This is a genomic window from Streptomyces phaeolivaceus, from assembly GCF_009184865.1.
Taxonomy (GTDB): Bacteria; Actinomycetota; Actinomycetes; order Streptomycetales; family Streptomycetaceae; genus Streptomyces; species Streptomyces phaeolivaceus.
This window is the reverse complement of the sequence record NZ_CP045096.1, coordinates 3,897,642-3,955,312: the sequence shown is the minus strand read 5'-3', so window position 1 is coordinate 3,955,312 and position 57,671 is coordinate 3,897,642. Positions and strand designations below refer to the sequence as shown.

Here is a 57,671-nt window from a genome sequence, read left to right as displayed (position 1 = left end):
GCACCAAGGCGATCGTGGCGGCACTCGCCGCCAACCTCGCCATCGCGGTAGCGAAGTTCGTGGCGTTCCTCTTCAGCAACTCGTCGTCGATGCTCGCCGAGTCCGTGCACTCGCTCGCCGACTCGGGCAACCAGGCCCTGCTGCTCCTCGGCGGCAAGAAGGCCCAGCGCGAGGCGACCCCGCAACACCCCTTCGGCTACGGCCGCGAGCGCTACATCTACGCCTTCCTCGTCTCCATCGTCCTCTTCTCCGTCGGCGGCATGTTCGCCCTCTACGAGGGCTACGAGAAGATCAAGCACCCGCACGAGATCGAGGCCTGGTACTGGCCGGTCGGCGTCCTCGTCTTCGCGATCATCGCCGAGTCGTTCTCCTTCCGGACCGCCATCAAGGAATCCAACGTCCTGCGCGGCCAGAAGTCCTGGACCGAGTTCGTCCGCCACGCCAAGGCCCCCGAGCTGCCGGTCGTCCTCCTGGAGGACCTCGGCGCCCTCGTCGGTCTGATCCTCGCCCTCGGCGGCGTCGGCCTCGCCCTGATCACCGGCGACGGCGTCTGGGACGGCATCGGCACCCTCTGCATCGGCGTCCTGCTGATCCTCATCGCGATCGTCCTGGCCGCCGAGACCAAGTCGCTGCTCCTGGGCGAGGCCGCCGGAGTCGAGGACGTCAGGAAGATCGAGGCCGCGATCGTCGACGGCGACACGGTCCCCGCCATCATCCACATGCGCACGCTGCACCTCGGCCCCGAGGAGCTGCTGGTCGCCGCCAAGATCGCCGTCCGGCACGACGAGACGGCCACCGAGGTCGCCAACGCCATCGACGCCGCCGAGGCCCGCATCCGCGAGGCCGTCCCGATCGCCCGCGTCATCTACCTGGAGCCCGACATCTACAGCGAGGCGGAGGCGGCCAAGGGCGCCGACCCCGACGCCGCCCCCGGCGGCCCGGCCCCCACCGCCGAGCACTGACCCACCTGCCACTTCGCAGCACACGGGCCCGTCGCGAACCGAGGCGACGGGCCCTTCCGCGTCCCGGGCCCCCATCCGTCCCTCGCTTCGGCTTGATCTGTACGCAGGCGGACTGGGGCAGGCCGGGCCGACCGGTGTAGCTTGGGACGGAGCCAGACGTCGCTGCTGATGGCGGTCGGGCGGTCCCACCGAGGACCGGCCGAGGGAGAGAGGGCCTCCGACGGACTGCGCTGCGCACACGCGGGCATGCCTGTGTCCTCTTCGGGGCACCCCTGTGTCCGCCGCCGCGCAGACCAGCCCTACCCACCCTCGACCCGACACCGAGGAGCAGCTCGCAATGACGACTGTCGACAACCGGCAGGACTTCAAGGTCGCCGATCTCTCCCTGGCCGCCTTCGGCCGCAAGGAGATCACCCTCGCCGAGCACGAGATGCCCGGCCTGATGGCGATCCGCAAGGAGTTCGCCGCCACCCAGCCGCTGGCCGGCGCCCGGATCATGGGCTCGCTGCACATGACCGTGCAGACCGCCGTCCTGATCGAGACCCTGGTCGCCCTCGGCGCCGAGGTCCGCTGGGTCTCCTGCAACATCTTCTCCACCCAGGACCACGCCGCCGCCGCGATCGCGGTCGGCCCGAACGGTACGCCCGAGAACCCGCAGGGCATCCCGGTCTTCGCCTGGAAGGGCGAGACCCTGGAGGAGTACTGGTGGTGCACGGAGCAGGCGCTGACCTGGCCGAACAGCCCCACCGGCGGCCCGAACATGATCCTGGACGACGGCGGCGACGCCACCATGCTCGTCCACAAGGGCGTCGAGTACGAGAAGGCCGGCAAGGTCCCCTCCCCGGACACCGCCGAGTCCGACGAGCACCGTGTCGTCCTCCAGCTCCTCGGCCGCACCATCACCGAGGGCTCCCAGAAGTGGACCCAGCTGGCCTCGGAGATCCGCGGCGTGACCGAGGAGACCACGACCGGCGTCCACCGGCTGTACGAGATGCAGCGTGACGGCGCCCTGCTGTTCCCGGCGATCAACGTCAACGACGCCGTGACGAAGTCGAAGTTCGACAACAAGTACGGTTGCCGCCACTCCCTGATCGACGGCATCAACCGCGCCACCGACGTCCTCATCGGCGGCAAGACCGCGGTCGTGTTCGGCTACGGCGATGTCGGCAAGGGCTGCGCGGAGTCGCTGCGCGGGCAGGGCGCCCGGGTCATCGTCACCGAGATCGACCCGATCTGCGCGCTGCAGGCCGCGATGGACGGTTACCAGGTGGCGACCCTCGACGACGTCGTCGAGACGGCGGACATCTTCATCACCACGACCGGCAACAAGGACATCATCATGGCCGCCGACATGGCCAAGATGAAGCACCAGGCCATCGTGGGCAACATCGGCCACTTCGACAACGAGATCGACATGGCCGGCCTCGCGAAGATCCCCGGCATCGTCAAGGACGAGGTCAAGCCGCAGGTCCACACCTGGAGGTTCCCCGACGGCAAGGTCCTCATCGTCCTGTCCGAGGGCCGTCTGCTGAACCTGGGCAACGCCACCGGCCACCCGTCGTTCGTGATGTCCAACTCCTTCGCGGACCAGACGCTGGCCCAGATCGAGCTGTTCACCAAGCAGTCCGAGTACCCCACCGGCGTCTACACGCTGCCCAAGCACCTCGACGAGAAGGTCGCCCGCCTTCACCTCGACGCGCTCGGCGTGAAGCTCACGACCCTCCGCCCCGAGCAGGCCTCGTACATCGGTGTCGAGGTCGAGGGCCCGTACAAGCCGGACCACTACCGCTACTGATCCACCCGGCGGGTGCGTCTTCGGTGGCCGCGTCCACGCACCGACCGACGCACCCGTCACATCAGCAGCTTCCAGGCAGGCCCCCGCACCCCCGTGCCGGGGGCCTGCCCGTTCCACCCCTGAACCCGTGATCCGTCCCTCGGCCGGACCGGCCCGTCAAGACCCAGGACCCCCATGCCCCGCGGCCGGTATTCGCTTCACGACCCTCACGACCACACCCTCCTCGCCGAAGAACACTTCCACTGCGCGCCCGGCCCGTCCGGCTGGCGCTATGTCTCCCAGCTGACCGCTCCCTCCGGCGACCACCTGGGCTCCGTCGACCTCGCCCTCGACGAACTCGGCCGTCCCATCCGCCTCGAACTGCACGCCGCGAGCTGGCAGGTCCGCGGCGCCGCCCTCGACGGCGTCACCTGGGTCCGCACCGACCCCACCGGCACGGAGGCCACCGAGGGCAATGTCCCCGCCCACGCCTTCACCGGCACCTCCCCGGCGTTCCTGATCGCCACCGCCCGCCTCCTGCGCCTCACCCCTTCCGCGCCCGCCACCCGTGTACGCCTCGTCGCCTTCACCGACCCGGTCCTCGCCCCGCGCACCTTGGACCAGTCCTGGGCCTTGATCGCAAGAGAAGCACACGCCACTGACAACGGCCCTCTGACCGTGGACGAATACCAGGTCACAGCCCTGGACACGGGGGAGCGGCACACCGTCCACCTCGCGGGCGACGTCGTTCTGGCGGCCCCCGGAATCGAGCTGGAGCATCTGGAGACCCCGCCGTCGACGTTCGGCTGAGCCCGACCCGGGCCGCGGCGACGCCGGGCCTACGCGGGCGGCGCGAACCCGGTGCTCGGCCGCTCGACGGGAGGCTGCGCGGCTTTCGGCACTTCGGGAACAGCTGCGCCGGGAGCGACCCCCGTGCCTCCCGTCGGCGGCGCGTACTCCGAGGCCCCGGTCTGCGGGGTCGGGCTCACGTAGTGCCCGGGTGGGGCGTACGCCGGTGCCACAGGAGGCGGGCCCGTCGGCGCTATGGGCGGCTGGGGCATGGGACGCTGGGGCATCGTCAGCTGTGCGCCACCCTGCGCGCCCCCGAACGCCTGGCGGGCCTCCCGCGCCTGCCGCTCGTGCACCACAGCCGCCAGATACGCGCCCGGCGGCACCCCGTACGGCGCCGGAGCCCCCGTACGAGCTGCGAGGTCCGCCGCGAGACGCTCCGCCATGGCCGCGGCGACGTGCGGGTCCAGCTGCCGCATACGCGTCAGGTACTGGCGGACGGCCAGCCACAGCCCGTCCGGAACGGCGGACAGGTCGAGCCCGGAGAACTGCCCCACGAGCCAGGGCGGCGGCGGGGGAACGAACGCCGTCCGCCCGGCCGGAACCCGCTCCCGCACCACCAGCGTCCCCGCGAACACATCACCCAGCCGCCGCCCCCGCTCCGACACGAGCGAGGCGATGCACGCGACGACGCCGAACGTCATCAGGATCTCGACCACCCCGACCGCACCGCGCACCAACGCGTGCCGGAACCGGATCGGTCCGCCGTCGTCCCGCACCACCCGCAGCCCGCACGCCAGTTTCCCCAGCGAACGCCCATGGCTCAGCGTCTCCACGGCGATCGGCCCGCCCACCAGGACGAGCAGGAAGGCGGCGACGGATATCGCCGCCTGCGCGGCCTCGTCGAGGCCGGCCGTCGACAGCACCAGGACCAGCACCACCGCGAGGTACACGACCATGGCCACGACCAGGTCGAGCAGCACCGCCAGCGCCCGGCTCGGCAGCTTCGCGGGACGCAGCTCCAGCGCCACCGCCTCACCAGTCACCAGCTCACTCACACCCGTAGTCCTTCCGGTTTGATCCCCTGACCTGCCCCGAGAGTGGCCAGTCTGCCAAGCTGAGGTCATATCGCGCCGCAGTACGACCAGTACGACCAGTACGACAAGCCGACACGCAGTATGAGAGGGACGAGGAGCAGCACACCCGATGGACCTCGATGTCTTCGTGTCCGCCCATCGCGCCGAGTGGGACCGCCTCGACACCCTGCTCCGCCGCCAGCGCCGACTCGACGGCGCCGAGGTCGACGAACTCGTCACCCTCTACCAGCGCACCGCCACCCACCTCTCCCTGATCCAGTCCAGCGCCCCGGATCCTCAGCTCACGGGACGTCTCAGCCAACTGGTGGCACGCGCGCGTAGTGCCGTGACAGGAAACCGACGCGCGTCCTGGCGCGATGTCACCCGCTTCCTGACCCACGGTTTCCCCGCCGCGGTGTACCGCTCCCGTCACTGGTGGGTCCCGACGGCACTGCTCTCCACCCTCGTCGCGGTGCTCCTGGGGTGGTGGATCGGCACCCACCCGGAGGTCCAGGCGAGCATCGCGGCCCCCGACGCACTGCGTGAGATGACCCGCCCCGGTGGCCAGTACGAGACGTACTACTCAAGCCATCCCGCCGCGTCCTTCGCGGCCCAGGTGTGGACGAACAACGCCCAGGCCGCCGCGATGTGCTTGGTCCTGGGCATCTTCCTGGGCCTGCCGGTCCTGTGGATCCTGCTCCTGAACATGCTCAACCTGGGCGTGGGCATCGGACTGATGACCTCGGCAGGCCGCCTCGACGTCTTTCTCGGCCTGATCCTTCCGCACGGCCTGCTGGAACTGACCGCCGTCTTCGTGGCCGCCGGCACGGGCCTCCGTCTCGGCTGGACCCTCATCGACCCCGGCCCTCGCACCCGCCGTTCCGCCCTGGCGGAGGAGGGGCGAGCCGCCCTGGGCATGGCGATAGGCCTGGCGCTGGTTCTCTTCATCTCCGGCGCCATCGAAGGCTTCGTCACCCCGTCCGGCCTGCCCACCTGGGCCCGCATCAGCATCGGCGTCCTCGCCGAACTGGCCTTCCTCGCATACGTCTACGTCCTGGGCGGACGGGCCGTCCGGGCCGGTGAGACGGGCGACGTCGAGGAGCACGAACGCAGCGCCGCGGTCCCTACGGCCGCCTGATGTGCGTCCACCCCCGCCGGGCTGTTAGTCTCCTCTTCGTTCCCGCAAGAGCCGTTGACACGGTGCCTGTGGGGAGGTAGATTCGAACAGTTGCCTAGAGGTGGTCATACCCCGAGGTGACGGCGAAAATCTATCGGCTTCTCGCGAATGATGATTTCCCGAGTGAGCCCACCCGATGATTCAGGAAGAAGCGGCCGGTCAGACCGGCCAAAAACTTCTGATAAAGTCGGAATCGCCGAAAGAAAGCCGCAAGGCAATCAAATTAGGTAAGGCCCCCAACGGCCACCGGAAATGAATTCCGACCGGAAACGGAACGGAAAACGGATCTGGTAAGGTTGGAAACGCAAGACAGCAACACAGCAGGACCGAAGGGAAACTGCCCGGAGGAAAGCCTGAGTAACAACTTGGGTGAGTACGAAGGAAGCGTCCGTTCCTTGAGAACTCAACAGCGTGCCAAAAATCAACGCCAGATATGTTGATACCCCGTCTCCAGCTTCTGCTGGGGCGAGGTTCCTTTGAAGAAAACACAGCGAGGACGCTGTGAACCATCGGATCATTCCTCCGGTGGTTCCGCTCTCGTGATGTGTGCACCCGATTACGGGTAAACATTCACGGAGAGTTTGATCCTGGCTCAGGACGAACGCTGGCGGCGTGCTTAACACATGCAAGTCGAACGATGAACCACTTCGGTGGGGATTAGTGGCGAACGGGTGAGTAACACGTGGGCAATCTGCCCTTCACTCTGGGACAAGCCCTGGAAACGGGGTCTAATACCGGATAATACTTTCTGCCTCCTGGCAGGGAGTTGAAAGCTCCGGCGGTGAAGGATGAGCCCGCGGCCTATCAGCTTGTTGGTGAGGTAACGGCTCACCAAGGCGACGACGGGTAGCCGGCCTGAGAGGGCGACCGGCCACACTGGGACTGAGACACGGCCCAGACTCCTACGGGAGGCAGCAGTGGGGAATATTGCACAATGGGCGAAAGCCTGATGCAGCGACGCCGCGTGAGGGATGACGGCCTTCGGGTTGTAAACCTCTTTCAGCAGGGAAGAAGCGAAAGTGACGGTACCTGCAGAAGAAGCGCCGGCTAACTACGTGCCAGCAGCCGCGGTAATACGTAGGGCGCGAGCGTTGTCCGGAATTATTGGGCGTAAAGAGCTCGTAGGCGGTCTGTCGCGTCGGATGTGAAAGCCCGGGGCTTAACCCCGGGTCTGCATTCGATACGGGCAGACTAGAGTGTGGTAGGGGAGATCGGAATTCCTGGTGTAGCGGTGAAATGCGCAGATATCAGGAGGAACACCGGTGGCGAAGGCGGATCTCTGGGCCATTACTGACGCTGAGGAGCGAAAGCGTGGGGAGCGAACAGGATTAGATACCCTGGTAGTCCACGCCGTAAACGGTGGGAACTAGGTGTTGGCGACATTCCACGTCGTCGGTGCCGCAGCTAACGCATTAAGTTCCCCGCCTGGGGAGTACGGCCGCAAGGCTAAAACTCAAAGGAATTGACGGGGGCCCGCACAAGCAGCGGAGCATGTGGCTTAATTCGACGCAACGCGAAGAACCTTACCAAGGCTTGACATACACCGGAAACGGCCAGAGATGGTCGCCCCCTTGTGGTCGGTGTACAGGTGGTGCATGGCTGTCGTCAGCTCGTGTCGTGAGATGTTGGGTTAAGTCCCGCAACGAGCGCAACCCTTGTTCTGTGTTGCCAGCATGCCCTTCGGGGTGATGGGGACTCACAGGAGACTGCCGGGGTCAACTCGGAGGAAGGTGGGGACGACGTCAAGTCATCATGCCCCTTATGTCTTGGGCTGCACACGTGCTACAATGGCAGGTACAATGAGCTGCGAAGCCGTGAGGCGGAGCGAATCTCAAAAAGCCTGTCTCAGTTCGGATTGGGGTCTGCAACTCGACCCCATGAAGTCGGAGTTGCTAGTAATCGCAGATCAGCATTGCTGCGGTGAATACGTTCCCGGGCCTTGTACACACCGCCCGTCACGTCACGAAAGTCGGTAACACCCGAAGCCGGTGGCCCAACCCCTTGTGGGAGGGAGCTGTCGAAGGTGGGACTGGCGATTGGGACGAAGTCGTAACAAGGTAGCCGTACCGGAAGGTGCGGCTGGATCACCTCCTTTCTAAGGAGCACTTCTCACCGATCCCTCCGGGGTGAGGTCAGAGGCCAGTTCATCAGCGAACGTCTGATGCTGGTTGCTCATGGGTGGAACGTTGATTATTCGGCATCGTCAGTCATCTCAGGCTGTGAGTACTGTCCTTCGGGGCGTGGAAAGCTGACCGGAGTGGCGAGGGTGCCGGGCACGCTGTTGGGTGTCTGAGGGAATGAATCCCCTCGACGCCGACCCCAGTGAACTCGTCTGTGAAGGCGGGGTGGTGGGTGGTTGGTCGTTGTTTGAGAACTGCACAGTGGACGCGAGCATCTGTGGCCAAGTTTTTAAGGGCGCACGGTGGATGCCTTGGCACCAGGAACCGATGAAGGACGTGGGAGGCCACGATAGGCCCCGGGGAGTCGTCAACCAGGCTTTGATCCGGGGGTGTCCGAATGGGGAAACCCGGCAGTCGTCATGGGCTGTCACCCTTGCCTGAACACATAGGGCAAGTGGAGGGAACGCGGGGAAGTGAAACATCTCAGTACCCGCAGGAAGAGAAAACAACCGTGATTCCGGGAGTAGTGGCGAGCGAAACCGGATGAGGCCAAACCGTATGCGTGTGAGACCCGGCAGGGGTTGCGTATACGGGGTTGTGGGATCTCTCTTTCACAGTCTGCCGGCTGTGAGGCGAGTCAGAAACCGTTGATGTAGGCGAAGGACATGCGAAAGGTCCGGCGTAGAGGGTAAGACCCCCGTAGCTGAAACATCAGCGGCTCGTTTGAGAGACACCCAAGTAGCACGGGGCCCGAGAAATCCCGTGTGAATCTGGCGGGACCACCCGCTAAGCCTAAATATTCCCTGGTGACCGATAGCGGATAGTACCGTGAGGGAATGGTGAAAAGTACCGCGGGAGCGGAGTGAAATAGTACCTGAAACCGTGTGCCTACAAGCCGTGGGAGCGTCGCGCATCAAGTTTACTTGGTGCGTCGTGACTGCGTGCCTTTTGAAGAATGAGCCTGCGAGTTTGCGGTGTGTTGCGAGGTTAACCCGGGTGGGGTAGCCGTAGCGAAAGCGAGTCCTAATACGGCGTTTGAGTAGCACGCTCAAGACCCGAAGCGGAGTGATCTAGCCATGGGCAGGTTGAAGCGGAGGTAAGACTTCGTGGAGGACCGAACCCACCAGGGTTGAAAACCTGGGGGATGACCTGTGGTTAGGGGTGAAAGGCCAATCAAACTCCGTGATAGCTGGTTCTCCCCGAAATGCATTTAGGTGCAGCGTCGTGTGTTTCTTGCCGGAGGTAGAGCACTGGATAGGCGATGGGCCCTACCGGGTTACTGACCTTAGCCAAACTCCGAATGCCGGTAAGTGAGAGCGCGGCAGTGAGACTGTGGGGGATAAGCTCCATGGTCGAGAGGGAAACAGCCCAGAGCATCGACTAAGGCCCCTAAGCGTACGCTAAGTGGGAAAGGATGTGGAGTCGCAGAGACAACCAGGAGGTTGGCTTAGAAGCAGCCACCCTTGAAAGAGTGCGTAATAGCTCACTGGTCTAGTGATTCCGCGCCGACAATGTAGCGGGGCTCAAGCGTACCGCCGAAGTCGTGTCATTCCAGCAGATACCCCCAACGGGGGCTGGGATGGGTAGGGGAGCGTCGTGTGCCGGGTGAAGCAGCCGCGGAAGCGAGTTGTGGACGGTTCACGAGTGAGAATGCAGGCATGAGTAGCGATACAAACGTGAGAAACGTTTGCGCCGATTGACCAAGGGTTCCTGGGTCAAGCTGATCTGCCCAGGGTAAGTCGGGACCTAAGGCGAGGCCGACAGGCGTAGTCGATGGATAACCGGTTGATATTCCGGTACCCGCTGTGAAGCGTCAAACACTGAACCAGGCGATGCTAAGTCCGTGAAGCCGCCCCGGAGCCTTCGGGCAAAGGGGAGTGGTGGAGCCGACGGACCAGACTTGCAGTAGGTGAGTGATGGGGTGACGCAGGAAGGTAGTCCATCCCGGGCGGTGGTTGTCCCGGGGTAAGGGTGTAGGCCGTGCGACAGGTAAATCCGTCGTACATGGAGGCTGAGACCTGATGCCGAGCCGATTGTGGTGAAGTGGATGATCCTATGCTGTCGAGAAAAGCCTCTAGCGAGTTTTATGGCGGCCCGTACCCTAAACCGACTCAGGTGGTCTGGTAGAGAATACCGAGGCGTTCGGGTGAACTATGGTTAAGGAACTCGGCAAAATGCCCCCGTAACTTCGGGAGAAGGGGGGCCATCACCGGTGATAGCACTTGCTGCTTGAGCTGGGGGTGGCCGCAGAGACCAGCGAGAAGCGACTGTTTACTAAAAACACAGGTCCGTGCGAAGCCGTAAGGCGATGTATACGGACTGACGCCTGCCCGGTGCTGGAACGTTAAGGGGACCGGTTAGTCAGGATTCGTCTTGGCGAAGCTGAGAACTTAAGCGCCAGTAAACGGCGGTGGTAACTATAACCATCCTAAGGTAGCGAAATTCCTTGTCGGGTAAGTTCCGACCTGCACGAATGGCGTAACGACTTCTCGACTGTCTCAACCATAGGCCCGGTGAAATTGCACTACGAGTAAAGATGCTCGTTTCGCGCAGCAGGACGGAAAGACCCCGGGACCTTTACTACAGTTTGATATTGGTGTTCGGTTCGGCTTGTGTAGGATAGCTGGGAGACTGTGAAGCTCGGACGCCAGTTCGGGTGGAGTCGTCGTTGAAATACCAGTCTGGTCGTGCTGGATGTCTAACCCGGGTCCGTGATCCGGATCGGGGACAGTGTCTGATGGGTAGTTTAACTGGGGCGGTTGCCTCCCAAAGGGTAACGGAGGCGCCCAAAGGTTCCCTCAGCCTGGTTGGCAATCAGGTGGTGAGTGTAAGTGCACAAGGGAGCTTGACTGTGAGACCGACGGGTCGAGCAGGGACGAAAGTCGGGACTAGTGATCCGGCGGTGGCTTGTGGAAGCGCCGTCGCTCAACGGATAAAAGGTACCCCGGGGATAACAGGCTGATCTTCCCCAAGAGTCCATATCGACGGGATGGTTTGGCACCTCGATGTCGGCTCGTCGCATCCTGGGGCTGGAGTCGGTCCCAAGGGTTGGGCTGTTCGCCCATTAAAGCGGTACGCGAGCTGGGTTTAGAACGTCGTGAGACAGTTCGGTCCCTATCCGCTGCGCGCGCAGGAATATTGAGAAGGGCTGTCCCTAGTACGAGAGGACCGGGACGGACGAACCTCTGGTGTGCCAGTTGTTCTGCCAAGGGCATGGCTGGTTGGCTACGTTCGGGAGGGATAACCGCTGAAAGCATCTAAGCGGGAAGCCTGCTTCGAGATGAGTATTCCCACCCACTTGATGGGGTAAGGCTCCCAGTAGACGACTGGGTTGATAGGCCAGATATGGAAGCCTGGTAACGGGTGGAGTTGACTGGTACTAATAGGCCGAGGGCTTGTCCTCAGTTGCTCGCGTCCACTGTGTTGGTTCTGAAACCACGAACAACCCCGCCCAGGGCCACTGGGTGGTGCGGTTGAGTGTTTCATAGTGTTTCGGTGGTCATAGCGTGAGGGAAACGCCCGGTTACATTCCGAACCCGGAAGCTAAGCCTTACAGCGCCGATGGTACTGCAGGGGGGACCCTGTGGGAGAGTAGGACGCCGCCGAACAAATATTGCGAAAGGCCCACACCTTATGGTGTGGGCCTTTTTGCTTTTCCGGGGTCGCCCCCCGGGGAATTCAGAGACGTCCCGCCGCCTTCAGCGCCAGATAGGCATCCGCCAAGACCGGCGCGAGGTTGTCCGGGGTGGCGTCGACGACCGTGACGCCGTGGCGGCGGAGCTGGTCGGCGACGCGGTTGCGGTCGGCTTGGGCCTGGGCTGCTGCCGCTGCCTCGTAGACGGCGTCCGTGGTGCCTCGGGAGTTGGCCATACGGGCGATGTGCGGATCGGCGACCGAGGCCACCAGGACCGAATGGCGTTGGGTGAGGCGGGACAGGACGGGGAGGAGGCCCTGTTCGACGGGGGCCGCGTCGAGGGTGGTGAGGAGAACGATCAGGGCGCGGCGGGGGGCCGTACGGAGTGCTGTGGCTGTGAGACCGCGGGCATCCGTTTCGACGAGTTCGGGTTCGAGCGAGGCCATGGCGTTGACCAGGGACGGAAGGACATCGCCCGCCGTGCGGCCCTGGACCAGGGCGCGTACACGGCGGTCGTAGGCCAGGAGGTCCACGCGGTCGCCGGCGCGGGAGGCGAGGGCGGCCAGGAGGAGAGCCGCATCCATGGAGGCGTCGAGGCGGGGGGCGTCGCCCACCCGGCCCGCGGAGGTACGGCCGGTGTCGAGGACGAGGAGGATGTGGCGGTCGCGTTCGGGGCGCCAGGTGCGTACCGCCACCGAGGACTGGCGGGCGGTGGCGCGCCAGTCGATGGAGCGGGTGTCGTCGCCGGGGATGTACTCGCGAAGGCTGTCGAACTCCGTGCCCTCACCCCGGGTCAGAACGCTGGTGCGGCCGTCGAGTTCGCGCAGGCGGGCCAGTTTGGACGGCAGATGCTTGCGGCTGGTGAACGGGGGCAGCACGCGTACGGTCCAGGGGACCTTGTGGCTGCCCTGGCGGGCGAAGAGAGCGAGGGGGCCGTACGAGCGGATCGTGACCCTGTCCGCCTGGCGGTCGCCTCTGCGGGTGGGGCGGAGGCGGGTGATGATCCGGCGGCGTTCGCCCGGGGGGACGGTGAGACGGTGGCGGGAGGACGTCACTTCGGAGCCGGGGAGCCAGCTGCTGGGCGGCCAGGCGTCACGGAGGTGGGCGCGCAGCGGGCGGTTGGAGGGGTTGGTGACCGTGAGGGTGACGTCCGCGGTCTCGCCTAGGCGTGCGGAGGTGTCACCGGAGCGAATGAAGCTCAGGCGGCGCACCGGGGCGGCGAGGGCGTAGTCGCAGGCGCATGCCAGAGCCAGCGGGGCGTTCACGGCGAGGACGCCCGTCCAGCTGGGCTCCCAGATGCCCACGGGGAGGGCGCCGAGTGCCGCGAGGAGTGCGGCGCGTCCGGTGGGGGCCATCAGCGGGGGACGGGGACGTGGGCGAGGATCGCGTTGATGACCGAGTCGGCCGTCACGCCCTCCATCTCGGCCTCCGGGCGGAGCTGCACACGGTGGCGCAGGGTCGGGAGCGCGAGTGCCTTGACGTCGTCGGGGATGACGTAGTCGCGGCCCGTCAGCCAGGCCCAGGCGCGGGAGGCCGCGAGGAGGGCCGTGGCGCCTCGGGGGGAGACACCGAGGGTGAGGGACGGGGAATCGCGGGTGGCGCGGCAGACATCCACGACGTAGGCGGTGATCTCGGGGGAGATTGTCGTCTTGGCCACGGCGGCGCGGGCGGCTTCGAGGTCGGCCGCGTTCGCGACGGGGCGTACGCCGGCGGCGCGCAGGTCGCGCGGGTTGAAGCCCTCGGCGTGGCGGGTGAGGACGTTGATCTCGTCCTCGCGGGACGGCAGCGGGACCGTCAGTTTCAGGAGGAAGCGGTCCAGTTGGGCTTCGGGGAGGGGGTAGGTGCCCTCGTACTCGACCGGGTTCTGGGTCGCGGCGACCAGGAACGGGTCCGGGAGCGGGCGTGGGGTGCCGTCGACCGTGACCTGGCGTTCCTCCATCGCTTCGAGGAGGGACGACTGGGTCTTGGGAGGTGTGCGGTTGATCTCGTCGGCGAGCAGCAGGTTGGTGAAGACCGGGCCGGGCTGGAAGGAGAACTCGGCGCTGCGGGTGTCGTAGACGAGGGAGCCGGTGACGTCGCTCGGCATGAGGTCCGGGGTGAACTGGACGCGCTTGGTGTCCAGTTCGAGTGCGGACGCGAGTGCGCGGACGAGCAACGTCTTGGCGACCCCAGGGACTCCTTCCAGTAGGACGTGTCCGCGGCAGAGGAGGGCGACGACGAGGCCGGTCACGGCGGGGTCCTGGCCGACCACGGCTTTGGCGATCTCGGCGCGCAGGGCCTCCAGAGAGGCTCGGGCGGTGCCCGGGTCCCCGGTGGTCCCGGCGTTGTCAGTGGTCGGGTCCATCATGAACGGCGTACCTCTCTTTCGAGGGCGTCGAGTTGGTCGGTGAGGGTGATGAGGGCCGTGTCGTCGCCGGGCGGCGGGCCGAAGAGGAGCGTCTGCAGGGGCTGTCCGTCGCCGTGGAGGTGGGCGGACAGGGCGGGGAGCAGGACCTCGGGCGTGTGCGCCCGGGAGACGGGGACACCTACGAGGGGGGCGAGGCGCGTGCGGGTGGTGGAGCGAAGAGCGGCGGCGGCGCGGTCGCGGGCGTTCGCCTTGCGGTAGAGGCGGGCGCGGCCTTCGACGGTTTCGGAGGCGCGGATCGCGACGGGGAGTTTCTCGGGCACCAGGGGGCCCAGTCGGCGTGCCCGCCAGAGGGCGGCGAGGGCGCCGGCGACGAAGAGTTGCAGGGTGCCCCAGAGCCAGCCCGAGGGGAGCAGGTCGAAGAAGCTGCGGTTGCCGGCGTCGGGGGCCGAGTCGGAGAGCGAGGGGAGGTACCAGACCACATGGGGGCGCGAGCCGAGGAGTTGGAGGGCGAGGGAGGCGTTGCCCTGCTCGTCGAGGCTGCTGTTGAGAAGGATGTCGGGGGCGCCGAGGACGACGGTGTCGCCGTCCCCCTCGGCCTCGGGGACGCGCACCAGGGTGGGCAGCCCGTCCTCGGGGTAGCAGGTGTCGGCCGCGCGGGCGGTGACGTGGTAGCGGACCCCGCCGGTGTCGGCGCTGCCCGCGCGGCGGGCGGCGGGCAGTTCGCAGCGGGGCGTGAGGGTGGAGTCCGGGCTGAGGGAGGCGTCGGCGGTGACGCCGGGGGCGAGGGCACTCACGGACGGGGAGCCGGGGGCCACGAGGACTGTCCGGCCGCCGGAGGCCTCGGTCGCCGCGCGGAGGCGGTCCTGCTGGGAATCGGTCAGCAGGTCCGGGACGGCGATCAGGAGCGTGGTGTCGGGGCCGGCGGCGGCGCTCGCCTCGTCGAGGGTGGTGACCAGCCGGGTCGACACGCCCCGGTCGTCGAGGAGTTCGGCGACGGCGCGGCTGCCGTCGGTGTCGGCGGAGCGCGGGTCCAGGCGGCCGTGTTCGGCGCCGGAGCGGATCACCGCGATCACGGCTGCGGCGGCCAGGAGGATGAGCGCCGCGAGTACGACACCGCGCGCGCGGGTCCACACCTGGCGGGCCGTGGGCGAGACCGAGGTGGACGGGAGCATGGCCTCGGTGGTCATTCGGCGGCTCCCGGGCGGGTGCTTCGGGCCGTGTCCGCGGTGTTCACGGTGCTCGCGGCGGTGCTCGCCAGCGCGGGCCTGGTGCGTTCCAGGTCGGTGTCGAGGGCGGCGAGCCGGAGGTATGTTCCCTCGGCCGCGGATCGGCCGCCGTATGTGACGTCGTCGAAGTCCCGGGCGGCAGTGCGCAGTCGGTCCGCGTGGGCGGGGAGCACCGAACCGGCCTCGGAGGCCGCCTCGTCGGCGGTCCGGCCGGGGCGTATGTCGAGCAGGGCGCGTTCCTCCAGGGAGCGGACGACGGCGCGCATGCGTTCCTGGACGGCCTGGTTCCAGTGGCCCTGGGCGGCCTGTGCCTCGGCGGCGGCGCGGTGTTCGGCGGCGCTGCGGGGGCGGTCGTCGAAGAGGGTCGCGGAGGAGGCCGGGGCGCGGTGCGGGGTGCCGAGGCGCCACCACAGTGCGCCGAGGAGGGCCAGGACGGCCAGGACGATGACGACGAGGCCGAGCGTGCCTCCGGGGGTGGCGGCCGAGGCGGCGCCGAACACCTTGTCGAGCCACTCCCAGAAGGCGTCCATGGCGCGCTCGTACCAACTGGGGTCGTTCTCGTGGTACATGCCCTTGGACAGCTCGCGTTCGGCCGCCTCCCGCGCGGGGTCGCGCGGGAGCGTGACGGGTGGCTCGTCCGCCGCGCGCCACGACATCGGTACGGCTGTCAGTGCTCCCCCCGGCAGTCCCACCCCATCAGCTCCCCGGGGTGGTGGCGCCCGGGGCGTCGCCGTAGCCCTGGAGGCCGGCGGCGCGGCCCAGTTCGAGGTCGAGGGCCTCGCGGCGGATGCGCTGGTCGATGTAGAGGAGCACGGTGACGCCCGCGCTGATCGGGAAGGTGAGCGTCGAGCCGATCACCGCGCCGACGCCGCTGATGACGAGGTAGGTCCAGCCGAGTGCGGCGCCGCCGGTGGTGATGAGGCCGGAGATGCCGTCCCCGTCCAGGGCCGCGCCCGCGAAGGAGAAGGGGATCACGACGATCGACGCGACGACGTAGGCGATGATCGCGGCGAGCAGCTGGATGCCGAGGACCCGCCACCAGGAGCCGCGCACCAGCTTCACGGAGCGGCCCAGCGACTTGCGGACGCCCTGCTTCTCCAGCATCAGGGCGGGCGAGGCGAGCGAGAAGCGGATCATCAGCCACACGGTGACGACGAACGCGCCGAGTCCGCCGAGGACGGCGAGGAGGACGCCCCCGCCGGCGGAGCCCACGGCGGCGAGGAGGACGCCGGGCAGGACGCCGACGGCCATGATCAGGGCGGCGATCACAAGCAGCAGGACGGTCAGGCCGCCCAGCCGGAAGAGCTGCGGGCGGGCGTCCCGCCAGGCCTCGGCGGTGGTCACGGACCTGCCGAGGACGGCGCGGCTGGTCACGGTCGTCAGCAGGGCCGTCGCGATGATCGTGCCCAGCAGGGAGATGACCATGACGACGGAGGTGCTCACCAGGGTGTCGCCCAGCGCGCGGCCCAGCTCGCCGGGGGTGGCGGTCGGGTCGTTGAGGGCGTCCGAGCTCGCGGCGTCGTTGAGGACCAGGCCCTGGAGCAGGATGACCGCGATCTGGGTGACGACCGCGACGGCCAGCGAGATGCCGAGGACCGTGCGCCAGTGCGTGCGCATGGTGGAGACCGCGCCGTCGAGGATCTCGCCGATGCCCAGCGGGCGCAGCGGGATCACACCGGGCTTGGCCGCGGGCGGGGGGCCGCCCCAGCCGCCGCCCCGTCCGGGCGGGCCGTAGCCGCCGGGGCCCGGCTGCTGGGGGCCGGGGTGGCCGCCCCAGCCCGGGACGGGCGGCGGTGGTGGGGTCTGGCCGGGGGCCTGCGGGGTCGGAGCGGACCACTGGGCGGGCGGCGGCTGCTCCTTGGACCACTTGGACGGCGGCTGCACCTGGTCCGCGCCGCCCTGTCCGGCCGGCTGCGCCTGGTCGGCGCCGGTCCGGTCCGGCTGGTCCGTCGGCTGCGCGGAGCCCTGCTGGTCCGGCTCCTGGCCGCCCGAGGGGGCGGATCCGGGCGAGGCCCAGCCCGGAGTGTCCTTCATCGTCGCTCCTTCACGGTGCCCGTCCGCGGTCGCGGCGGCAGGTTGGCGCCCATCGTGCCACGCGGTGTCCGGGAAGTGACCGGGGGCCGTATGCGCTGCGCACCTTCAATTGTCCGACGGATAGGGGGCAGACTGACCGCATGGCTGATCAGTACGCGCGATCCGGCGACGACATCCGGCCGACCGGGATACCGGCGATCCGCTGGGACGAGCCCCCCGAGGGCCCGGTCCTGGTGCTGCTGGACCAGACGAGACTGCCGGCCGAGGAGGTCGAGCTGGTGTGCACGGACGCGCCCGCGCTGGTGGAGGCGATCCGTTCGCTCGCCGTGCGCGGGGCGCCGCTGCTGGGGATCGCCGGGGCGTACGGCGTCGCGCTCGCCGCCGCGCGCGGTTTCGAGGTGGAGGAGGCCGCCGACGCGTTGGCGGGCGCCCGGCCCACCGCGGTGAACCTCGCGGTAGGTGTGCGCCGGGCGCGGGCCGCGCACCGGGCCGAGCTCGGCCGGACGGGCGACCGGAAGGCGGCGGCCGGGGCGGCGCTCGCCGCGGCGCGGGCGCTGCACCGGGAGGACGCCGAGGCGAGTTCCCGGATGGCCGCGCACGGGCTGGCGCTGCTGGACGAGTTGCTGCCGGGCGGTGGGCACCGGGTGCTCACGCACTGCAACACCGGGTCGCTGGTGTCGGGCGGTGAGGGCACGGCGTTCGCGGTGGCGCTCGCGGCGCACCGGTCGGGGCGGCTGCGGCGGCTGTGGGTGGACGAGACCCGGCCGTTGCTCCAGGGTGCCCGGCTGACCGCTTATGAGGCGGCGCGCAGCGGAATGGCGTACACCTTGCTCACGGACAATGCCGCGGGCTCGCTGTTCGCGGCAGGGGAGGTGGACGCGGTGCTGGTCGGAGCCGACCGGATAGCCGCCGACGGATCGGTGGCGAACAAGGTCGGGACCTATCCGCTCGCGGTGCTCGCCCGGTACCACCATGTGCCGTTCATCGTGGTGGCGCCGGTGACGACGGTGGATCCGGACACCCCGGACGGGGCGTCCATCGAGGTGGAACAGCGTGCCGGCCATGAGGTGACGGAGATCACCGCGCCTCAGGTGCCGGTGGCGGGAGCGGAGGCGGGAGGGGGGATCGCGGTGGCACCGCTGGGGACCCAGGCGTACAACCCGGCGTTCGATGTGACGCCGCCCGAGCTGGTGACGGCGATCGTCACCGAGGAAGGGGCCGTATCGCCGGTGACTCCTGATGCGCTTGCAGAGCTGTGTGACAGGTCACGCCAGGTAACGATTTAGTTAATGGGATGATGGCATTCATGAAGGGACGAGTCCTTGTCGTCGACGACGACACCGCACTGGCCGAGATGCTCGGCATTGTGTTGCGTGGTGAAGGTTTTGAGCCGTCTTTCGTAGCCGACGGCGACAAGGCGCTGGCCGCGTTCCGTGAGGCCAAACCGGATCTGGTGCTGCTGGATCTGATGCTGCCGGGCCGGGACGGGATCGAGGTGTGCCGTCTGATCAGGGCGGAGTCCGGGGTGCCGATCGTGATGCTCACGGCCAAGAGCGACACTGTCGATGTGGTGGTCGGCCTGGAGTCGGGCGCGGACGACTACATCGTGAAGCCGTTCAAGCCGAAGGAGCTGGTGGCCCGGATCCGGGCCAGGCTGAGGAGGTCGGAGGAGCCGGCGCCGGAGCAGCTCGCCATAGGTGACCTGGTCATCGATGTGGCCGGGCACTCGGTGAAGCGAGAGGGGCAGTCGATCGCCCTGACGCCGCTGGAGTTCGATCTGCTGGTCGCGTTGGCGCGCAAGCCGTGGCAGGTGTTCACCCGGGAGGTCCTGCTGGAGCAGGTCTGGGGGTACCGTCACGCGGCGGACACCCGTCTGGTGAACGTTCATGTGCAGCGGCTGCGTTCCAAGGTCGAGAAGGACCCGGAGCGGCCGGAGATCGTGGTGACCGTCCGTGGTGTCGGATACAAGGCAGGGCCCAGCTGACATGTCCGGTGACAGTGCCGCTTCGGCGCCCGGCCAGCCGGGGACCCGCGCGGAGCGGCCTGTCGGCCGGAAGTCGGCGGGTTCCCGCTGGGGGCGTCTCCTTGAGGGCGGGTTGCTCCACGGCGGAGTCCAGGGCAGCCCGGTTCTGAGGCTGTTCGTGCGCTGGGTGCGGCGCCCGTTGCTGCCCGTGATGCGGCTGTGGCGGCGCAACATCCAGCTCAGGATCGTCGTGACGACCCTGCTGATGTCGCTCAGTGTCGTGCTGCTGCTGGGCTTCGTCGTCATCGGTCAGGTCCGCAACGGTCTGCTGGACGCCAAGGTCAAGGCCTCGCAGAGCCAGGCCACCGGTGGTTTCACGGTCGCCGAGCAGAAGGCGGACGACGAGGCGAGCGCGGCCGGGAACGACATCGTGGATCCGGACGGCGACCGGGTGCAGAACGTCGTCGAGTGGATGACCAACCTGGTGAACTCGCTGTCCAGCGGCGGCCAGGGCGCGTTTGACGTGGTGACGCTCAGCCCCGCCTCCTCCGACGGCGACACCGGGGGCCTCGGACCGCGTGTCTCGGGGGGCGTGAGGTGGGACGTCAGCGTGCCCGTGGAGCTGCGCGAGCGCGTCGGCGACGGCACCAGCGCCGTCCAGAGCTACACACGGATCCACTACGACAACGGCCAGGAGTCCCAGCCGGCGCTGATCATCGGCAAGGAGATCAGCGACCCCAACAGGGACACGTACCAGCTGTACTTCCTCTTCCCGCTCACCCAGGAGGAGAAGTCCCTCAGCCTGGTCAAGGGGACGCTGGCGACGGCCGGGCTGTTCGTGGTCGTACTGCTCGGGGCCATCGCCTGGCTCGTGGTGCGGCAGGTCGTCACGCCCGTGCGGATGGCGGCCGGGATCGCCGAGCGGCTGTCCGCCGGGCGGCTTCAGGAACGGATGAAGGTCAGCGGCGAGGACGACATCGCGCGGCTCGGCGAGGCCTTCAACAAGATGGCGCAGAATCTGCAGCTGAAGATCCAGCAGCTGGAGGACCTGTCGCGGATGCAGCGGCGGTTCGTCTCCGATGTGTCGCACGAGCTGCGGACGCCCCTGACGACCGTCCGGATGGCCGCGGACGTCATCCATGACGCGCGCGTGGACTTCGACCCGGTGACCGCGCGGTCGGCCGAGTTGCTCGCCGACCAGCTGGACCGGTTCGAGTCGCTGCTCGCGGATCTGCTGGAGATCAGCCGGTTCGACGCGGGCGCGGCGGCCCTGGAGGCCGAGCCGATAGACCTGCGCGAGGTCGTGCGGAAGGTCGTCAGCGGGGCCGAGCCGCTCGCGGAGCGCAAGAGCACGCGGATAAGGGTGCTGGGGGACCAGCAGCCCGTGGTGGCCGAGGCCGACGCCCGGCGGGTGGAGCGGGTGCTGCGCAACCTCGTGGTCAACGCCGTGGAGCACGGCGAGGGCAAGGACGTCGTGGTCAAGCTGGCGGCGGCGGGCGGCGCGGTCGCGGTCGCGGTGCGGGACTACGGGGTGGGACTCAAGCCGGGCGAGGCGACCCGGGTGTTCAGCCGTTTCTGGCGGGCCGACCCGGCACGCGCGCGTACCACCGGTGGTACGGGACTGGGGCTGTCCATCGCCCTGGAGGACGCCCGGCTGCACGGGGGCTGGCTGCAGGCGTGGGGCGAGCCGGGCGGCGGTTCGCAGTTCCGGCTCACCCTGCCGAGGACGGCGGACGAGCCGCTGCGGGGGTCCCCGATACCCCTGGAGCCGAAGGACTCCCGGCGCAACCGTGGACTCAACGACGCCGGTCTCCCGCTCGACGGCAGCGGCAAGCTCGCCACGGTGCCGGTGCAGGCCGGTGAGCACGGGGCCGCGCGGACGGCCATAGGGCCCCGGCCGGGCGCCGGAGCGGCTCCCACGGCCGACCCGACGGCGCTGCCGGGCAACGGCGCGCGTGTGGTGCCCCGGCCCGGTGGTCCGTCGGCGCCACCGCCCCAGGCTCCGCCCGCGCGGCGGTCCGACGACGGTGCGGGGCGGGCGGAGGAGAGGCCGGCGGAGCGCGACGCGGAGCGGCGGCACGAGCAGGGGGAGGCATTCCGTGGGCGCTGACCGGGTGAGACGCGGCCGAGGGCGTCCGACGCGGGCGACCGTGTACCTCGGCATCGGGTCCGTACTGCTGGCGGGGTGCGCCTCGATGCCGGACAGCGGGGACATGCGTGATGTCGAGTCCACGCCGAGGCAGGACGCGAAGGTGCGGGTCTTCGCGCTGCCGCCCGCGGAGGACGCCGAGCCGCAGGAGATCGTGCAGGGTTTTCTGGAGGCCCTGACCAGCGACGACCTGGACTATGAGACCGCGCGCAAGTACCTGACCGGTGAGGCGCTCAAGAGCTGGGAGCCGAGCGAGTCGACCACGGTCCTCGTCGCGTCGCCCATTCCGTACACCCATGTCACGGGGAAGCGGCCGGATGCCGACGAGGCCCGGATCGAGCTGTCCGGTACCAAGGTCGCCCTGGTGGACGGGCAGCACGCGTACACACCCGCCGGTGGGGAGTACAGCAAGACCGTGCACCTCACGCGCGTGAAGGACACCCAGCAGTGGCGTATCGACCGGCTGCCGCCGGGGGTGGTGCTCGGCAGATCGGACTTCGAGCGCAACTACAAGTCCATCAACAAGTACTACTTCACCTCCGCCGCGCAGTCCGGGGAGCCGGGGACGGTCGCCGACCCGGTCTATGTGCGCAGCCAGGTCGACCCGGTGACCCAGGTGGTCCGGGACCTGCTGAAGGGTCCCACCAGCTGGCTCAACCCGGTCGCGCGGACGAGTTTCCCCTCCGGTACGGCCCTGCGGAAGGGCACCCGGGCGCTGACGCCCGACGACCAGAACAGACTGGTCGTGCCGCTGAACAAGAAGGCCGACCGGGTCTCGGACAGCCGGTGCAGGGAGATGGCCGCCCAACTCCTCCTCACGCTCCAGGACTACATGCCCACGGGTGTGGACTCGGTGGAGCTGCAGGGGTCCACCGGCACACAACTGTGCGAGCTGAGTGGGGGCGAGGCCGACATCATCGGCTCGCACGGCTTCAACAAGAGCGCGCAGTACGAGTACTTCATCGACGGTGACCACAAGCTCGTGCGGCTGCCCGAGCGGAACTCGGTGACCACACCGACGGATGTTCCCGGTGCGCTCGGTGAGGGCGAGAAGCAGCTGCGGTCCGCGGCGGTGTCGCGGGGCGAGGACCGGGCGGCCGGGGTGTCGGCCGACGGGAGCGAGCTGTATGTGGCGCCGCTGACGGCGGGGGGCACGCTCGGCGATCCGGTGCTGCGCAGTGCCGGTGCCACCACGAAGGACCGGCTGACGACGCCCAGTTGGGACGGGCGGGGCGATCTGTGGGTGGCCGACCGGGACCCCGACAAGCCCCGGCTGCTGGTCCTGGCGGATGGCATGGGTGAGCCGCTGGAGGTCCGGACGCCCGGTCTGGACGGGCGCATCGAGGCGGTGCGGGTGGCCGCCGACGGGGTGCGGGTCGCGCTGATCCTGGAGAACGAGGGCGAGCGGACGCTGTACATCGGGCGCATCGAGCGGGACGCCGACGCGGAGAGCACCACCGTCTCGATCGTCGAACTGCGGTCCGTGACACCGGATCTGGAGGACGTCACCGCCATGTCGTGGGCGGGCGACAGCCAGCTCGTGGTCGTGGGGCGCGAATCCGGTGGTGTGCAGCAGGTGCGGTACGTCCGGGTCGACGGCTCCCCGATGCCGGACTCCGGGCCCTCCGCGCTCACCGGGGTGGACGAGGTCGCCGCGTCGGAGGACGAGAGCCAGCCGCTGGTCGCGCACTCGGCCGACGGGATCGTCCGGCTGGCACCGGGCGCGCAGTGGCAGACGGTGGTCAAGGAAGGGTCGGCGCCGGTCTATCCGGGCTGAGCGCCGGGCGAGGGGCGCCGCGGGGGTGACCCGCGGCGCCCTGCCATGTCCTGCCGTGCCGTGCCGTGCCGTGCCGTGCTGTGCGGCACAACCGGGTCCTCGCCCTGTTCGGTCTTTTTGTGGTGGGGCTCGGTCTTTCTTGGGCACCCGTCATTCGTGTGGGTGACAACGTCCTTGTGGTTGCGCCGAGTTGTCCACAGGCGGTTGTCCACAGGGGTGGCAGGGCTTCGTACGCGTTGGCACAGTGGTGGGCATGCGGGGGTGGTGGCAGGACCTCACGGATCTGGTGCTGCCGGCCGAGTGCGGAGGCTGTGGAAGGCCTCGCGCGGTGCTCTGCCCGGAGTGCCGCGCCGCTCTGACAGGGGCCGCACCGTGCCGGGTACGGCCGGTTCCGGAACCGTCGGGGTTGCCCGTGGCGCACGCGGCGGCGCCGTACGAGGACGCGGTGCGGGCCACGCTGATCGCGCACAAGGAAAGGGGTGCGCTTGCGCTCGCCGGACCGCTCGGCTCGGCCTTGGCGGGGGCCGTACGGGCGGGCGGTGACGGGCCGGTGCTGCTGGTTCCGGTGCCGTCCGCGCGGCGGGCGGTGCGGGCGCGGGGGCACGACCCGGCCCGGCGGATCGCCCTCGCGGCGGCCGGGGAGCTGCGGCGCACCGGGACGTCGGCCCGGGTGGCCGGGGTGCTGCGGCAGCGACGGACCGTGGCCGACCAGTCGGGGCTGGACTCCCGGCAGCGGCTGGACAACCTCGCGGGTGCGCTGGAAGTGGCCGCCGGGGGTACCCGGCTGCTGGGCGGTGGCGCGGTCGTGCTGGTGGACGACCTGATGACCACCGGTGCCTCGCTCGCGGAGGCGGCACGTGCGGTGCGGGCGGCCCGGGAAGGAGGGGCCGCCGGAACGGGGGAGTTCGATGCGCGACGAATGGCGGAGAACGCGGTGCGAACACGAGGGGTGACGGGAATGGCGGGTGCGGAGGGAGCCGGAGACGGCATCAGAGCGGCGGTGGTCGCCGCGCCCCCCCGACTCTTTCCAAATAAACCGGAACTGACAGAGATCTTGCATCGTTGCAGGTGGTAAGAGGGCCAATTCACCTGAACGGAGGTACGTCTCGGTAGAGGGTGACGACATCCGTCCGAGCGAGATATGTTCGGTTGTGAGGGAATGGCCCCGGCCGTTCACCACATATCCGAATGCTGCGCTGCGGATTTTCCGAATCACCCCGCGTCGGTGGGTGGAGATCTTGCCCACGGGGGAGGAGGAGGTGGAAGTCACCGAGTCCGCGGTTCCGGGAGTCACCGGAACCTGGTGCACAAGGGAGATGCTCCGCCAGTGGAGCGGAGCGATCCGGGAACGGAGTTCTGCGTGGACATCGTCGTCAAGGGCCGCAAGACCGAGGTGCCCGAGCGGTTCCGCAAGCACGTGGCCGAGAAGCTGAAGCTGGAGAAGATCCAGAAGCTCGACGGCAAGGTGATCAGCCTCGACGTCGAGGTGTCCAAGGAGCCCAACCCCCGACAGGCCGACCGCAGTGACCGGGTGGAGATCACGCTCCACTCCCGCGGGCCGGTGATCCGGGCGGAGGCAGCGGCAAGCGATCCGTATGCGGCGCTCGACCTGGCGGCGGACAAGCTGGAAGCCCGGCTGCGCAAGCAGCACGACAAGCGTTACACGCGCCGAGGCGCGCGCAGGCTCACGGCCGCGGAGGTCGCCGACCACGTCCCGGGCGTGGCGACCCTCAACGGCAACGGATACGTCGCCGACGAGGAGCAGCCGGACGGCGTGCCCACCAAGCGGATCGGCTCGCTGGAGGTGAAGGGCGAAGGCCCCCTCATCGTCCGCGAGAAGACCCATGTGGCGTCCCCGATGACCCTCGACCAGGCTCTCTACGAGATGGAACTGGTCGGGCACGACTTCTACCTCTTCGTCGACTCCGAGACCAAGGAACCCAGTGTCGTCTACCGGCGGCACGCCTACGACTACGGCGTCATCCACCTCAGTACGGACCCGATGGTCGCCCAGGCGCACGCGGACGCCGCGGGCGGCGCGCTCGGCGGCTGACCGCGCCGGGTGACAGCTGAGCCGGTGCCCCTGGAGCGTTTGTGCGCCCCCAGGGGCACCGGTGTGCGACCCCTTGCCGCCCGCTCTGTCACCCCAGTGCGGGCCGGGCATGAAATCATGGCCGAACCGGCCCCAACCGGGGGGTCGTTGCCTTGGGTTGGCAATGGCACAGGAACACAGGCCACGGCCTCAGGGGGAGGAACGATGGCGGACAGCAGTTTCGGACCGATGCGTGACGAGGACGCCGACGAGGGTGCCGTCGGTATGGGCTCCGCCGAGGGCTCCCCGCGGAAGGAGCCGATCCGGGTTCTCGTCGTGGACGACCACGCGCTCTTCCGCCGCGGTCTGGAGATCGTGCTCGCCGCCGAGGAGGACATCCAGGTCGTCGGCGAGGCCGGTGACGGGGCGGAGGCGGTCGACAAGGCCGCGGATCTGCTGCCGGACATCGTGCTGATGGATGTGCGGATGCCCAAGCGCGGTGGTATCGAGGCGTGCACCTCCATCAAGGAGGTGGCTCCCAGCGCGAAGATCATCATGCTGACGATCAGCGACGAGGAGGCCGACCTCTACGACGCGATCAAAGCCGGGGCGACCGGTTATCTCCTCAAGGAGATCTCCACCGACGAGGTGGCCACGGCAATTCGCGCGGTCGCCGACGGGCAGTCGCAGATCAGCCCCTCGATGGCGTCGAAGTTGCTCACCGAGTTCAAGTCCATGATTCAGCGGACCGACGAGCGGCGGCTCGTGCCGGCGCCGCGGCTGACGGACCGGGAACTGGAAGTGCTCAAACTGGTGGCGACCGGGATGAACAACCGGGACATCGCCAAAGAGCTGTTCATTTCCGAGAACACCGTGAAGAACCATGTGCGCAACATCCTGGAGAAGCTGCAGCTGCACTCCAGGATGGAGGCCGTCGTGTACGCGATGCGGGAGAAGATTCTCGAGATTCGTTAGGTCAGGGCGCGCAGCAGAGGCTCGCGCAGTTCCGGGGCGTCCACGCGTTCCACGCGTACGTCCGTGCAGTCGACCCAGGTCGCCGCTTCCAGGAGGGCCTGGGCCACGGCCGGGACCGCCTTGGGGCCGTCGAGGGTGACCTGTTTGGCGACCAGGGTGCGGCCGTCGCGGGCGGGGTCGACCCGGCCGACGAGCCGGCCGCCGGACAGGACAGGCATCGCGAAGTAGCCGTGCACGCGCTTCTGTTTGGGGACGTAGGCCTCCAGCCGGTGGGTGAAGCCGAAGATCCGTTCCGTGCGGGCCCGTTCCCAGATCAGGGAGTCGAACGGGGACAGGAGCGTGGTGCGGTGCCGGCCGCGCGGAGGTGCGGCCAGGGCCGCCGGGTCGGCCCAGGCGGGCTTGGCCCAGCCCTCCACCGTCACCGGGACCAGGCCCGAGTCGGCCACCACCGCGTCGAACTGCTCGCCCCTGAGGCGGTGGTAGTCGGCGATGTCCGCGCGGGTGCCGACGCCGAGGGCCTCGCCGGCCAGGCGGACCAGGCGGCGTACGCACTCCGTGTCGTCCAGGTCGTCATGGAGGAGGTCCGCGGGGATCGCGCGCTCGGCGAGGTCGTACACCCGCTTCCAGCCGCGGCGTTCCACGCAGACCACCTCGCCGTACATCAGGGCGCGTTCCACGGCGACCTTCTCGCCGGACCAGTCCCACCACTCGCTGGTGCGCTTGGCTCCGCCCAGTTCCGTGGCCGTGAGGGGGCCCTCGGTGCGGAGCTGTTTGACGACGCGGTCGTAGGCGCCGTCCGGGAGTTGGTGGTTCCAGTGGGGGCGGGCGCGGTAGGCGCGGCGGCGGAAGGCGAAGTGGGGCCATTCCTCGATGGGGAGGATGCAGGCGGCGTGGGACCAGTACTCGAAGGCGTGCGTGTCCGTCCAGTAGGCCCTGTCGACCGTGGTGCGGCCGACCGGGCCGAGGCGGGCGTACGGGATGAGTTCGTGGGAGCGGGCGAGGACCGAGATGGTGTCGAGCTGGACCGCGCCCAGGTGTCGCAGGACGCCTCGGACGCCGGATCTGCGGTCCGGGGCGCCGAGGAAGCCCTGGGCCCGTAGGGCGATGCGGCGGGCCTCGTCTGCGGTGAGTTCTGTGATGGGGCGCGGGAGGGAGGTCATGCTCCGCAGGGTAGGGGAGGGGTCTGACAGTGGGGGGTGAGCTGCGGGGATGGGGTGGGGAGAGGAGAGGAGGGGAGGGGGACGGGCGTGGGTGTGGGGGCTGTGCTGGGGCTTGGATCGGTGCGGGTGCCGGGTTTTCCGCCCCCGCCGCCCCTACCCGTCCCATCCCCAGGGGCGCTGCCCCTTCGACCCCGGCCGGCCCCTGGGGGCTGCGCCCCCAGACCCCCCTGTCGGCCTTCGGCCTCGTCCTCAAACGCCGGACGGGCTGGAAGGGGTGCGGCCTTGTCCTCAAACGCCGGACGGGCTGGAAGGGGTGCGGCCTTGTCCTCAAACGCCGGACGGGCTGGAAGGGGTGCGGCCTCGTCCTCAAACGCCGGACGGGCTGGAAGGGGTGCGGCCTTGTCCTCAAACGCCGGACGGGCTGGAAGGAGTGCGGCCTTGTTCTCAAGCGGAGGGCGGGCTGGAAGGGGTGTGGGCTTGGGCTAAGCGCCCGGTGGGCCGGGTGGGGTGGCCGGTAGGTACGGGGTAGTGGCGGGGAGGTCGAGGTCTGAGGGGAGTAGGGAGGCGAGCCAGCAGTCGCGGCGGGTTCCGTTGTTGTCGAGGGCGGATCTGAGGGTGCCTTCCAGGTGGAAGCCGGAGTGTTCGGCTACCGCGCGGGAGGCGGTGTTGCCGACCTCGGCCCGCCATTCGAGGCGGTCGAGGCCGAGTGCGGTGAAGGACCAGCGGGCGACGGCGCGGGTGGCCTCGGTGATGTAGCCGTTGCGGCGGTGTTCCCTGGTGGCCCAGAAACCGATCTCGCCTGTGCCGGGGGAGCGCATGGTGATGCCGAGCATGCCCGCCAGTTCACCGGAGGGCAGGAAGACGCCGAAGGTGAACATGGAGGCGTCGGCCCAGCCTTCGGGGACGGACTGTTCTACGAAACCCGCCGCGTGCTCACGCAAGTACGGTGAGGGGATCGTGGTCCAGCGCTGGATGTCAGGGTCCTGGGCGGCCGCGTACACCTTGTCGGTGTCGCGCCGGTCCACGGTGCGCAGCAGCAGGCGCTCGGTGGTCAGGGTGACGGGGTCCATCGGGCGATTCTGCTCGGCGGAGCGGAAGGACGCCATCCTGTTCGCGGCGGTTCCGCTTCGCGGCGGTGCGTGAGGGGGCGGTCACAATTCGCGCATTTCGTGTGCGGAACGCGGCACCATCCGCAACGCCCACCCGTTGTCCTGGTAGCTGTCACTGCCAGACCTCCCGGCACGGCGGGGTCCTCGCTTACGATGGCCGTTGCCCAAGCTGTGATGGAAAACTGCCAACTGTCATTCTGTCATTGAAACCGACCGTCCCAGGCCCGATCGGCAAGGAGACAAAACCCCGTGTCCGTCCTCTCGAAGCTCATGCGTGCAGGCGAAGGCAAGATCCTGCGCAAGCTGCACCGCATCGCGGACCAGGTCAACTCCATCGAAGAGGACTTCGTCGACCTCTCCGACGCCGAGCTGCGCGCCCTGACCGAGGAGTACAAGCAGCGGTACGCCGACGGTGAGACCCTCGACGACCTGCTCCCCGAGGCGTTCGCCACCGTGCGCGAGGGCGCCAAGCGCGCACTCGGCCAGCGTCACTACGACGTGCAGATCATGGGCGGCGCCGCCCTGCACCTCGGCTATGTCGCCGAGATGAAGACCGGTGAGGGCAAGACCCTCGTCGGCACGCTGCCCGCGTATCTGAACGCGCTGTCCGGCGAAGGCGTCCACCTGATCACGGTCAACGACTACCTGGCCGAGCGCGACTCCGAGATGATGGGCCGCGTCCACAAGTTCCTGGGCCTGGAGGTCGGCTGCATCCTGGCCAACATGACGCCGGCCCAGCGTCGCGAGCAGTACGCGTGCGACATCACCTACGGCACGAACAACGAGTTCGGCTTCGACTACCTCCGCGACAACATGGCGTGGTCCAAGGACGAGTTGGTCCAGCGCGGCCACAACTTCGCGATCGTCGACGAGGTCGACTCCATCCTCGTCGACGAGGCCCGTACGCCGCTGATCATCTCCGGCCCGGCCGACCAGGCCACCAAGTGGTACGGCGACTTCGCCAAGCTGGTCACGCGTCTGAAGAAGGGCGAGCCCGGCCAGCCCCTCAAGGGCATCGAGGAGACCGGCGACTACGAGGTCGACGAGAAGAAGCGCACGGTCGCCATCCACGAGTCCGGCGTCTCCAAGGTCGAGGACTGGCTGGGCATCGACAACCTCTACGAGTCGGTGAACACCCCTCTGGTGGGCTACCTGAACAACGCCATCAAGGCCAAGGAGCTCTTCAAGAAGGACAAGGACTACGTCGTCATGGACGGCGAAGTCATGATCGTCGACGAGCACACCGGCCGTATCCTCGCCGGTCGCCGCTACAACGAGGGCATGCACCAGGCGATCGAGGCGAAGGAAGGGGTGGACATCAAGGACGAGAACCAGACGCTCGCCACGATCACCCTGCAGAACTTCTTCCGCCTCTACAAGCGCCACGACCACAACGGCAAGGAACGGCCCGGCCTCTGCGGCATGACCGGTACGGCGATGACCGAGGCCGCCGAGTTCCACCAGATCTACAAGCTCGGTGTCGTCCCGATCCCGACCAACCGGCCGATGGTCCGCAAGGACCAGTCCGACCTGATCTACCGCACCGAGGTCGCGAAGTTCGAGGCGGTCGTCGACGACATCGTCGAGAAGCACGAGAAGGGCCAGCCGATCCTCGTCGGTACGACGTCGGTCGAGAAGTCCGAGTACCTGTCGCAGCAGCTGAGCAAGCGCGGCGTCCAGCACGAGGTGCTCAACGCCAAGCAGCACGACCGGGAGGCGACGATCGTCGCCCAGGCCGGCCGCAAGGGCGCCGTGACCGTCGCGACGAACATGGCCGGCCGCGGTACGGACATCAAGCTCGGCGGCAACCCCGACGACCTCGCCGAGGCGGAGCTGCGGCAGCGCGGTCTCGACCCCGAGGAGCACATCGAGGAGTGGGCGCACGCCCTGCCCGAGGCGCTCGCGAAGGCCGAGGAGGCGGTGAAGGCGGAGTTCGAGGAGGTCAAGGACCTCGGCGGGCTGTACGTCCTCGGCACCGAGCGGCACGAGTCCCGCCGGATCGACAACCAGCTGCGCGGTCGTTCCGGCCGTCAGGGCGACCCGGGCGAGTCCCGCTTCTATCTGTCGCTCGGCGATGACCTGATGCGTCTCTTCAAGGCCCAGATGGTCGAGCGCGTGATGTCCATGGCGAACGTGCCGGACGACGTCCCGATCGAGAACAAGATGGTCACCCGCGCGATCGCCTCCGCCCAGTCGCAGGTCGAGCAGCAGAACTTCGAGACCCGGAAGAACGTCCTCAAGTACGACGAGGTCCTCAACCGGCAGCGTGAGGTCATCTACGGCGAGCGCCGGCGCGTTCTGGAGGGCGAGGACCTCCAGGAGCAGATCCAGCACTTCATGGACGACACCATCAACGCGTACATCACCGCCGAGACCGCCGAGGGCTTCGCCGAGGAGTGGGACCTCGACCGGCTGTGGGGCGCCTTCAAGCAGCTCTACCCGGTGAAGGTCACCGTCGAGGAGCTGGAGGAGGCCGCCGGGGACCGGGCCGGGCTGACCGCCGAGTTCATCGGCGAGTCCATCAAGGACGACATCACCGAGCAGTACGAGGCGCGTGAGGCGCAGCTCGGCTCCGAGATCATGCGGGAGCTGGAGCGCCGGGTGGTGCTGTCGGTGCTGGACCGCAAGTGGCGTGAGCACCTCTACGAGATGGACTACCTCCAGGAGGGCATCGGCCTGCGCGCGATGGCCCAGAAGGACCCGCTGGTCGAGTACCAGCGCGAGGGCTTCGACATGTTCACCGCCATGATGGAGGGCATCAAGGAGGAGTCCGTCGGCTATCTGTTCAACCTGGAGGTCCAGGTCGAGCAGCAGGTCGAGGAGGTCCCGGTCGAGGACACGAAGCCGTCCCTCGACAAGAGCGACGCGGTGCCGGCCCAGGCGGGTGCGTCCCGGCCGGAGATCCGTGCGAAGGGGCTGGAGGCCCCGCAGCGCCGTGACCGTCTCCACTTCTCCGCGCCGACCGTCGACGGCGAGGGCGGCATCGTCGAGGGCGATCTGCCCGAGGACGAGCCCGTCCGCTCCGAGGCCGACGGCCTCACGCGGGCGGAGCGCCGCAAGCAGCAGGCGAAGACCAGCCGTCGCCGTAAGAAGTAGGTGAGGGCCGCCGCTCTGCGAGCGGTGAGTGGTGAGCGGCGAGTAGTGACCATGAGTGGTGAGCGGTGACCATGAGTGGTGAGCAGTAGTAGGCCGTGAGGCTGTGAAGGGCCGGCATCTTCGGGTGTCCGGCCCTTCGTGCGTTCCGGCCGAGGCCGCGTGCCGGGCGGGCCGCGTGTGCCCGGTGTGCCTGGCGTGGGGGTGCTCAGTCGTCGTCCGGGTGGGGGTGCTTCGGGCCGCCGAGTTCCACGGCTGTGCAGCGCCAGCGGTGGTCGGGGCCGTGTTCCAGGCGGAAGGCCATCGCGCGCAGGCGGTCGCCCGCGCCGATGCGGGCGAAGACCTCCAGGGCGCCGCGGTCGGCCACGTAGTAGCCGATGTCGCGGACGACGGGGTGGGCGCCGTGGGTGAAGCGCAGGAGGCCCTGTTCGGCGAGCCGGGCCAGGTCGTCGTAGGCCCGGCCCGCGGTGTGGCGCAGCATGCTGTGGACCGGGCGGCGACCGCTCAGTACGGCGAGGAGGAGGTCGGCGAAGCGGTCGGTGGGGCGGGGGTGGGTGAGGGACGGGGCGGCGGTCGTGCGGGACGGGGTGCGGCCGGGGCGGCGGGGGTCGTGGCGGACGGGTGGGCGGGTGCCGGGGTGGCGCTTGGTCCTGGTCATGACCTTGTTCATCGGAGATCCCCGTTCGTCGGTGAGGCTGCGAGTACCAGTGGGTAACTTGGTGTTGGGGATCTTGTACGAGACCGGCGGGGGGCGTCGCAAGGGAGCGCGGGGGGCCGACGGGGGGCGGGGGAGGTTCACCTATCAGGGTGACGGGGAGGGGTGCCGGGCCCGGCGGGGCGGGGGTGTGCCGGGTGAGACGGCGGGCCCGGGGTGGACGCGTGCGGAGGGCTGGGCGGGGGCTCGAAAGGGGACGCCCGCACGTATCCTGAAGGCCCTCCGGGGGCTTCGCGGGAACGGGCTGGAAGAACGCCGGACGAACCGTCGAAACGCTCCGGGGCGCTCCGAGACCACGACTACGAAAGCGGACTGCGATGCGCGTCTACGTCCCCCTGACCCTTCCCGGGCTCGCCGAGGCGTACAAGACGGGTGAGCTGGGGGAGGGGGCGTTCGTCGCGTACGCCGTCACGCCGGCTCTGCGGGAGTGGTATCTGTCCGACGACATCGAGGAGTTGGAGTACGCGGCGTTGAACCGGGCGGCGCTCGCGTCGTTGCGGTTGGTGGCCGTGGATCCGGGGGCGGCTCGGCGGAGGGTTGTCGTGGCCGTGGATGTGGCGGACCGGGACGCGGTGGCCGATCCCGATCGGGGGCTCGATCCGGTGGCGCTCGGGGAGGTGCGGGTGGCCGGGCCGGTGTCGTTGGGGAAGGCCGCGGCCGTGCATGTCGACTCCCTGGAGGCGGAGGGGGAGGTGGGGGAGGCGGCGGACGCGTTGGGGGCGGCGGATCAGGGGGACGACGACGCGCAGTTCATCGTGGACGGGGCGGATGATCATGAGCTGCTCTGGTACGCGACGCAGGAGATTCCGAACCTTGTGGGGTTGGGGGGCTGAGCGGTGCCCTCGGCCGGGGCTGAGCTGGGGCGGGGTTTCGCTCACCGGCGCTTGCGGGGTGCCGCCGCGCCCACCCGTGCCGCCCTTAGCGGCACGATTGCCCGCAGCTGAGTAGGCGGGTAGGCGGGTAGGCCGGGGGAATGCGTTGTCGGTGGTGCGGGGTACGTTCTGGGTATGGGGATGAACGGAGTCGGGGCGCATATCGTCTGGGACTGGAACGGGACGCTGTTCCATGACAACGAGGCGATCATCGGGGCGACGAACGCCGCGTTCGCGGAGCTGGGGATCGAGCCGATCACGCTGGAGCGGTACCGGGAGCTGTACTGCGTGCCGGTGCCGAAGTTCTACGAGCGGCTGATCGGGCGGCTGCCCACGGACGAGGAGTGGGAGGCCATGGATGTGGTCTTTCACCGGTACTACGCGGAGCACCGGATCGGGTGCGGGCTGACCGAGGGGGTGCCGGGGCTGCTCACCGAGTGGCTCTCCGCCGGGCGCAGTCAGTCGATTCTCAGCATGTATGTGCACGAGGAACTGGTGCCGCTGGTGCGCGGGTTCGGGATCGAGCCGCATTTCGTGCGGGTCGACGGGCGCACCGGCCCCTCCGGCGGCAGCAAGACCGAGCACATGGTGCGGCATCTGCGCCGGCTCGTGGGCGTGGAGCCGAGACGGACCGTGGTGATCGGGGACGCCGCCGATGACGCCGTCGCCGCCCGGCATGTCGGCGCGCAGGCCGTGCTCTACACCGGGGGCTCCCACAGCAGGGCCAGCCTGGAGGGGGTCGGGGTGCCCGTCGTGGACACCCTGGAGGAGGCCGTCGAGGAGGCCGAGCGGCTCGCCGCGTAACCCCCGGCCCACCACCCCGGCCCCCCCTTACCCTTCGCCCCTCTCACGTCACCGGCGCCTTCGCCCGCAGCACCGTGAGGAACTCCCGCATCCAGCCGGAGTGGTCCGGCCAGGCGCGGGCGGAGACGAGGGTGCCGTCGACGACGGCCTCGGCGTCCTGGAAGGTCGCGCCGGCGGCCTGCTTGTCGAGTTCGAGCGCGGGGTGGGCGGTGACGCGGCGGCCGTGCAGCGCGTCCACGGCCGCCGTGAGCAGCGGCCGTGGCAGATCTGGGCCACCGGTTTGTCGGTGTCGAAGAAGGACTTCAGGATCTTGCGCAGCTCGGGGTCGTTGCGCAGATACTCCGGGGCCCGGCCGCCGGGGACGACGACGGCGACGTACTGACCGGGGTCGACCTCGGAGAAGGCCAGGTCGGCGGGCCAGCTGTAACCGGGCTTCTCGGTGTGGGTGTCGTAGCCCGGTTCGAAGTCGTGGACCACGAAGCGAAGCTGTTCGCGGCTAGGGCCTGTCGTTCGGATCACGCCTGGGCCGCGGGGCGTGGCACGCACTCCCTCACTGCCTCAAGGGCGTGGGGGACCCCCAGCCGCGTTGTCGTCACTCGCCGACTCCCCCACTCTCGACTTCGTTCGAGCGGGAGGTACCCCCATCGCGTCGACGCCCTCCTCCGCCTTGCGGCCGCACGCACCACGCCCCGCTCACCGGCGGTCACCAGGCACCGTGACCCGAAGCCGGCATGATCCGAACGACAGACCCTGGGAGCGGCGACATGGACCTCGTACCCCTCCTCGCGGAGGCGTTGGTAGGGGTACAGGACCTCCAGTGACTCCGCCGCGTCGCCGGTCACGATCCGGATCTTGGCCGTCATGGTGGGCTCCCCTCGATACCGCAGGGCTCTCCTCGTCAGGCTATGGCTTCCCCGGTGGCGCGTATAGGCTCGGTTGCGCGGAGGTAAGCTCAAAAGTGCGCGAGGGGCACTGTGTGGAACGTCAAAGTTCGGGCCCGTGTTTTGTACACATACGGCTCATGACGTGCCCCCCGTCCGGAGGGATAGCCTTGTGGCGTGATCAGCGCGATAGCTCGCGGGGACGCGTTCGTCCCTGCCCTGCGCCCGGTGGACACGGACGACATCCGTGTCCGGGCGGCGGTCGCTGGTCCTCGCGGGCGGGAGGGAGCCACCAGGGCTCCCGGGACGCCGGGTGCGCCCACTGGTCGGACGCCGCCGAGAGCAGCGTCACACCCTTGTCGGGTATCGAGAATGGCTGATTACCCCCCGCTCATCTCACCCTGCGGCATAGCGTCGAATCAGACCGGACACCCCGTGTCGTGGTGGCGCGTCGGAGGGGACGAGTTCGTACTTCCTTCTGCGTCACGCAACGGCGCGCGACAGGAGCCAGAGGACAATGCAGACCAAGCTGGACGAAGCCAAGGCCGAGCTGCTCGAACGGGCCGCCCGGGTAGCTGAGAACAGCCCGGTCGGGGGGTATCTACCGACTGGGACGACGAGCGAGAGCACGTCCGACATCCCGGACCACGACACCGTGCTCGCGTTCCTCCAGCGCTACTACCTGCACACCGCCCCGGAGGACCTGAGCGGCCGTGACCCGGTCGACGTCTTCGGAGCCGCCCACTCCCACTACCGACTGGCCGAGAATCGCCCCCAGGGCACGGCCAACGTACGGGTGCACACCCCGACCGTCGAGGAGAACGGCTGGACGTGCAGCCACTCCGTCGTCGAGGTCGTCACCGACGACATGCCCTTCCTCGTCGACTCCGTGACCAATGAGCTGTCACGGCAGGGGCGCGGGATCCATGTCGTCATCCATCCGCAGGTCGTCGTACGGCGCGATGTCACCGGCAGACTCGTCGAACTGATCACCGACACCGCCGCCGTCGCCGCGGCCTCCGCCGCCGTGGCCAATGGCGAGACGCTGCCGCACGACGCGCACATCGAGTCCTGGATCCACGTCGAGATCGACCGCGAGACCGACCGGGCGGACCTCAAGCAGATCAACAACGATCTGCTGCGCGTCCTGTCCGACGTCCGCGAGGCCGTCGAGGACTGGGAGAAGATGCGGGAGGCGGCGGTCCGTATCGCCGACGGCCTGCCCGCCGAGCACACCGCCGACGACCTGCGTGAACAGGAGGTGGAGGAGGCCCGCGAGCTGCTGCGCTGGCTCGCCGACGACCACTTCACCTTCCTGGGGTACCGGGAGTACGAGCTGCGCGAGGACGACTCGCTGTCCGCCGTCGCCGGTACCGGCCTCGGCATCCTGCGGTCCGACCCGCACCACTCCGGACCCGACCAGCACCCCGTCAGCTCCTCCTTCGAACGGCTGCCCGCCGACGCCCGCGCCAAGGCCCGGGAGCACAAGCTCCTCGTCCTGACGAAGGCCAACAGCCGGGCCACCGTCCACCGGCCGTCCTACCTCGACTACGTGGGCGTGAAGAAGTTCGACGCCAAGGGCAATGTCATCGGTGAGCGGCGCTTTCTAGGGTTGTTCTCCTCGGCCGCCTACACCGAGTCCGTGCGCCGGGTGCCCGTCGTCCGCCGCAAGGTCGAGGACGTCCTGCGGGGCGCCGGGTTCTCGCCCAACAGCCACGACGGGCGCGATCTGCTCCAGATCCTGGAGACCTACCCGCGCGACGAACTGTTCCAGACGTCCGCCGACGAACTGCGGTCCATCGTCACCTCCGTGCTCTACCTCCAGGAGCGCCGCCGGCTGCGGCTCTACCTCCGCCAGGACGAGTACGGGCGCTACTACTCCGCGCTGGTCTACCTCCCGCGCGACCGCTACACCACCGGCGTACGCCTCAGGATCATCGACATCCTGAAGGAGGAACTGGGCGGTATCAGCGTCGACTTCACCGCCTGGAACACCGAATCGATTCTCTCCCGGCTGCACTTCGTGGTCCGCGTCGAGCCGGGCACCGAACTCCAGCACCTCAGCGACGCCGACAAGGACCGCCTGGAGGCCAAGCTCGTCGAGGCCGCCCGGTCCTGGTCGGACGGGTTCGCCGAGGCGCTCAACGCCGAGGTCGGCGAGGAGCGCGCCGCCGAGCTGCTGCGCAAGTACGGCAACGCGATCCCCGAGGGGTACAAGGCCGACCACAACCCGCGCACGGCCGTCGCCGACCTCGTCCGCCTCGAAGCGCTCGAACAGGACGAGGACTTCGAGCTGAGCCTGTACGAGCCGGTTAGCGCCGCGCCCGACGAGCGCCGCTTCAAGATCTACCGCAAGGGCGGCTCCGTCTCGCTCTCCGCGGTGCTGCCCGTCCTCAACCGCATCGGCGTCGAGGTCATCGACGAGCGGCCGTACGAGCTGCGCTGCGCGGACCGGACGACCGCGTGGATCTACGACTTCGGGCTGCGGATGCCGAGGCCGCAGTCCGGGAGCGTGGACTACGCCGGGGACGACGCCCGGGAGCGGGTGCAGGAGGCCTTCTCGGCGACCTGGACCGGGCAGGCCGAGAACGACGGGTTCAACGCGCTCGTGCTGAGCGCCGGGCTCAACTGGCGGCAGGCCATGGTGCTGCGCGCGTACGCCAAGTACCTGCGGCAGGCCGGATCCACCTTCAGCCAGGACTACATGGAGGACACCCTCCGCAACAACGTCCACACCACCCGGTTGCTCGTGTCGCTGTTCGAGGCGCGGATGTCGCCGGACCGGCAGCGGGCGGGCCGGGAGATCGTCGACGCGCTCCTCGAAGAGGTCGACGCGGCGCTCGACCAGGTGGCGAGCCTCGACGAGGACCGGATCCTGCGGTCCTTCCTCACCGTCATCAAGGCGACGCTGCGGACGAACTTCTTCCAGGAGGCGGCCGGTGGCAAGCCGCACGACTACGTCTCCATGAAGTTCGACCCGCAGGCCATCCCCGATCTCCCGGCGCCGCGACCGGCGTTCGAGATCTGGGTGTACTCACCCCGGGTCGAGGGTGTGCATCTGCGGTTCGGGAAGGTCGCCCGAGGGGGCCTGCGCTGGTCGGACCGGCGGGAGGACTTCCGGACGGAGATCCTGGGCCTGGTCAAGGCGCAGATGGTCAAGAACACCGTCATCGTGCCCGTCGGCGCCAAGGGCGGCTTCGTCGCCAAGCAGCTGCCCGACCCGTCGGTGGACCGGGACGCGTGGCTCGCCGAGGGCATCCGCAGCTACAAGACCTTCATCTCCGCGCTGCTCGACATCACCGACAACATGGTCGCGGGCGAGGTCGTACCGCCGTCCGACGTCGTCCGGCACGACGAGGACGACACCTATCTCGTCGTCGCCGCCGACAAGGGCACCGCGACCTTCTCCGACATCGCCAACGGGGTCGCCGAGAACTACAACTTCTGGCTCGGGGACGCCTTCGCCTCCGGCGGCAGCGCCGGCTACGACCACAAGGGCATGGGCATCACCGCCCGCGGTGCCTGGGAGTCGGTCAAGCGGCACTTCCGGGAGCTGGGCGTCGACACCCAGCGCGAGGACTTCACGGTCGTCGGCATCGGTGACATGTCCGGTGACGTGTTCGGCAACGGCATGCTGCTCAGCGAGCACATCCGGCTCGTCGCCGCCTTCGACCACCGGCACATCTTCATCGATCCCCACCCGGACGCGGCCACCTCGTACGCCGAGCGCCGCCGGGTCTTCGAACTGCCCCGCTCCAGCTGGGCCGACTACGACACCGATCTGATCTCCACCGGCGGCGGCGTCTTCCCGCGCACCGCCAAGGCGATCCCGATCAACGGCCACATCCGCGACGTCCTCGGCATCGAGGAGAAGGTCGCCAAGATGACCCCGGCCGACCTGATGAAGGCCATCCTCAAGGCACCGGTCGACCTGCTGTGGAACGGCGGCATCGGTACGTACATCAAGGCGTCGACCGAGTCGCACGCGGACGTCGGCGACAAGGCCAACGACTCCATCCGCGTCGACGGCGGGGACCTGCGGGTCCGGGTCGTCGGCGAGGGCGGCAACCTCGGCCTCACCCAGCTGGGCCGGATCGAGTTCGCGCAGATCGGTGGACGGGTCAACACCGACGCCATCGACAACAGCGCGGGCGTGGACACCTCCGACCACGAGGTGAACATCAAGATCCTGCTCAACGGCCTGGTCACCGAGGGCGACATGACGGTCAAGCAGCGCAACAAGCTGCTCGCCGAGATGACCGACGAGGTCGGCGCTCTCGTCCTGCGCAACAACTACGCGCAGAACACGGCCATCGCCAACGCCCTCGCCCAGTCCAAGGACATGCTCCACGCCCAGCAGCGCTTCATGCGCCACCTGGTGCGCGAGGGCCATCTCGACCGGGCGCTCGAATTCCTGCCCACCGACCGGCAGATCCGTGAGCGCCTCAACACCGATCGCGGACTCACCGGCCCCGAGACGGCCGTCCTCCTCGCCTACACGAAGATCACCGTCGCCGAGGAACTGCTGCACACCTCCCTCCCGGACGACCCCTACCTGCGCAAGCTGCTGCACGCGTACTTCCCGACGCAGCTGCGCGAGCAGTTCGCCGAGCATGTCGACAGCCACCCGCTGAGCCGCGAGATCGTGACGACGCTGCTGGTCAACGACACGGTCAACACCGGTGGTACGAGCTTCCTGCACCGGCTGCGGGAGGAGACCGGGGCCTGTCTGGAGGAGATCGTCCGGGCGCAGACCGCGTCCCGCGCGATCTTCGGGTCGGGCGCGGTGTGGGACGCGGTCGAGGGCCTCGACAACACGGTCGACGCGGGCGTCCAGACCCGGATCCGGCTGCACTCCCGCCGGCTCGTCGAGCGCGGTACGCGCTGGCTGCTCAACAAGCGGCCGCAGCCGCTCCAGCTCAGCGAGACCATCGCGTTCTTCTCCGAGGGCGTGCACCTGGTCTGGAGCGAGCTGCCCAAACTGCTGCGCGGCGCGGACCTGGAGTGGTACCAGAAGATCCACGACGAGCTGACCGGCGCGGGCGTCCCGGAGGAGCTGGCCACGAAGGTCGCGGGCTTCTCCTCGGCCTTCCCCACGCTCGACATCGTCGCGGTCGGCGACCGGGTCGGCCGTACGCCGATGGAGGTCGCCGAGGTGTACTACGACCTCGCCGACCGGCTGCGCATCACCCAGCTCATGGACCGCATCATCGAGCTGCCCCGCGCCGACCGCTGGCAGTCCATGGCCCGCGCGGCGATCCGCGAGGACCTGTACGCGGCCCACGCCTCCCTCACCGCCGAGGTGCTGTCGGCGGGCAACGGCTCCTCCACACCCGAGCAGCGCTTCAAGGCGTGGGAGCAGAAGAACGCGGCGCTGCTCGGCCGGGCGCGGACGACCCTGGAGGAGATCCAGGGCTCCGACGCGTTCGACCTCGCCAACCTGTCGGTGGCGCTGCGGACGATGCGGACGCTGCTGCGCGGGCACGCGTAGCGGTACGGCGGAGGGGGCGCCCCATGGCTTCGGGGCGCCCCCTTTCGTGTGCGTGCGCGCCGGGCTACTCGGAGGTCTTCTTCTCTGGGGTCCTGCGGTCCCAGAGGGCTCAGGATGTCGCCAGTGTTGCTGCTGATGGGAGCCTCCCCCGGTGCGGTGCCGAACTCCTGTGCCGGTGTGGGCACTTGGCGCGGTCCGAAGCTTATACGGCACTTATGGCACTTGGGGTGGGTGTTGTGGTTCCGGGTGGGTGCGGGTGCGTGGGGGCTGGTCGCGCGGTTCCCCGCGCCCCTGAAGAGCCGGGGCTGCGCCCCGTGCTCTTCGGGCCGAAAAAGCAGGGCGCAGCCCTAAGGGTCTCGGCGGACCCGGCGGCGCCACTCCTCGTCGCGGACCGTGATCGGGGCCGTGGGCGGGAGCGGGGCGCGGCGCGTCGTGGGGGCCTCGGTCAGGGACAGCGTGCGGAAGGCCGTTTCGATGAGCGTCACCGACGTGGCGACCGGCCCCGGCAGCCACGCGGTGAAGTCGCGGACGTCCCGGCGGGCCGATCCCGCGCAGTGTTCGGCGACGGCGGCGGCCGAGGGCCGGGAGTCCGGGTCGGCGGTGAGGCAGCGGCGGACCACGTCCACGAGGGGGCGGTCGATACCGTCCAGCGCGGGCGGCGCGACGTCCGTGGCGGCGATCCGCGTCGCGATGGCCAGCGGGTTGCCCCGGCCGTACGGATGGTGTCCCGTCGCGGCGACCGCGGCGATCAGGCCCAGCGCGAACACGTCGGACGCGGAGGTCACCCGGCGGCCGAGGGCGTGCTCGGGGGACATGTGGCGCGGGGTGCCGATGAGGCGTCCGGCGGTGGTGAGGGTGGCCGCGCCCGCCGCCCGCGCGATGCCGAAGTCGAGCAGCCAGGGCCCGTCCGCGGCGAGCAGCAGGTTGCCCGGCTTCACGTCGCGGTGGATGACCCCGGCGGTGTGCACGGCGTCCAGCGCGTACGCGGCGCAGGCCAGCAGTTGCAGGACGGTCGGGACGGGGAGCGGGCCGTGTGTCTCCAGGGCCTGGTCGAGGGGGATGCCCGGGACGTAGTGCGTGGCCAGCCAGGGGCGCCCGGCATCGGCGTCGTGGTCGACTATCGGCACCAGGTGGTAGCCGGAGACCCGGCGCCCGGCGGCCACCTCGCGGGCGAACCGCTCACGGAAGGCGGGGCTGTCGGCGTACTCCTGCCGGACCAGCTTCAGCGCGACCGGCTGGCCGCCCCGGCTGCGGGAGAGATAGACGGTCCCCATGCCGCCCTCGCCGATCCGGGCGTACAGCGGATACCCGGCGATCTCGCGCGGATCGTCCCTCCGCAGCGGCTCAGGTACCACCCCGCGCATCGACCGCCCCCTCCGCTCAGCCTGTCCGCGGAGCGTATCGCGGGCGCGGAACCCGCACTCACCCATTGACATCTACCCAGGTGGCCCGAAGGCGCGCGACCGCGTAGAGAGGGCGGAAGCAGGGATGAACGGAACCGATGGGGTGAATACCGGCGTGGATCAGCGACCCGCCATGTCCGCCGAGTCCGGGCGACCCGCCATGTCCGTCGTCGTGATCGTCCACAACGACGAGGCCAACGCCTTGTCTGCCATCAACCGGTCCAGTCGGCGGGCCAGTTCACCCGTGTTGCCGGGGGCGGCGAGCAGCCCGTCCTCCCCGTCGCGCACGATCTCGTGGACGCCGGGCGCGCAGTCGAAGGCGACGCACGGGACGCCCATCGCCATGGCCTCCATGAGGGCGAGGGGGAAGCCCTCGCCCCGGGAGGACAGGGCGAAGACGGAGCCGCCGCGCAGGGCGCCCGGGACATCGTGCGTACGGCCCATCCAGGACACCGACGCGTCGAGGCCGAGCGCCGTGCACTGCTTCCTCAACAACTCCTCGTCCTCGCCGGAGCGGGACCGCATGGGGGACAGGGCGAGGGAGAACATTCGGCGGTACGGGGTGGAGGAGATCGTGGACAGGTGGGAGGCCTTGTTCACGTTCCTGGAGAGGTGAACAGCGAGGGGAGTCGGGCGACTTACTTCTTCCCGCCGGTGAACTTCTCGTACTCCTTCAGCACCTCGTCCGTGGGCCCGTCCAGACGGAGTTCCCCGCGCTCCAGCCACAGCACCCGGTCGCAGGTGTCCCGGATCGACTTGTTGTTGTGGCTGACGAGGAACACCGTGCCGGCGTGCTTCCGCAGCTCGCGGATGCGCGCCTCGGACCGCTTCTGGAAGGAGCGGTCGCCGGTGGCGAGGGCCTCGTCGATGAGGAGCACGTCGTGGTCCTTGGCGGCGGCGATGGAGAACCGCAGCCGGGCCGCCATACCGGAGGAGTACGTGCGCATGGGGAGCGTGATGAAGTCCCCCTTCTCGTTGATGCCGGAGAAGTCGACGATCTCCTCGTACCGCTCCTTCACCTGCTCCCGGGACATGCCCATGGCGAGCCCGCCGAGGTGGACGTTGCGTTCGCCGGTCAGGTCGTTCATCAGGGCCGCGTTGACGCCGAGCAGGGACGGCTGGCCGTCGGTGTAGATACGGCCGTTCTCGACGGGGAGGAGTCCGGCGACGGCCTTGAGGAGGGTCGACTTCCCGGAGCCGTTCGTCCCGATCAGCCCGATCGCCTCGCCCCGGTACGCGGTGAAGGAGACGTTCCGTACGGCGTGCACCTTGCGGACACCGGCCGCCTGCTCGGACTTCTTCCGCCGCAGGATGCGGTTGAGCGCGGCGGTGGCGGTGCCGCGCCCGGCACCGGTGCCGTTGACGCGGTAGACGATGTCGACGGAGTCGACGACGACGGTGGGGATCGGCTCGGCAGGGGCGGCGGCCTGGTCGGCTGCCTGCCGTGTGCCCGGAACGGTGGAGGTGGAGGTGGAGGTGGAGGTGGGGGTGATGGTGATGTCAGCCACGGCCGTACGTCTCCTCAGCCTTCCAGAAGTAGATGAACCCGCCGACGCCCGCGACGAGCGCCCAGCCCGCGGCGATCGCCCAGACGTGGGAGGGCAGTTGGCCCGCGTGGAAGCTGTCGATCAGCGCGAAACGCATGAGGTCGATGTAGACGGCGGCCGGGTTCAGCTCCAGCAGGAGGTGCACGACGGCCGGCATGTCCCGGTCGGCCAGGATGTGGTCCATGCTGAACATCACGCCGGACGCGTACATCCACGTACGCAGCACGAACGGCATCAGCTGCGAGATGTCGGGGGTCTTGGCGCCGATCCGTGCCATCACCATCGCGACGCCCGCGTTGAACACGAACTGGAGCGTCAGCGCGGGGACGATCAGCAGCCAGGACATGGCGACCGGCACACCGAAGGCCAGCAGGATCACGACCAGCGCGGCCATGGAGAACAGCAGCTGCTGGAGCTGTTGCAGGCAGTACGACAGCGGCAGTGAGGCCCGGGGGAAGTGCAGGGCCCGGACCAGGCCGAGGCTGCCCGATATGGCCCGGGTGCCCGCCATGATCGAGCTCTGGGTGAAGGTCCACACGAACACACCGGTCACCAGGAACGGGACGTAGTCCGGGACGCCCTTCTTGGTGCCCATCAGCAGACCGAAGATCAGGTAGTAGACCGCCGCGTTGAGCAGCGGGTTCGCGATCTGCCAGACCTGGCCCAGCTTCGCCTGGCTGTACTGGGCGGTCAGCTTCGCCGTGGCGAAGGCGGTGATGAAGTGCCGCCGGGCCCACAGCTGCCGTACGTACGCGCCGAGCGAGGGGCGGGCCCCGCTGACGCTGAGGCCGTACCGCTCGGCGAGCCGGGCCGGGGTCTCGGCGGCACGGGCGGACCGGGTGGCCTGCGTCGCTTGGGCGGCTTGGGGGGTGTCCGCCGTGGTCGGGGGCGGTGTGTGGAGGACCTGGCTCACATCCGCTGCTTTCGCTAGTGGGGGAGGACCGCGTGGGCGGGCTGTGCTTCTTACGCCGTCTTACGCCGCCCTTGCCCTGCTCTTACGTCGGGACGGGACCGTATCGTCGCAACGCGAGAGTAAGCCGATAAGGCGTCGGAACGCAACCGTTTCGTCGTCACGCCCCTATGCTGTGAGCCATGACGACGAACGCCGGCCCGGATCGGACCCCACCGCGCCGCCGGGCGCCCGCCGGGGCGGCCGTGCTCCGGGAGGACGTGACCGAGGCGATCCGGGCGGCGGTCTTCGAGGAACTCGCGGCCGTCGGCTACGCCCGGATGTCCATCGAGGGGATCGCGCGCCGGGCGGGTGTCGGCAAGACGGCGGTGTACCGGCGCTGGCGCTCCAAGCTGCACCTGGTGCTGGACCTGGTCTCGGCGGTAGCGGTCCAGGGCCTGCCGGCGCCCGACACGGGTTCCCTGGAGGGTGACCTCCGGCTGCTCTACGAGGTCACGTCCCGCGCCCTGCGCCACCCCGTCGCCGGGCAGATCATCCCCGACCTCCAGGCCGAGGCCGCCCGTAACCCGGAGATCGCCGAGGCCATGCAGAAGGCGTTGCGGGAGGGGCAGCAGAGCGTCGCCACGGGGATCGTCGCGGCGGCGGTCGCGCGCGGCGAGGTCCGGGACGGCGTGGACGAGGATCTGGCCCTGGATGTGATCTCCGGGCCGCTGTACTGGCGGTCGGTGGTGGTGCGGGCACCGAGGCTGCCGAAGGGGTATCTGGAGAGCTTGACCCGGGCTACGGCGGGGGCGTTGCGGGCGTTGTAGGACTGGGCCGGGGCGGGGCTTGTGCTCAGCGGGGGTGCTGCGTGAGGTTGCGGAGGTAGGAGAGGCCGGGGCGGCCGGAGAACTGCCTCTCGCCGACGACGGTGAACCCCGTGCGGGTCAGCACGGCTCGTGATGCCGCGTTGTCGAGGGTGGTCCCGGCGCGCAGGACGGTCAGCCCGTAGCGGTGCGCGGCGAGGTGGCACAACTCCCGCACGGCCCAGGTGGCCAGCCCCCGGCCCGCGGCGCGTTCCGCGATGCGATAGCCGAGTTCGGCGCCGCCGTCCGCCACGTCCACGAGATTGATCCGCCCCAGCACCTCGTCCTCGGCGCCGACCAGCACGTGGAAGTAGCAGTCACCGGCGGCCTGTTCGGCGAGCCGGTCCCGGAGGTGCTCGTCGAACCGGGCGAAGTAGTCGTCGCCCCGGTCGGGGATGGACGCGGCGAAGTAGGCCCGGTTCTCCTGCTCGAAGGTGAGCAGGGCGGGGGCGTGGTCGGTCCGGAGCGGTTGTATGTCGGGCATGGAGTCAGGCAAGTACTCAGGCATGGACTGAGGATGGAACGCGGGCGGGTACTCGGGCATGGGCAGGAATATAGGCATCCCGGCCGGAGGCGTGCCCCCTAGTCGGCTAGTCGGCTAGTCGGCTAGTCGGCCAGTCGTCGGGCCAGGTCGGTGAGTTCGGGGGCTCTGAGGACCCGGTCCCCGAATCCGGGGAGCGGTACGTGCAGCGGCTCCAGCCATCGTTCCGGGATCGCGGCGGCCCCGTACACCGCCCCCGCGAGCCCTCCGGTCACGGCGGCGACCGTGTCCGTGTCGCCGCCGAGGTCGACGGCCGCGCGTACGGCGCCCTCGTAGTCGTCGGTCGTGCGTACGGCCCAGACGGCGGAGCCGAGGCAGGGCCAGACGGCGCCGTTGAACTCCGTGGCGTCGTCCGGGTGCCAGTCGGGGGCGAGGACGGTGTCGTACCGGGGGCGGTGGTCGGGGTGGAGCGCGGCCAGGGTCTCGGGCAGCGCGGTGAGCGGGTCGCCGCCGGTCAGCGCGACCCGGACCAGTTCGTGGAAGACGGCGGTGCCTTCCCAGGCCGCGGGGTCGCCGTGGGTGAGGGCGGAGAGGTGGCGGGCCGCGTCCATGCTGCGGGCCCGCCCGTCCTTCGCGAAGTACACGGCGGACGTGGCGGCCCGCATCAACGCGCCGTTGCCTGCGGCTCGTAGATTGACCTGGAAGTGGATGGCGGCGGCGAGGTCCCAGTCGTCACCGCTGGTGAGGACGTCCTCGGTCTGGATGCCGATGTCCTTGGGGCCGGCGGCGGCCCAGCGCTGGAACCGTGCGAACACGTCGGGCAGTTGGAGCCGTTCGTGCTCGACGAGCGACTCCCCGACGAGCACGGCCATCTGCGTGTCGTCGGTCGCCTCCCCCGGGTCCCAGCCGCCGCCCCCGCACATCTCCCCACCGTGCCCGGTCCCGGGGAAGCGCGCGGAGAACGCCCCCTCGGGCCCGAACTCGAACGGCGCGCCGAGCGCGTCCCCCACGGCGGAGCCGAGGATCGCGCCGAGGGCCCGCTGCGGGTCAACTGCGGTCAAGGGTGCCTGCTTTGAGGGTGGTGAGGAGGGCGTGGAGGGGGGTGGGGGTGGTGGTGAGCACGGCAGCGGGGTGGTCGCTTTCGCGGATGCGTATGGAGGTGGGGGTGGGGGCGAGTTCGACGCAGTCGTCGCCGGAATCGGAGCCGGAGAAGGACGACTTCTGCCAGTGCTGAGGGCCGCGCATGCCGGGTCCTTTCACAGATCGCGGGCGAACCGAGCGATGAGGTCACGGGACTCCGTGGGTGGGAGAGCCGTGGCCAACACTCGCTCATAGCGCCGCCGATACTGCAACAGGTGCGACTCGGTTCCGAAGAACTCCCCGCGATGGGCCGTGTCGATCTGGACGGTGTCCAACTGGGGGACGGCTCCGTGCAGATAGAGCAGAGAGTACCCGTTACCGGCGAAGTCGTCGGTGTCGAAGGGCAGGACACGTACGGACACGTTGGCCAGTTCGGACCGTTCGAGGATCTGCTCCAGCTGCCGTCGGTTCGTGCTGCTGCCGCCCACCCGGATGCGGAGGGCCGCCTCGTGGACGACCGCTTCGTACGGCCTGTCGGCGAGGATCCGCTGCCGTTGCAGGCGGAACGCGACAAAGGTGTCCACGTCCTCCTTCGTCAAGTCCGGCGACGCGTAGTCGAACATGGCCCTCATGTGATCCTCGGTCTGCAACAGGCCAGGAACGTGGACCACTTGGAAGGTACGGAGACGGGTGGCGTGATGCTCGCACTCCGCCAGGTCGCGCCCTTGCGGAGCAATGCTGCCCCGGTACTCCGCCCACCACCCCTTGCCCCGCTCGCTCGCCATGTCCACCAAGGCGTCGACGTAAGCCGTGTCGTCGATCGCGCAGTGGGCTGCCAGTCGGCGGATGCGTTCGCTGCTGATCCCGGCGCGGCCGGTCTCCACGTGGCTCTGGTGCATCGGGCTCGAACCGAGGAACTCGGCGGCGGCTCGGGCGGTGAGCCCGGCTCGCTCACGTATCCCGCGAACCTCGGCGCCCAGGCGCTGCTGTCGGGCCGTCGGGTTGCTCCTTAGCGGCATCCGCCCCTTCTCCCTGGTCGTCCCGGTCAACGAACCTGCCGGGTAAGCATGGCACGGGTCACACGGTCGGGTGTCAATCTGGGTGTATGGATTGCGCCGTAAATACATTGCGCCCTACGGTCGGTGTCGTGCCCGGCACGGTGAGTGCGACCCGCCCTCTCCTTGCCTCAACTCACCCCTGCCCCAAGCGCGTTGGAGTTGACGAGCCATGCCCAAATACGCCCTCAACTGCCCTCCCCTGGACACCACTCCCCGTATCGCCCGCGACTTCGTCGCCTCCGTCCTGCGTGCCCTGCGGCTCGACGCGCTCGTGGACGACGCCGTGCTGTGCACCTCGGAGCTGGTCACCAACTCCTGTCGGCACGCCAAGAGTTCCGGCGCCCATTTACTGCTGATGACCACCCCGGAGGGCCCCGTACGGGTGACGGTCTACGACGACGACCGCACCCTCCCGTCCCTCCTCCAGGGCTACGACGGCGTGTCCGGCCGGGGCCTGTGGATCGTGGACACCGTCACGGAGGGCCGCTGGGGGACGGAGGCACTCGGGGCTTCGGGGAAGGGGGTGTGGTTCGAGGTGGGGAAGGGGTAGGCACCCCCACCCGGACGCCCCCACCACGCTCCCGTACCCACGCCTCCAGGGTTCCCCGAGTCGGGCACCGCGAGAAGCACCTTCGGTGCCCCGATCGCGAGACGGCGCGAAGCCAGGGTCGTGTACGCGGCCAGCGCGTAGCGCGGGCATGGAACGAGCCCGTCGGCGGCCTCGTCGTCGCGACCCCAGGTCCACCGGGCGACCGGCGTGGTGGCGATTCACGCGTCCCGCGTTCCGCCGGGGACGGGAAGCACCTGGAGGGAACCGCCGCGTTCGCTCACCCATCGCTCCAGCTCGGCGCCGCCGATCTCGCGGCTCACACCCTGGTCGTCCATTGCCTGGACGGGTCCGAAGACGGTTCCCGAAAGGCCCTCGACCTTGGTGAGGTGGTCGACGGTCACTTTGAAGGAATTCTCTTGCAGAACCGCATGAGAGAGGTCCGCCCCACGGAAATCGACGCCGATCAGGGAAGCGCCCAGGATGCGTGCGCCGCGCAAGGAGGCGGCCGTTGCGTCGACGTCGTAGAGCGAGGCCTTGACCAGATCCGCGCCGTCCAGGACCGTGCCCCGGAGAACGGCGTCGTCGAAATTGACGCGGACCAGTGAGGCCTGCGTCAGATCAGCCCCGGAGAAGTCGGCGCCTTCCGCATCGGAGCGGTAGAAGTCGGCTCCCGCCAGTTTGGCGCCGACGAGTTTCGCGTCACTGAACCAGGATTCCGAGAAGTTCCCGCCCGACAGGTCCGAATTGCTCAGGTCGAGTCCGATGACGTCGAGTTTCCCTTCGGCTCCGGACTGGAGCCACTCCCGTAGACGGGCTGTTGCCTGAGGGTCTGCGGGAAGCGCGCGGGGCGCCCAGTTCCTACGGGTACCAGATGACATCGTCTTCCCAGCCATTCTTCTCGACGATGGACTTGATGTCGTCGATCGCCGCCTGATTCGCATTGCGCATGTCCAGGATAACGACGCGCTGCTTTTCGACGATCTGTTCTGCCAGCTTCTTGACCCAGCGTTCGTTCTTGGCAGGGTCATAAGCTCCCTTGAACGGTAGGGACTTGTCACGCACATTGTTGAAGGGGGGCCAGTCGGAGTGGACGCCCTTGATGTCGTAGTACCGGTCGGCACTCGGTGAGTAGAACTCGCCTCGGTCCGCCTCCGTCGGGCGCTGGATGTCGTCCGGGAGACGGCCCTGCTCACTGAGGTCCAGGCCGACCCGGGCCTCGTCCTTGGACGGCTCGGAGATGCCACCGTTCTTGTCGGGGTCCCGCTGCAACTGGTCGAACTCATCAGGGCTCCGGGACTCGACCTCGTCGAGGTGGTCCCAGTGGTCCGCCTTCTGCTGAGAGGTGAGCTCCGGCGGCGGTTCATTGGCGCGCTCGGGGGTCGTTGCCCCGTCCGACGGCTCGTGCGGGGTCCCGGTGCCGTTGTCGCCCGGGGTTCCGCCGTGTCCGCCGGCGGGGGGCCCGGTGTGGCTGTTGCCCGAGGTCTCTGTGTGACCGCCGCCCGGCGTTTCGGCGTGCCCGCCCCCGGTGGTCACGGTCCGACCGTCGCCGCCGTGCGACCCTCCGGTGCCACCCGGTGTCTCATGCGTCGCGGACGGCAGGCCGTCGTCCCCGACCCGCCCCACAGCCCCCGTGCCGCCGTCGCCCACCTTCGCGCCGGCGCCCACCAGCTCCGGCTCGGGGCGGGAGGCGTCGACGCCGCGCTCGGCGGCCGTCCCCTCGTGCTTGATGGTGTCCAGGGACTCGCGGACCGTGCCGTCGGCGTTGTGGACGACGAGGGTCTTGGTGTCGAGGTAGACGACCTCGCCCTTGGGGGTCTCCATGCGGACGGAGTTCTCGGGGGTGAGGCCCGCCGGAAGGTCGTCCGTGATGTTCGGGGGGTCGGCGATCTGGTACGTGCCCTCGCCGAGCTTGATGTGGGTGCCGTCGGTGATGCCGCGCAGGCTCGCCATGACGTCGCTGATCTTGACCGTCGTGGCACCGATGCCCTTGGTGAGGTACGTCATCGGGTCGACGATCTTGCCGGCCTTGCCCGCGAAGGAGATCGCCTTGGCGATGGCGCCCGCCTTGCCCGCGCCCGAGACGGCACCGCCCGCGCCGCCCGTGAAGATGGTCGTGAGGACGTTGAACGTCACTGCCCCCGCCGCCCGCGACGGGTTCTTGCCCCACTCGTCGTAGGCGATGAGTGCCTTGCCGGTTTCCACGACCGCGGTGCGGGAGTCGCGGAGCCAGGAGGGGAGTTTGTCGTCGGGGGCCAGCCAGTAGGCGGCGCCGACGACGGGGACGGCGGTGATGAGGATGCCGGTCGCGAGTTTGCCGAGGCCCACCCAGGCCTGGCCGGCCGCGTCCCAGCCGTTGAAGCCGACCAGCGTGCCCAGGCCCTTGATCGTGCCCCACACGCCGTCGACGACGAAGCCGACCGCGAAGTCCCAGACATGCTCGTGGATGTAGTACCAGGGGTTGGACTCCTCGACCGGGTCACCCCACGGCAGACCACCGGCGTTGTCGAGGTCCTCGCCCCGGTAGCCGTACATGTTCTCTTTGTTCGAGCCGTCGTTGACGACCAGTGCCTCGCCGCCGACCAGCGCGACGATCTTGTTGTAGCAGTCGCGTTCGGCGGCCTGGAACGCGGCGTACGTGGCGTTGATGTCCGAGCGGCGGTTGTTGTTCTCCTCGACGAGGTCGCCGTCCGCGCGCCACTCGTCGTCGCCCTCGATCCTCTGGCGGAAGGCGATCGCGTCCTGGCGGAGCTGGTCGAACTTCTGCTTGAGCGGGCCGACGGCGGCGGCGTACGAATCCAGTGCCGAGGCCACCGTCTCCAGTTCCGTCGCGAACTCGTCGCCCTTGGCCGCCACCGGCGCGGTCGTCGCGAACAGCGCCTCCGCCTCCGGTGCCTTGTAGTACGCGGAGAGGCCGCCGAAGCGGGTGTGGATCGCCGAGCCCGAGTCCCTCAGGGAGGTGCCGGCCGAGCGGACGCCCGCGATGCCCAGGTCCAGTTGCTCCAGACTGCCGGTGAACTCGGGGACCTCCTCCGGGATGACGGGGATGTCGTCGCTCACTTCGGCCCCTGCCCGCCGTTGCCGTCGACACCCGGCGGGGGCGGTACGACCGTCGCCTTGAGCGCGTTGGCCTGCTGCTCGGCCGCCATGTCCAGGTCGCCGGTCACATAGGCGTTGGTGGCCTTGGCCGCGCCCTGCACGGAGTCGATGGTCCGCTGCGCCATGTACGCCAGCTTCTGCTGCCGCTCCTGGAGGTACTTGCTCAGCGCCGCCGCGACCGGGCCGACCGGCACCCGGGGCGTACCGGCGGCCACCGGGCCGATCATGGGCCCGCTGAACTGCCCGCCCGGCACGGCCGTACCCGCCGACTCGGCCGCGCTCGCCATGTTCGACACCAGCGAGTTGGCGGCCTTCTCCAGGCCGCCGGCCGCCTCACCGGTCGAGTTCAGCGTGGTCTGCACGTTGATCGGATCGATGTCCCAAGCCGGCATCGTCGCTACCCCCGTAACGCCCTGTCGGACACATTGTCGTACTCGTGGTTCTGGCTCGTGGTTCTGGCTCGTGGTTCTGGTCGTCGTCGACTTCCCCTAGTACACACGAGCAAACGGCACCGGACAGTTCCCACTTCGCGTCGATTCCGTCACAGGGGCTACGCCTCAGGAGCTACCGACGCTTCGTCCAGCCCGCCCACGCCGACGTGATCATGTCCTCCACGCCGTACCGCGCCCTCCAGCCCAGCTCGGTGGCGATCCGGTCCGCCGAGGCGACCACGCGCGCGGGGTCGCCGGGGCGTCGGTCGACGACCACGGGCGGCAGGGTGTGGCCGGTGAGCGCGTTGACGCGGTCGATCATCTCGCGCACCGAGACACCGTCCCCGCGCCCGATGTTGAGGGTGAGGTCCGTCCCCGGCGTCTCGCGCAGGCGTCGCGCGGTCGCCACATGGGCCTCCGCGAGGTCGACGACATGGATGTAGTCCCGGACGCAGGTGCCGTCGGGCGTCGGGTAGTCGGCGCCGAAGACACGTGGCGGGGCGTTCTCGGAGAGCTTCTCGAAGACCATGGGGACGAGGTTGAAGACACCGGTGTCGGCCAGTTCGGGGGTCGCGGCCCCGGCCACGTTGAAGTAGCGCAGGGACGCCGTGGACAGGCCGGTCGCCCGGCCCGTGGCCCGCACCAGCCACTCGCCGACGAGCTTGGTCTCGCCGTACGGGCTCATCGGCAGACAGGGCGTGTCCTCGGTGACGAGGGCCACGTCGGGCATGCCGTACACGGCGGCGGAGGACGAGAACACGAAGGACGCGACACCGGCGTCCGTCACGGCCGACAGCAGGGTGCGCAGGCCCTCGACGTTCTCCCGGTAGTAGTGCAGCGGCAGTTCGACGGACTCGCCGACCTGCTTCTTCGCCGCGAGGTGGACGACGCCGGTGACACCCCGGTCCCCGATCACCCGGGCCAGCCGCTCCCCGTCGAGCGTGGAGCCGATCTCCAGCGGCACGCCCTCGGGCACCCGTTCGGCGATCCCCGTGGACAGATCGTCGTAGACGACTGCCTCCTCGCCCGCGTCGAGCATCGCGCGCACCACATGCGCCCCGATGTATCCGGCGCCACCGGTGATCAGCCAGGTCATGGGCGACCGCCCCCTCCGTAGTCAGTTGTCGCAGCGACCTTCTCGCGGGTGATGCAGATGCAATCAGGTCGGTCATCAGTGAAGCAGGCGGGTGAGGCGGCGGCGGCCGGCCCCTGTGCGAGCGCGGAGCGCACGGCGTCCGCCACATGGGCGGCGTCGTCGTACCCGATGACGACGACGGAGACCCGCGCCTGCTGAACAGCCATTCGTTGCCCCGCACCTTGAGAGGTATGTGTGCAATGTTCCCTTAAGGGCGGCTTCGTGGCCCCGTGGGGAAGATGGCGTGCGGGAGGCTGGGGTTCCGTGTGAGGTTGTCGGATTCTGTCGGGGTGCCCGTGTCGAGTGCCGGCGGTCACCCGGACGTCCGGCGCCTACCCGGCCGGCTCCGAGAGGGCGGCCTCGTCCAGCGCGACCGTCAGCCGGTCCAGGCGGTCGCGCAGATCGCGGATCTCGTCGATCTCGAAGGTCGTCGCGGAGACGATCCGGCGCGGCACCGCCAGCGCGCGCTCCCGCAGGGCGGTGCCCTCCTCGGTGGGCCGCACCACCACCGAGCGCTCGTCGCGCGCGCTGCGCTCACGGCGTACGAGACCGGCCGCCTCCAGGCGCTTGAGCAGCGGCGAGAGGGTTCCGGAGTCGAGCCGCAGATGCTCGCCGAGCTTCTTCACGGGCAGCTCGCCCCGCTCCCACAGCACCAGCATGACCAGGTACTGGGGATAGGTGATCCCCAGGTCCTTGAGGACCACGCGGTAGACGCTGTTGAAGGCGCGCGAGGCGGCGTGCAGGGAGAAGCAGATCTGCCGGTCGAGACGGAGGAAGTCCTCCTCGGGGCTGGTGGTCATGGCTCCAGGGTACCTCGTGTCCGCCATTTAGTTGTATGCAATTGAATTGTGTGCTCTACTGGAGTCCGTGAACGGCGGCCGGACCGCGCCGCCGGACTCGACTCGACTTGATCTGTGAAAGGGATGGTTCTCCCATGGACGCGCTCTACACCGCTGTCGCCACCGCCACCCACGGCCGCGACGGTCGCGCCGTCTCCTCCGACGGCCAGATCGACCTGCGGCTGGCCCCGCCGGCGGCGCTGGGCGGCAACGGCCAGGGCACCAACCCCGAGCAGCTGTTCGCCGCGGGCTACGCGGCCTGTTTCGGCAGCGCCCTCGGTCTCGTCGGCCGCGCCGCCAAGGTCGACGTCAGCGACGCCGCCGTGACCGCCGAGGTCGGCATCGGCAAGCAGGGCGAGGGCTTCGCCCTCAAGGTCACCCTCCGCGTCGAACTCCCCGACACCGTCGACGAGGCCACCGGCCGCAAGCTCGTCGAGCAGGCCCACCAGGTCTGCCCCTACTCCAACGCCACCCGCGGCAACGTCCCGGTCGAGCTGGTCATCGAATAGGACGCGCGACCGGGGCTCACGGTCCGGAGCGCGGGGCGCTAGGGCGTGTCCGCAAAGTCCCGCCTGCCCCGCGACGCCTGGCACGCTCCCCCAGTCTCGGCTTCGCTCGACCGGGAGGTACCCCCACGACGCCGCGAGGCCGCCCTACGGGCGACGACGGGACTTTGCGGACACGCCCTGGCGGGGAGCGATCCTCGCCAGCACCTCCCCGGTCTCACGCCCCCAGTCCACCACCACGGCCTCCTCCGGCACCTCCCGCCGTCGAGTGAGCAGCAGCCACCCGACCCCGTATCGCCGCGCGACGATCCCACGCCGCTCGCGCGTCGACGCGGGGTCGAGGTATGCCCGGACATCGGCGAGCCGCCGCGCCCGTTCCGCCTCCTCCACCGCCGGATCGGGCCGCGCGGGCGCCACCAGGTTCACCCCGTACCCCGCGATCGTCCGCCCCGCGACGTACCCGTCGGCGATCACCACGTCCCCCGCCCGCAGATGCCGCGCCGCCCACGCGTACGACGGCCATCGCGGCGGTCGCTCGAAGCCGACCGGGTCGAGCGCGGCCGGTACGACCGCGCCCGCCTGCACGGTGAGCAACCCCGCGCACGCCCCCGCGACCGCCGCGCCACCGAGCAGCCGCCGCGCCCACCGCCACGGCCGGGGAGTCGTCAGCTCCACCGCCAGGGCGACCAGCGCGAGCACGGCCGCGAGCCCCGCGATCCGGTCGTACGCGGGGTGCCCGCCGACCCGGCCGTACACCACCACCAGGCACTCCGCGACGAACATCGGCACCAGCGGATCCCGCGCCGACCCGCGCCCCCGTGCCCACAGCGCCGGCAGCGCCGGCAGCCCGAGCAGCGCCGGCCAGAGATGTCCGGCCAGGTCGGCGTAGCGGTGCGGGCGGACCTCCTCCGGGCCGGTGCCTCCCGCCGCCGAGGACAGGACGTCGTAGTACGGCCACGAGACGGCGATCAGCAGGGCCACCGCTCCCGTCAGCGCCCAGCGCCCCGCCAGCGGCCACCGCCACCCGCGCTGCGAGGCCGTCACGGCGGCCAGGGCCCCGGCCGCCGCGCCCACCCCGGTGACCGGATGCACCGCCAGGATCAGCCCGTACGGCATGCCGAGTCCGGCGTACGCCCAGACGCTTCCGAGGCCGCCCGGCCCGACGTACCGCACCCGCCGCCCCGAGAGACCGCCGCCCCGCGCGCGTGCCCCCGTCCACGCCCAGGCCCAGAACGTCAGGGCGACGGCGAGCGTCGAGGGGTGGCCGAGGTCCGTCGTCATCGGCATCAGCCCGGGACCGCCGCTCCACGGGGCCCGGCCGGTGCCCCACAGCAGCGTGACGAGCGGCAGGGCGAGGACCGGCGCCCACGGCCGGGGCGTCAGCAGGCGGACGAGACGGCCGATGCCGGTGAGCAGCACCAGCAGGTTCACCGGTCCGGCGAGCTTCAGCAGCGACCAGCCGCCCAGCCCGGTCAGCCGTGCGAGGACGCCCTGCGCGACGGCGTACGGGGTGTACACCGGGCTGCCCGCGCCCGGCAGATCGACGGTCGGATGGGCCGGGTCCAGCAGGTCCGGGCGCAGCCGTTCGACGGCCGCCGCGTACAGACCGGCGTCGCAGCACAGCGGCACCCGCCAGTACGCCAGCGTCATCATCAGCCAGAACAGACCGCCCACGACGAGATACGGGGTCGGCCGCCGGGTCAGCCAGGTACGGCCGCCGCGCAGGGCGGTGGCCCCGGAGCCGGTCGTCGGGCGGTGACCGGAAGCGGGACCTGTCTGGACCGTCTGGGGCATTTGCCGTGTATTCCCGGTATCCGGGGCGTGGGGCGACGGCTCAGCGCGCGGTCACCACATCGAGTGAGCCGCGGGCGGCGGTGATCCGCTCCAGCAGCAGCGGCAGCCCCAGCACCGGCAGCAGCCACGCCACCACGATCAGCCGGTCGCCCCAGATGGTGATGTCCGGGTGCCCCGCCTGATTGAGGACGCCCGTGCACGCGCCCGCCAGCACGAACCAGCCGAACACCGGCCGCTGCCGCAGCGCGCCCCACGCGCCCCCCGCCAGCGCGGCGAGGAACAGCGGCCCGGTCAGCTGCCGACGCCCCCACTCCACCCAGAACTCGGCCTCCAGACCCAGGAACTCGGGCCACAGCCGGTCCGGGGCCCGGTCGGGGAGCGTGAAGTGGTCGGTGAGCAGATCCTGGAGGCTCTCCGTGGCCGCCGGGTAGTGCAGCAGCCTGGCGAGCGCCGGCGTGCACACCACCGCACCCGCCGACACCACCCCCAGCGCCCGCACCCACGGCTCGACCTTCCGGCGCCGGAGCGCGACCACCGCGCACGCCCCCAGCAGACACACCCCCAGGAACAGCGCCTGCGAGTGCTTCACCGTGAACAGCCCGAGCAGGGAGCCGCCGACCAGGATCACCCCCGCCCGCACCCGCCCCTCCATCGCCAGCGCGCACCCCCACAGCGCCGTCAGCGTCAGGGCCAGCAGCACGCCCTCCGTCATGGGCCGCATGGCGGTCGTGCCGCACGGGAGGATGTAGTAGAGGGCCTGGCCGGTCAGGGCGACGGGGACGGGGGCGCGGACGGCGCGCAGGACCAGGAAGGCCAGTACGCCGCCGGCCGCCGCGATCAGCACACTCGCCAGCCACACGCCCCAGGTCACCCCGAACAGGGCGACGAGCGGGGCCAGCAGCAGCGGATACCCGGGCCGCGCCTCGAAGATCCGCAGAAACCGCTCCGAGGCGAACGGCGCGATCGGACCGTCCGACTGCCCGGCCGCCAGCCGCTCGTCCACCTTCCGCCACAGCTCCCGGCGGCACTCCCCGGCGACCCGCGCGGCCGGGCTCGGCCCGCGGAACCGCACCACGTCCACCCGCCGCTTCCGCTCGGCCGTCGCCGCCCGGCTCCCGCAGTAGTGCTCGATGGCCCCGGCCGCCGACTCCCGCACGCCCGCGCCGCCCAGCGTGAGGGCGTACGACACGTAGTTCTTGGTGTCGGGGGTGGCGCGCCCGGTGACGCCCGCGAACTGGAACAGCGCGAAACCGGCGGCGAGCAGCAGCACCCACGCCCGCGCGCGCGTCGTGAACCTCCGCGCCCGCCCGTCGGCCGTGGGCGCCCTCATGACAACACGAGGCCCGTGCTCGACACCGCGTCGCCCGACCTCGGCGCGGGCACCGCCACCACGGACGTCCCCTCGCCCAGCATCAGCGTCCGGACCACCCGCTCGGCCGCCCGTCCGTCGTCGAACTCGCAGTACCGCTCGCGGAATCCGGCCCGCAGCCGCGCCGACTCGCTGTCCCGCCACTGCCCGGAGTCGAACAGCCAGGCGAGTTCACGGTAGGAGCGGGACACATGGCCGGGCGGGTCGGCGGTGATGTCGAGGTACATGCCCCGGCTCACCTCGAACGCGTCGAGGTCGTCGGCGTGCACGACGATCGGCCGGTCCAGGTTGGCGTAGTCGAACATCAGGGCCGAGTAGTCCGTGACCAGGACGTCGGAGGCGAGCATCACCTCCTCGACGTGCGGCTCGTCCGTCGCGTCCACCACGACCCCCCGCCGGTGCAGCTCGGCGAGCCCGAACCCGCGCGCCGGGCCGTCCGCGAGCGACGGATGCAGCCGTACGACGAG

The 57,671-nt window shown here is 69.6% G+C and carries 43 protein-coding genes, 3 rRNA genes and 3 pseudogenes (2 of these 49 cut by a window edge); 21 read left to right on the top strand and 28 right to left on the bottom strand.

The window, feature by feature from the left end; genetic code table 11:
- The 3 genes from F9278_RS18490 to F9278_RS18475 all read left to right on the top strand — a co-directional run.
- Positions 1-962, top strand: partial view of a cation diffusion facilitator family transporter gene (locus tag F9278_RS18490; protein ID WP_152169357.1) — the 3' portion only. The gene continues 16 nt to the left of window position 1, outside the view; 962 of the gene's 978 nt are visible here — the last part of the coding sequence; its start codon lies beyond the left edge, outside the window; the stop codon is at positions 960-962.
- Between the two features lie 337 nt (positions 963-1,299).
- The gene (gene ahcY / locus F9278_RS18480; RefSeq protein ID WP_152169356.1) at positions 1,300-2,757 is read left to right on the top strand and encodes an adenosylhomocysteinase; all 1,458 of its coding nucleotides are present in this window, start codon (positions 1,300-1,302) and stop codon (positions 2,755-2,757) included.
- Positions 2,758-2,931: 174 nt separating this feature from the next.
- Entirely contained in the window at positions 2,932-3,546 is a 615-nt protein-coding gene (locus tag F9278_RS18475) for a hypothetical protein (RefSeq protein ID WP_152169355.1), read from the top strand.
- Positions 3,547-3,575: 29 nt separating this feature from the next.
- Here F9278_RS18475 and F9278_RS18470 read toward each other — a convergent pair whose 3' ends face one another.
- Entirely contained in the window at positions 3,576-4,583 is a 1,008-nt protein-coding gene (locus tag F9278_RS18470) for an RDD family protein (protein ID WP_193241540.1), read from the bottom strand.
- A gap of 148 nt (positions 4,584-4,731) precedes the next feature.
- Here F9278_RS18470 and F9278_RS18465 point away from each other — a divergent pair, with 148 nt between their 5' ends.
- The 4 genes from F9278_RS18465 to rrf all read left to right on the top strand — a co-directional run bounded on the left by F9278_RS18465 (position 4,732) and on the right by rrf (position 11,506).
- Positions 4,732-5,739 (top strand): stage II sporulation protein M, encoded by a 1,008-nt coding sequence (locus F9278_RS18465; protein ID WP_152169354.1) that lies wholly within the window; start codon positions 4,732-4,734, stop codon positions 5,737-5,739.
- A 608-nt stretch (positions 5,740-6,347) separates the two neighbouring features.
- Positions 6,348-7,873, top strand: a 16S ribosomal RNA gene (locus F9278_RS18455).
- A 304-nt stretch (positions 7,874-8,177) separates the two neighbouring features.
- Positions 8,178-11,301 (top strand): 23S ribosomal RNA (locus tag F9278_RS18450).
- Between the two features lie 88 nt (positions 11,302-11,389).
- Positions 11,390-11,506: ribosomal RNA gene (rrf, locus tag F9278_RS18445) — 5S ribosomal RNA — on the top strand.
- Together the 16S, 23S and 5S rRNA genes form the textbook arrangement of a ribosomal RNA operon.
- Positions 11,507-11,576: 70 nt before the next feature.
- Here the strand turns inward: rrf and F9278_RS18440 are convergent.
- The 5 genes from F9278_RS18440 to F9278_RS18420 are packed head-to-tail and all read right to left on the bottom strand — an operon-like array spanning position 11,577 to position 17,139.
- Positions 11,577-12,887 (bottom strand): DUF58 domain-containing protein, encoded by a 1,311-nt coding sequence (locus tag F9278_RS18440; protein WP_152169352.1) that lies wholly within the window; start codon positions 12,885-12,887, stop codon positions 11,577-11,579.
- Entirely contained in the window at positions 12,887-13,876 is a 990-nt protein-coding gene (locus tag F9278_RS18435) for an AAA family ATPase (protein WP_152173937.1), read from the bottom strand. Before F9278_RS18435 ends, F9278_RS18440 begins: the two co-directional genes overlap by 1 nt.
- Positions 13,876-15,066: a DUF4350 domain-containing protein gene (locus F9278_RS18430; RefSeq protein WP_152169351.1), complete on the bottom strand. Its 1,191-nt coding sequence runs from the start codon at positions 15,064-15,066 to the stop codon at positions 13,876-13,878. The genes F9278_RS18435 and F9278_RS18430 overlap by 1 nt, the downstream gene beginning before the upstream one ends.
- Positions 15,063-15,797, bottom strand: coding sequence for a DUF4129 domain-containing protein (locus F9278_RS18425; protein ID WP_226966800.1), 735 nt, complete (start codon positions 15,795-15,797; stop codon positions 15,063-15,065). Before F9278_RS18425 ends, F9278_RS18430 begins: the two co-directional genes overlap by 4 nt.
- Positions 15,798-15,801: 4 nt before the next feature.
- Positions 15,802-17,139: a proline-rich domain-containing protein gene (locus F9278_RS18420; protein ID WP_152169350.1), complete on the bottom strand. Its 1,338-nt coding sequence runs from the start codon at positions 17,137-17,139 to the stop codon at positions 15,802-15,804.
- A 140-nt stretch (positions 17,140-17,279) separates the two neighbouring features.
- Here F9278_RS18420 and mtnA point away from each other — a divergent pair, with 140 nt between their 5' ends.
- The 7 genes and pseudogenes from mtnA to F9278_RS18380 all read left to right on the top strand — a co-directional run bounded on the left by mtnA (position 17,280) and on the right by F9278_RS18380 (position 26,035).
- Positions 17,280-18,425, top strand: a complete 1,146-nt coding sequence (gene mtnA, locus F9278_RS18415) for an S-methyl-5-thioribose-1-phosphate isomerase (protein ID WP_152169349.1) — start codon at positions 17,280-17,282, stop codon at positions 18,423-18,425.
- An 8-nt stretch (positions 18,426-18,433) separates the two neighbouring features.
- Positions 18,434-19,123, top strand: coding sequence for a two-component system response regulator MtrA (gene mtrA, locus F9278_RS18410; protein ID WP_189823911.1), 690 nt, complete (start codon positions 18,434-18,436; stop codon positions 19,121-19,123).
- 1 nt (position 19,124) lies between these two features.
- Positions 19,125-21,212: an MtrAB system histidine kinase MtrB gene (gene mtrB / locus F9278_RS18405; protein ID WP_152169348.1), complete on the top strand. Its 2,088-nt coding sequence runs from the start codon at positions 19,125-19,127 to the stop codon at positions 21,210-21,212.
- A 103-nt stretch (positions 21,213-21,315) separates the two neighbouring features.
- Positions 21,316-23,028: an LpqB family beta-propeller domain-containing protein gene (locus F9278_RS18400; RefSeq protein ID WP_226966799.1), complete on the top strand. Its 1,713-nt coding sequence runs from the start codon at positions 21,316-21,318 to the stop codon at positions 23,026-23,028.
- Between the two features lie 253 nt (positions 23,029-23,281).
- Positions 23,282-24,074 (top strand): annotated as a pseudogene (locus F9278_RS18395) (ComF family protein).
- Positions 24,075-24,388: 314 nt separating this feature from the next.
- Positions 24,389-25,081 carry a ribosome hibernation-promoting factor, HPF/YfiA family gene (gene hpf / locus F9278_RS18385; RefSeq protein WP_404818913.1) on the top strand — a complete coding sequence of 231 codons (693 nt, stop codon included), beginning with the start codon at positions 24,389-24,391 and terminating at the stop codon, positions 25,079-25,081.
- 204 nt (positions 25,082-25,285) lie between these two features.
- Positions 25,286-26,035 (top strand): response regulator, encoded by a 750-nt coding sequence (locus F9278_RS18380; RefSeq protein WP_152169345.1) that lies wholly within the window; start codon positions 25,286-25,288, stop codon positions 26,033-26,035.
- On the opposite strand, the gene F9278_RS18375 is transcribed toward F9278_RS18380, so the two are convergent.
- Both F9278_RS18375 and F9278_RS18370 read right to left on the bottom strand, forming a co-directional pair.
- Entirely contained in the window at positions 26,032-27,195 is a 1,164-nt protein-coding gene (locus tag F9278_RS18375; protein ID WP_152169344.1) for a winged helix-turn-helix domain-containing protein, read from the bottom strand. The two genes, F9278_RS18380 and F9278_RS18375, sit on opposite strands and share 4 nt — an antisense overlap.
- 482 nt (positions 27,196-27,677) lie before the next feature.
- Positions 27,678-28,265 carry a GNAT family N-acetyltransferase gene (locus F9278_RS18370; RefSeq protein ID WP_152169343.1) on the bottom strand — a complete coding sequence of 196 codons (588 nt, stop codon included), beginning with the start codon at positions 28,263-28,265 and terminating at the stop codon, positions 27,678-27,680.
- 288 nt (positions 28,266-28,553) lie between these two features.
- Between F9278_RS18370 and secA the strand changes: the two genes are divergently transcribed.
- On the top strand, positions 28,554-31,400 hold the full coding sequence (secA, locus tag F9278_RS18365; RefSeq protein ID WP_152169342.1) for a preprotein translocase subunit SecA: 2,847 nt from the start codon (positions 28,554-28,556) through the stop codon (positions 31,398-31,400).
- A 205-nt stretch (positions 31,401-31,605) separates the two neighbouring features.
- Here the strand turns inward: secA and F9278_RS18360 are convergent, their stop codons facing one another.
- Positions 31,606-32,067, bottom strand: coding sequence for an Rv3235 family protein (locus tag F9278_RS18360; protein ID WP_152169341.1), 462 nt, complete (start codon positions 32,065-32,067; stop codon positions 31,606-31,608).
- A gap of 362 nt (positions 32,068-32,429) precedes the next feature.
- Here F9278_RS18360 and F9278_RS18355 point away from each other — a divergent pair, with 362 nt between their 5' ends.
- Positions 32,430-32,945: a DUF6912 family protein gene (locus F9278_RS18355; RefSeq protein ID WP_152169340.1), complete on the top strand. Its 516-nt coding sequence runs from the start codon at positions 32,430-32,432 to the stop codon at positions 32,943-32,945.
- A 174-nt stretch (positions 32,946-33,119) separates the two neighbouring features.
- A complete protein-coding gene (locus F9278_RS18350) occupies positions 33,120-33,788 on the top strand; it encodes an HAD family hydrolase (RefSeq protein WP_152169339.1) in 669 nt (222 codons plus the stop codon).
- 43 nt (positions 33,789-33,831) lie between these two features.
- Here F9278_RS18350 and F9278_RS18345 read toward each other — a convergent pair.
- Positions 33,832-34,289: pseudogene (locus F9278_RS18345) on the bottom strand (DJ-1/PfpI family protein); the annotation flags it as partial.
- Between the two features lie 14 nt (positions 34,290-34,303).
- A complete protein-coding gene (locus F9278_RS48725) occupies positions 34,304-34,651 on the bottom strand; it encodes a hypothetical protein (protein WP_404818912.1) in 348 nt (115 codons plus the stop codon).
- Between the two features lie 535 nt (positions 34,652-35,186).
- Between F9278_RS48725 and F9278_RS18335 the strand changes: the two genes are divergently transcribed.
- Positions 35,187-40,160, top strand: coding sequence for an NAD-glutamate dehydrogenase (locus tag F9278_RS18335; protein ID WP_152169338.1), 4,974 nt, complete (start codon positions 35,187-35,189; stop codon positions 40,158-40,160).
- 347 nt (positions 40,161-40,507) lie between these two features.
- On the opposite strand, the gene F9278_RS18330 is transcribed toward F9278_RS18335, so the two are convergent.
- From F9278_RS18330 to F9278_RS18315, 4 genes and pseudogenes are all read right to left on the bottom strand, one after another.
- A complete protein-coding gene (locus F9278_RS18330) occupies positions 40,508-41,524 on the bottom strand; it encodes a serine/threonine-protein kinase (RefSeq protein WP_193241539.1) in 1,017 nt (338 codons plus the stop codon).
- Positions 41,525-41,683: 159 nt separating this feature from the next.
- Positions 41,684-42,076 (bottom strand): annotated as a pseudogene (locus F9278_RS18325) (glycosyltransferase); the annotation flags it as partial.
- A 125-nt stretch (positions 42,077-42,201) separates the two neighbouring features.
- Positions 42,202-43,071 carry an ABC transporter ATP-binding protein gene (locus F9278_RS18320; protein WP_404818911.1) on the bottom strand — a complete coding sequence of 290 codons (870 nt, stop codon included), beginning with the start codon at positions 43,069-43,071 and terminating at the stop codon, positions 42,202-42,204.
- Complete coding sequence (locus F9278_RS18315) at positions 43,064-44,023, bottom strand: ABC transporter permease (RefSeq protein WP_152169337.1); 960 nt, start codon at positions 44,021-44,023, stop codon at positions 43,064-43,066. The genes F9278_RS18320 and F9278_RS18315 overlap by 8 nt, the downstream gene beginning before the upstream one ends.
- Before the next feature lie 179 nt (positions 44,024-44,202).
- Between F9278_RS18315 and F9278_RS18310 the strand changes: the two genes are divergently transcribed.
- The gene (locus tag F9278_RS18310) at positions 44,203-44,829 is read left to right on the top strand and encodes a TetR/AcrR family transcriptional regulator (protein WP_152169336.1); all 627 of its coding nucleotides are present in this window, start codon (positions 44,203-44,205) and stop codon (positions 44,827-44,829) included.
- Between the two features lie 25 nt (positions 44,830-44,854).
- Here the strand turns inward: F9278_RS18310 and F9278_RS18305 are convergent, their stop codons facing one another.
- The 4 genes from F9278_RS18305 to F9278_RS18290 all read right to left on the bottom strand — a co-directional run bounded on the left by F9278_RS18305 (position 44,855) and on the right by F9278_RS18290 (position 47,445).
- Complete coding sequence (locus tag F9278_RS18305; RefSeq protein WP_152169335.1) at positions 44,855-45,349, bottom strand: GNAT family N-acetyltransferase; 495 nt, start codon at positions 45,347-45,349, stop codon at positions 44,855-44,857.
- A gap of 122 nt (positions 45,350-45,471) precedes the next feature.
- Complete coding sequence (locus F9278_RS18300; protein ID WP_152169334.1) at positions 45,472-46,407, bottom strand: ADP-ribosylglycohydrolase family protein; 936 nt, start codon at positions 46,405-46,407, stop codon at positions 45,472-45,474.
- A complete protein-coding gene (locus F9278_RS18295; RefSeq protein ID WP_152169333.1) occupies positions 46,394-46,591 on the bottom strand; it encodes a DUF397 domain-containing protein in 198 nt (65 codons plus the stop codon). The genes F9278_RS18300 and F9278_RS18295 overlap by 14 nt, the downstream gene beginning before the upstream one ends.
- Positions 46,592-46,602: 11 nt before the next feature.
- Positions 46,603-47,445 (bottom strand): helix-turn-helix domain-containing protein, encoded by an 843-nt coding sequence (locus F9278_RS18290; protein WP_152169332.1) that lies wholly within the window; start codon positions 47,443-47,445, stop codon positions 46,603-46,605.
- 208 nt (positions 47,446-47,653) lie between these two features.
- Here F9278_RS18290 and F9278_RS18285 point away from each other — a divergent pair, with 208 nt between their 5' ends.
- Entirely contained in the window at positions 47,654-48,034 is a 381-nt protein-coding gene (locus F9278_RS18285; RefSeq protein WP_152169331.1) for an ATP-binding protein, read from the top strand.
- Between the two features lie 218 nt (positions 48,035-48,252).
- Here the strand turns inward: F9278_RS18285 and F9278_RS18280 are convergent, their stop codons facing one another.
- The 6 genes from F9278_RS18280 to F9278_RS18255 form a co-directional block, all read right to left on the bottom strand.
- Positions 48,253-48,927, bottom strand: coding sequence for a pentapeptide repeat-containing protein (locus tag F9278_RS18280; RefSeq protein ID WP_226966797.1), 675 nt, complete (start codon positions 48,925-48,927; stop codon positions 48,253-48,255).
- Positions 48,893-51,091 carry an ICP22 family protein gene (locus F9278_RS18275; RefSeq protein WP_152169330.1) on the bottom strand — a complete coding sequence of 733 codons (2,199 nt, stop codon included), beginning with the start codon at positions 51,089-51,091 and terminating at the stop codon, positions 48,893-48,895. Before F9278_RS18275 ends, F9278_RS18280 begins: the two co-directional genes overlap by 35 nt.
- Positions 51,088-51,522 carry a DUF6507 family protein gene (locus tag F9278_RS18270; protein WP_152169329.1) on the bottom strand — a complete coding sequence of 145 codons (435 nt, stop codon included), beginning with the start codon at positions 51,520-51,522 and terminating at the stop codon, positions 51,088-51,090. The genes F9278_RS18275 and F9278_RS18270 overlap by 4 nt, the downstream gene beginning before the upstream one ends.
- 172 nt (positions 51,523-51,694) lie before the next feature.
- On the bottom strand, positions 51,695-52,657 hold the full coding sequence (gene galE / locus F9278_RS18265) for a UDP-glucose 4-epimerase GalE (RefSeq protein ID WP_152169328.1): 963 nt from the start codon (positions 52,655-52,657) through the stop codon (positions 51,695-51,697).
- On the bottom strand, positions 52,654-52,863 hold the full coding sequence (locus F9278_RS18260; RefSeq protein WP_152169327.1) for a hypothetical protein: 210 nt from the start codon (positions 52,861-52,863) through the stop codon (positions 52,654-52,656). The genes galE and F9278_RS18260 overlap by 4 nt, the downstream gene beginning before the upstream one ends.
- Positions 52,864-53,028: 165 nt before the next feature.
- Positions 53,029-53,523 (bottom strand): MarR family winged helix-turn-helix transcriptional regulator, encoded by a 495-nt coding sequence (locus F9278_RS18255; RefSeq protein WP_152169326.1) that lies wholly within the window; start codon positions 53,521-53,523, stop codon positions 53,029-53,031.
- Positions 53,524-53,630: 107 nt separating this feature from the next.
- Here F9278_RS18255 and F9278_RS18250 point away from each other — a divergent pair, with 107 nt between their 5' ends.
- A complete protein-coding gene (locus F9278_RS18250; RefSeq protein ID WP_152169325.1) occupies positions 53,631-54,044 on the top strand; it encodes an organic hydroperoxide resistance protein in 414 nt (137 codons plus the stop codon).
- A gap of 144 nt (positions 54,045-54,188) precedes the next feature.
- Here the strand turns inward: F9278_RS18250 and F9278_RS18245 are convergent, their stop codons facing one another.
- The 3 genes in view from F9278_RS18245 to F9278_RS18235 are tightly spaced (at most 40 nt apart) and all read right to left on the bottom strand, a layout consistent with a single transcriptional unit that may run on beyond the window.
- Entirely contained in the window at positions 54,189-55,835 is a 1,647-nt protein-coding gene (locus F9278_RS18245) for a hypothetical protein (protein WP_152169324.1), read from the bottom strand.
- Between the two features lie 40 nt (positions 55,836-55,875).
- The gene (locus F9278_RS18240) at positions 55,876-57,165 is read right to left on the bottom strand and encodes a hypothetical protein (protein WP_152169323.1); all 1,290 of its coding nucleotides are present in this window, start codon (positions 57,163-57,165) and stop codon (positions 55,876-55,878) included.
- Positions 57,162-57,671, bottom strand: partial view of a bifunctional glycosyltransferase/CDP-glycerol:glycerophosphate glycerophosphotransferase gene (locus F9278_RS18235; RefSeq protein WP_152169322.1) — the 3' portion only. The gene runs 1,719 nt beyond the window's last position; 510 of the gene's 2,229 nt are visible here — the last part of the coding sequence; its start codon lies off the right edge, out of view — the gene reads right to left on this strand; its stop codon occupies positions 57,162-57,164. Before F9278_RS18235 ends, F9278_RS18240 begins: the two co-directional genes overlap by 4 nt.

What these genes read in the sequence shown, in the direction of transcription:
- ahcY (WP_152169356.1), top strand. Translation starts at nt 1,300, where the DNA reads ATGACGACTGTCGACAACCGGCAGGACTTCAAGGTCGCCGATCTCTCC.
- F9278_RS18475 (WP_152169355.1), top strand. Translation starts at nt 2,932, where the DNA reads ATGCCCCGCGGCCGGTATTCGCTTCACGACCCTCACGACCACACCCTC.
- F9278_RS18465 (WP_152169354.1), top strand. Translation starts at nt 4,732, where the DNA reads ATGGACCTCGATGTCTTCGTGTCCGCCCATCGCGCCGAGTGGGACCGC.
- F9278_RS18440 (WP_152169352.1), bottom strand. Translation starts at nt 12,887, where the DNA reads ATGGCCCCCACCGGACGCGCCGCACTCCTCGCGGCACTCGGCGCCCTC.
- F9278_RS18435 (WP_152173937.1), bottom strand. Translation starts at nt 13,876, where the DNA reads ATGGACCCGACCACTGACAACGCCGGGACCACCGGGGACCCGGGCACC.
- F9278_RS18430 (WP_152169351.1), bottom strand. Translation starts at nt 15,066, where the DNA reads ATGACCACCGAGGCCATGCTCCCGTCCACCTCGGTCTCGCCCACGGCC.
- F9278_RS18420 (WP_152169350.1), bottom strand. Translation starts at nt 17,139, where the DNA reads ATGAAGGACACTCCGGGCTGGGCCTCGCCCGGATCCGCCCCCTCGGGC.
- mtnA (WP_152169349.1), top strand. Translation starts at nt 17,280, where the DNA reads ATGGCTGATCAGTACGCGCGATCCGGCGACGACATCCGGCCGACCGGG.
- mtrA (WP_189823911.1), top strand. Translation starts at nt 18,434, where the DNA reads ATGATGGCATTCATGAAGGGACGAGTCCTTGTCGTCGACGACGACACC.
- mtrB (WP_152169348.1), top strand. Translation starts at nt 19,125, where the DNA reads ATGTCCGGTGACAGTGCCGCTTCGGCGCCCGGCCAGCCGGGGACCCGC.
- F9278_RS18400 (WP_226966799.1), top strand. Translation starts at nt 21,316, where the DNA reads ATGCGTGATGTCGAGTCCACGCCGAGGCAGGACGCGAAGGTGCGGGTC.
- F9278_RS18380 (WP_152169345.1), top strand. Translation starts at nt 25,286, where the DNA reads ATGGCGGACAGCAGTTTCGGACCGATGCGTGACGAGGACGCCGACGAG.
- F9278_RS18375 (WP_152169344.1), bottom strand. Translation starts at nt 27,195, where the DNA reads ATGACCTCCCTCCCGCGCCCCATCACAGAACTCACCGCAGACGAGGCC.
- F9278_RS18370 (WP_152169343.1), bottom strand. Translation starts at nt 28,265, where the DNA reads ATGGACCCCGTCACCCTGACCACCGAGCGCCTGCTGCTGCGCACCGTG.
- F9278_RS18360 (WP_152169341.1), bottom strand. Translation starts at nt 32,067, where the DNA reads ATGAACAAGGTCATGACCAGGACCAAGCGCCACCCCGGCACCCGCCCA.
- F9278_RS18355 (WP_152169340.1), top strand. Translation starts at nt 32,430, where the DNA reads ATGCGCGTCTACGTCCCCCTGACCCTTCCCGGGCTCGCCGAGGCGTAC.
- F9278_RS18350 (WP_152169339.1), top strand. Translation starts at nt 33,120, where the DNA reads ATGGGGATGAACGGAGTCGGGGCGCATATCGTCTGGGACTGGAACGGG.
- F9278_RS48725 (WP_404818912.1), bottom strand. Translation starts at nt 34,651, where the DNA reads ATGACGGCCAAGATCCGGATCGTGACCGGCGACGCGGCGGAGTCACTG.
- F9278_RS18335 (WP_152169338.1), top strand. Translation starts at nt 35,187, where the DNA reads ATGCAGACCAAGCTGGACGAAGCCAAGGCCGAGCTGCTCGAACGGGCC.
- F9278_RS18330 (WP_193241539.1), bottom strand. Translation starts at nt 41,524, where the DNA reads ATGCGCGGGGTGGTACCTGAGCCGCTGCGGAGGGACGATCCGCGCGAG.
- F9278_RS18310 (WP_152169336.1), top strand. Translation starts at nt 44,203, where the DNA reads ATGACGACGAACGCCGGCCCGGATCGGACCCCACCGCGCCGCCGGGCG.
- F9278_RS18305 (WP_152169335.1), bottom strand. Translation starts at nt 45,349, where the DNA reads ATGCCCGACATACAACCGCTCCGGACCGACCACGCCCCCGCCCTGCTC.
- F9278_RS18295 (WP_152169333.1), bottom strand. Translation starts at nt 46,591, where the DNA reads ATGCGCGGCCCTCAGCACTGGCAGAAGTCGTCCTTCTCCGGCTCCGAT.
- F9278_RS18290 (WP_152169332.1), bottom strand. Translation starts at nt 47,445, where the DNA reads ATGCCGCTAAGGAGCAACCCGACGGCCCGACAGCAGCGCCTGGGCGCC.
- F9278_RS18285 (WP_152169331.1), top strand. Translation starts at nt 47,654, where the DNA reads ATGCCCAAATACGCCCTCAACTGCCCTCCCCTGGACACCACTCCCCGT.
- F9278_RS18280 (WP_226966797.1), bottom strand. Translation starts at nt 48,927, where the DNA reads ATGGCTGGGAAGACGATGTCATCTGGTACCCGTAGGAACTGGGCGCCC.
- F9278_RS18270 (WP_152169329.1), bottom strand. Translation starts at nt 51,522, where the DNA reads ATGCCGGCTTGGGACATCGATCCGATCAACGTGCAGACCACGCTGAAC.
- galE (WP_152169328.1), bottom strand. Translation starts at nt 52,657, where the DNA reads ATGACCTGGCTGATCACCGGTGGCGCCGGATACATCGGGGCGCATGTG.
- F9278_RS18260 (WP_152169327.1), bottom strand. Translation starts at nt 52,863, where the DNA reads ATGGCTGTTCAGCAGGCGCGGGTCTCCGTCGTCGTCATCGGGTACGAC.
- F9278_RS18255 (WP_152169326.1), bottom strand. Translation starts at nt 53,523, where the DNA reads ATGGCGGACACGAGGTACCCTGGAGCCATGACCACCAGCCCCGAGGAG.
- F9278_RS18250 (WP_152169325.1), top strand. Translation starts at nt 53,631, where the DNA reads ATGGACGCGCTCTACACCGCTGTCGCCACCGCCACCCACGGCCGCGAC.
- F9278_RS18245 (WP_152169324.1), bottom strand. Translation starts at nt 55,835, where the DNA reads ATGCCCCAGACGGTCCAGACAGGTCCCGCTTCCGGTCACCGCCCGACG.
- F9278_RS18240 (WP_152169323.1), bottom strand. Translation starts at nt 57,165, where the DNA reads ATGAGGGCGCCCACGGCCGACGGGCGGGCGCGGAGGTTCACGACGCGC.